Raw genomic sequence first — 57,671 nt, 5'->3', positions numbered from 1 at the left:
TCAATATCTTTATTTACTTCAATATTTTTTTGCCAGATCTTCATTATATTTTCAAATTATAAAACGCCCGCTCAGGAGCAAATATTCAGTTGGCAAAATACAATTCTGCCTTTATCAGCTATTTACCGCTGATAACCGGTTTAAGCATATCAATGTATAGTTTTATACCTTCAGCAACCTCGTTAACAAAAACATATTCATCAGCCATATGCGAACGTGCAGAATCACCGGGACCGACCTTTACAGACGGAATACTCAGTAAAGCCTGATCTGAGGTCGTAGGTGAACCATAAGTGGTTCTGCCCATTGCAACGCCCGACTGAACAAGCGGATGGTCTTTATCAATTGATGAAGGTTTTAACCGGACAGACCGCGCTTTTACTTCACAGTCAACATTTGTACGGATAATTCTCAATACTTCTTCATTACTGTAGGCATCGGTTACCCGCACATCCACTGTAAATGTACAGGTTGCCGGTACTACGTTATGCTGAGAGCCGGCGTTGATAATGGTAACCGACATCTTTAAAGGGCCGAAAACTTCAGAGACTTTTGCAAAACGATAGTTTCTGAACCATTCAATATCTTTTAATGCCTTATAAATAGCATTATCCCCTTCTTCTCTCGCGGCATGGCCTGCTTTTCCTGTAACTGTACAATCCAGGACCAGTAACCCTCTTTCTGCGATGGCAAGATTCATTTCTGTAGGCTCACCAACAATAGCAAACTCCAACTCACCCAAATCAGGGATAATACATTCCAGACCATTATTTCCTGATATCTCTTCTTCAGCAGTAGCAGCCAGACAGATATTATAGGTCAATCCCTCCTGTTCATAGAAGTAAAGGAAAGTTGCAATCAGCGAAACCAGACAACCTCCTGCATCATTACTCCCCAGTCCGTATAGTTTCCCATCTTCTATTTTCGGTTCATAAGGATCTCTTGTATAACCTGAATTTGGCTTTACCGTATCATGATGTGAATTTAAAAGCACTGTAGGTTTACCGGCATCGAAATGTTTGTTGTAAGCCCAGATATTATTCAGCTTACGGTGTATTTTAATTTGTCGTTCCTGCAAAAATTGCCCGATCAGATCAGCCGTTTTCTCTTCTTCTTTACTGAAGGATTGAATACTGATCAGATTCTTTAACAATTCCAAACTATCTTTTTGCAGCGTCTCTATCATAATTTATTCTTTTGTATATAATGCTCCCGCTTTTACAGCCGAAAGCTTAATGCCTTTAATCAGGGATGAGCTATACCCATTGTGTTCCATTTCATTCAGACCAGCAATAGTACATCCCTTTGGCGATGTTACTTTATCAATTTCCTGTTCAGGATGCGATTTCATTTGCAACAGCAGATCTGCAGCTCCTTTGGCCGTCTGAACAGCCATTTTCAGTGCCTCATCTGCATGAAAACCAATCTCAACCCCACCTTGTGAAGCTGCACGGATTCCTCTTAAGAAAAAGGCAATACCACAGGCACACAGGGCCGTTGCCGCAGTCATCAGGTCTTCATTGATCTTCACCACAGCGCCAACAGTTTCAAACATTGTTGTTACTTCGGTTACATGTTCTTCTGAAGCATTATCTGTAGCCACACAAGTCATAGACTGACCAATGGCAATAGCTGTATTCGGCATTGCGCGGATCACTTCTAAATGTTCCCCCAATTTTTCACGGATAGCAGCACAGCTTACGCCTGAAGCTACCGAAATAACAACATGTCTTTTGGTGTCTATTGTGCCGGATATCTGCTCCATCAGCTGATTCAGCTGCTGAGGCAAAACTGCCAGAACAATCACATCGGCAGCTGCTACAGCTGCTGCATTATCAGCACTGATCTGATAACCCAGGTCAGCAAATTCTTTCAAACGGCTCAGCGTCCTCCTGGTCAGTGTAATCTGGTTAGCTTCTACGTAATCCGCTTTAACTAATCCCTTAGCCAACGAAAGTCCAATGTTTCCGCTGCCAAGTATGGCTATCCTTCTGGTAAATTTTCCCATATCAATCTATTAATCGGGTTCCGAAACCCAGTGTATCAATCTGTGGCAGTTCATCTGCTTTACCAATATAGACAGCCTTAACTCCTTGTCTGATGGCTTCAAATGCATTGTGCAGTTTAGGGATCATTCCACCAGAAATTACGCCCTCTGTCTGCAATCTTTCAAAATCATCTTTTCTGATTTCTGTAACGAGTGACTTTTCATCTTCCACATCTCTTAAAACACCCTTTTTCTCAAAACAGTAAACCAGACGTGTATCATAAACAGAAGCCATTGCCACAGCTACAGCAGAGGCAATGGTATCTGCATTTGTATTTAGTAACTGGCTTTCTCCATTATGTGTTATGGCACATAAAACAGGAATAAGTTTACTTTTAAGCAGATTATCCAGGGTATCCACAGCTACAGAATTTTCATCCAGGTCACCAACATAACCAAAATCTGTTTCCTTCACCGGACGTTTTACGGCCCTGATTACATTCCCGTCTGCACCACTTAATCCGATTGCATTACAGCCTTTGGCCTGTAACTGTGCAACCATATTTTTATTGATCAGTCCGGCATAAACCATGGTGACCACACGAAGTGTCTCAATGTCGGTAATCCTTCTGCCATCTACCAGTTTAGGCTCAATCCCCAGAGAGGTTCCTAATTCGGTAGCAATCTTACCGCCTCCGTGAACCAGTATCTTATCTCCGGGTAAAGCTGTAAAATCTACCAGAAACTGGTTCAGCTTCTCTGCGTTGTCGATTACATTTCCACCTATTTTTATAACTGTCAGCTGCTTCATTCTTTATTTTTTAAGGAACTCGTTGATTAATGGGAATTCTTTTTCAGGCTCTTCAACCTGTGGATTATGGCCGGATTTTTCAAACATAACAAATTGCGCCTGCGGGCAGTATTCTTTATACTTAACCATCATCCAGGGAGTCGCAACTCTGTCAAAACGACCACCAATTACTAAAACCGGCATCTTTAAATCCTTTAACTGTTTTCTGAAATCAAAAGTTCCGATATCGCTTCCCACATAAAAATCACCATCTTTACCTACCATCTGGTAATAAAGTTTGGTATTCATACTGTTCGGATAGGGTTTTCCTCCACGGCCGGCAAACTTTGCAGGGTTATAGGCATACAAAAATCCATAAGGAACCCTGCCATAAATTTCCTGATGCGCGGCATCGCTGGAAACTGCTCCCTGCTCTCTGATTTTCATCAGATCAGCCCAGACCTCAGGATAATTGGTTTTGATCTCATGATTAGAATTATCATCATTTTCCTGCCACATCACATAACTGTGAAAGGTATTAGCCAGGATCAGGTGACTTACATTGCCCGGATATTTAATCGCGTAACCCTGTGCTACTAATCCACCATAAGAATGTCCTAAAAGTGAAATCTTAGTTAATTTCAAAGCTTTTCTTAATCCTTCTATATCTTCAATATCTCTTTGTAAACTATAATCTGACACGACTTTTGCAGTATCTGATTTTCCCCTCCCAAATCCGTCAAAATAAATCAACTGATGACCGGCATCGGCCAGTGGATCAAAACTTCTCAGTCCCGGATGTGCTCCGCCTGGCCCGCCAGCAATAAATATCAGCGGATCACCCTGCCCTACAGTTACTACCCATAATTTAGCCCCGTTGACAGTAATATATTTACCATCGGTCTGGCTGTCTATAGTTTTTTGCTGAGCAAATGTCAGTGCGGTAAAGCATAACGCACAAAATAAAAGGCTTATTCGTTTCATGAGATGATATAGGTTAATAACAGTTTTGAAGCCTTCAAAGCACTACTTGAGTAATTTTCCAGGCCGTCCTAAGATAGCTTTTGTAGCAGACCTTTCAAAACTGCCTGTGCAGCCCATAAACGATTTCCAGCCTCCTGAATCACCAAAGAATTTGGTCCGTCCAGGACTTCAGATGAAAGCTCCAGATCTCTTCTCACCGGCAGACAATGCATCACTCTAGCCTGATTGGTGCCTTTTAAAAGTTCATTATTCAGCATCCATCCTTCCGGATAAGGGAGGATTTTACCGTACTCTTTATAACTTGACCAGTTTTTCACATAGATATAATCTGCACCTTCCAATGCTTCCTGCAGGTTATGGGTAATATGAGCACCAGAAGTAAAATCTTCTGCAAGCTCATAACCTGCAGGCTGAACAATAGTAAAATCCAGCATATCTTCCTGCTGCGCCTTACACATCCATTCTGCAAAAGAATTAGGTACCGCCTGTGGCAAAGCCTTGATATGCGGTGCCCAGGCTAAAACTACTTTGGGTTTAGCCTCACCTTTCCAGGTTTCTCTGATTGTTACCAGATCTGCCAGACTTTGTAATGGGTGACGGGTAGCACTTTCCAGACTCACTACGGGAACACCGCAGTACTGAATAAACTTATTAAAGAAATCTTCATTATAATCTTCTTCTCTGCTAACCAGTTTTGGGAAAGAGCGCAATCCCAGAATATCACAATACTGGCCCATTACTGCTGCTGCTTCACGAATGTGCTCAACAGTACTGCCATTCATCACTACGCCGTCTTCAGTTTCCAGTGCCCACCCCTCTTTATCCATATTCATCACCATTACACTCATACCTAAGTTAATAGCAGCTTTCTGGGTACTTAAACGGGTACGCAAACTTGGATTCAGAAACACAAGTCCAAGAGTTTTATTTTTTCCCAGCTGCTGATCTGCATAGGGATTACTTTTTAATGCGAGGGCATCCTTTACCAACTGGCTGATGTCTTCAACATCATTTACTGAAGTGAACTGGTTCATCCTTTTATAGCAATTTTAAATTTTTCTAAAAATTGATCTGCCTGTGCTTTAGTCAGATTCAGTGCAGGCAGCAATCTGATCACATTAGGTTTGGCCTCTCCTGTAAAGATAAAGTGCTTAAATAGCAGATTCTTTTTTACCTGTGCAAGTTCTTCAGGAAGTTCAATTCCAATCATTAATCCACGTCCTCTTACTTCACGGATTTCTTCAATCTTTCTGAGTTCTGTGATCAGATAGTCTCCGGTTTTAGCTGCATTTTCCATCAGCTGATCCTGCTCCATAATTTCCAGCACAGCCAGAGCTGCTGCACAAGCCAGGTGATTACCACCAAAAGTAGTTCCAAGCATAGAATGCCATGCTGTAAACTTAGGTGCTATAGCAATTCCGGCTACCGGAAAGCCATTTCCCATCCCCTTAGCCATAGTATATACATCGGCATTTACGCCTGCATAATCATGAGAATAGAACAATCCTGTTCTGCCATAACCACACTGTACACTGTCTGCAATATAAACTGCATTATACTGATCACATAAAACACGGATAAGCTTCAGGAAGCTTACAGAAGCTTCTCTGATGCCACCAACGCCTTGTATACCTTCGATAATTACAGCACTGATTTCTTCGCCATAAGCAGCGAAAGCCTGTTTAAGTGCTTCCTCATCATTGAAAGGAAGAAAAACTACATTTTCTGTACTATTTACAGGTGCAATAATTTTCGGATTGTCCGTAGCAGAAACAGCAAGAGACGTTCTGCCATGGAAAGCGCCCGTGAAAGCTATAACTTTCTTTCTTCCGTTATAGAAAGATGCCAGTTTTAAAGCATTTTCATTTGCCTCGGCACCAGAATTACATAGAAATAACTGGAAATCAGTCTTTCCTGATACTTTACCTAATTTCTCAGCCAGTTCTACCTGCAAAGGTATTTTGACTGAATTAGAATAGAAACCAACCTTGTTCAGCTGATCGGTCAGACGTTTTACATAATGAGGGTGGGTATGCCCGATAGAAATTACGGCATGACCGCCATAAAGGTCAAGATATTCCTGTCCTTTAGCATCCCATACGGTACTACCAGAGGCTTTTACAATTTCTATATCATTTAAAGGGTATACATCGAATAAGTTCATCTTTTTAAATTTTTACCTCAGGCTATAACCTCAGGGGGTTCATCAAATAATTTGTGTTGTCTAAAATGCAGTTGCTTTAAGTTTTAGGCCCTGCCGTTCATCCAGTCCAAACATCAGATTCATATTCTGTACCGCCTGTCCGCTTGCTCCTTTCAATAAATTATCTATAATACTGATTATTAATAATTTGTTACCATGTTTTTCTACATGTACCAGTCCTTTATTTGTATTTACCACCTGTTTAAGATCAATATTCTTTTCACTCATATGCGTAAAAGGATGTTCGCTGTAATAGTCCTGGTAAATCGCCTTTGCCTGCTCTGCAGTTAAATCACTTTCCATATAAACCGCAGCAAGAATCCCTCTTGTAAAATCTCCGCGCTGCGGGATAAAATTCAGATCCTGATTAAAATCAGGATCAAGTTGTATCAGACTCTGTCCGATTTCATTCAGATGCTGATGTTCAAATGCCTTATAAACTGAAAGATTATTATTACGCCAGCTAAAATGAGACGTAACTGCCAGACTTTGTCCTGCTCCTGTTGAACCTGTAGTTGCATTGATATGCACTTCATTTTTCAGCAGTCCTTTTGCAGCCAGAGGTAATAATGCCAGCTGGATACAGGTAGCAAAGCAACCTGGATTAGCTACAAAACCGGCTGTTCTTATACGTTCTCTGTTTAACTCAGGCAAACCATAAACCCAGTCATTCCCCGCTGCTGCGGATAACCTGAAGTCCTGGCTCAGATCTATAATTTTTATACCTGCTGCAACAGAATTTGCATCAAGGAATTTTTTTGCGTCGCCATGGCCTACGCATAAAAAAAGCACGTCAATGGCAGAAGAAATTTCTTCAGTAAAACGCAGATCAGTATCTCCTAAAAGATCGGTATGAACTGCTGAAATCAGGTTACCACCATTACTGTTACTATGTACGAATACGATTTCTACGTCTGCATGATTGATCAACAGACGCAGCATTTCACCACCGGTATATCCGGCACCGCCAATTATACCTGCTTTAATCTTCATTACCGTTCACTTTATGCCAGATCATTACCTGATTACCAAAGATCTTAGAGAACCCTTTAACATCCTCACCGCTCCAGGCATTGTTCATTTCTCCGTAGCTGCCAAATTTATTACTCATCAGATCATGTTCTGATTCGATACCTATAATCTGGAATCTGTATGGCAGTAATTCTACAAACACTTTTCCGCTTACTGTTTGCTGTGTATCAGCAAGGAAAGCTTCAATATTACGCATGATCGGATCATGGAACTGACCTTCATGCAGCCAGTTTCCATAAAAAGAAGACAATTGCTCTTTCCATGATAACTGCCATTTGGTCAATGTGTGCTTTTCTAAAGTATGGTGTGCTTTGATAATTACAATTGGTGCTGCAGCTTCAAAACCTACACGTCCTTTAATACCGATAATTGTATCTCCAACGTGGATATCACGTCCGATACCATAAGGTTGTGCAATAGCCTGCAGTTTTTGTATAGCTTTCACCGGTTCCAGCTGCTCTCCATCGAGTGCAACCAGTTCACCTTTTTCAAAGGTAAGCTCAATTTTACGGCTCTTAGTCTCAGAAACCTGTGTTGGCCATGCCTCTTCAGGTAAAGTTTCATTAGAAGTCAGGGTTTCTTTTCCACCTACAGATGTGCCCCATAACCCTTTATTGATTGAATATCTTGCTTTTTCTGCACTATACTCAACTCCGTGTTTGCTTAAATATTCTATTTCCGCCTCGCGGGATAATTTCAAATCTCTGATCGGCGTAATAATTTCAACGTTAGGAATGATAATATTAAAGATCATATCAAAACGAACCTGATCATTACCTGCTCCTGTACTTCCGTGAGCAACATAATCAGCGCCTATTTTTTTCACATAGTTTGCAATTGCTGTAGCCTGACTTACACGCTCAGCACTTACAGAAAGAGGATAAGTTGCATTTTTCAATACGTTACCAAATACGAGGTATTTAATACAGCCATCGTAATAATTTGCAGTTTCATCAACTACTGCATGAGAAGCCACCCCTAAAGCGTAAGCTCTTTTTTCAATTTCCTGTAATTCTTCATCAGAAAAACCACCTGTATTGACAATTACTGAATGGACTTCCAGTCCACGGTCCTGTGCCAGGTGAATACAGCAAAATGAAGTATCTAAACCTCCGCTAAAAGCTAAAACTACTTTCTTTTTCATGAGCAATGTGTGTGTGTTATTATTTAAAAAATAGAGTTGGTAAATGTAATATTGATTTCAGGCCTCCTTTATCATCAGGAGATTTTGGTTTAAGCACTAATCTCTGCTTAATACGCATAAAGCGTTCATAGAGCTTAGGCTTACGCTGTAATTCTTCAGCAAATTTCTTTGCTACATCATGCTTTTGCGTTGCAGGATCATAAAGCATAGCTGTACACATACAGTTTTTACGGTCTTTACTTTTCAGAATTTCGAAATTCACACAGCTCTGACATCCTTTCCAGAACTCTTCATCCTGCGAAAGCTCAGAATAAGTTACCGGCTCATAACCCAGATCAGAGTTGATTTTCATCACTGCCAGCCCAGTAGTCAGTCCAAATATCTTAGCCTTAGGATATTTATGACGTGATAATTCAAAAATTTTGTGTTTGATCGTATGAGCCAGTCCAACCTTTCTGTACTTTGGACTGACTACCAACCCTGAATTGGCCACAAACTGTCCATGGCTCCATGTCTCGATATAACAGAATCCAGCCCAGGATCCGTCTTTGTGGAAAGCAATAACTGATTTCCCCTCAGTCATCTTCCCTGCGACATATTCAGGCGAGCGTTTCGCGATACCTGTACCCCGTGCTTTGGCAGATTCGGCCATTTCTTCACAGATTTCTTCTGCAAAAACACGATGTTCAGGAAGTGCAACCTGCACTATAAAATCGTTTATATTCATTAATAGTTAACGAAAAAAAGATAAAATATTCTTATTAATTGATTTTGAAAAGGCGTATGCCTCTAAAAGACTGAGTTAGAATTAACTCAAATACGGGGTGTATAATTTTGCCGGCTGGTAGTTACATAGATAACCGGTTCCAGACGTTCAATATATAAACTTCTCGCAGCAATGTTCTTTGCTGTTACGATTGAAAGTTTATGTATAGTCTGTTTGATCATTTTCTGTATAATTCCCGCTTTAAAATATTAATGCCGTAAAGGTTTGAATAAATATTGAGTTGTGCAACAGGTTTTTTATTTTTTTACATTTAATCAACTCCTTGGCTCTCATGAGGTCACCCCTCAAAATTACATGTTATCCCTGCAGGATAAAACAGGTTAAAGATTAAATATTTGTTAATTTTAGTAAAGAAAACTGAAGCAGGCAGAATAAAAAACTTATTCATCTGCTTATCAGTATTTTATCAGAACATATTTCGGTTAAAACAGGACTAACGCCGAAAACGGAAATAATAGGATAATAAGTCCAGTTCCCCTTCGAGCATCGCGCTGATAATTTCCATCCCCATTACTGAAAAGGTAATTCCATTTCCACCAAAACCTAAAACGAAATAAGTATCAGGGAATTTAGGGTGCTCCCCGATATAAGGCAAGCCGTCTTTGGTCTCTCCAAAAGTCCCGCACCAGCAGAAATCCTCAATAAACTCCACCTCAGGTAAAAATTTTGAAACTGTCTTTACCAGTTTATTCTTTTTGCGTTCCAGCAAGGCGTCCCGCTTTACAGGATTCTTAAAATCCTCATCCTCGCCACCTGCCAGAAGCCGGCCATCACTGGTGGTACGCATATATAAATAGGGAGCATCTGTGTTCCAGAACAACGTATTGCAAATATCATCTTTAAGTTGTTTATTTTTCTCGCTGACCATAGCGTAGGTGCTTTTGAGCTTCACAATCTGCTCTGGTAACATTTCCTGCGTTTCATATCCGGTGCAGTACACAATTTTACCGGCGGTAATTATCGCACCACCTTCTGTTTGCGCCAATACCTGTCCTCCTTTATACTTTACCTTTTCCAGTTTCGTCTTATCATAAACCGTCAACCCTCTTTCGGCGTTATAGTGAAGCAGATCATGTGCAAGACGAAAAGCATCAACACTAGCACCGTCTTTCGACAATATAGCTCCTTCTGCAATCAAACCATATCTTGATTTGATTTCCTCAGGAGTTAACCAGACTACCTCAAAATCAGCAGCTTTTCTGGCTTCAAACTCCTTTTTCAGCCAGCCTACATCTTTTTTCAGCTTTGCAAAATAAACAGAATCCTTTTTTTCAAAACCACAATCAGACTTGATTTCATTAATCAGCTTCTCTAATTTATAAATAGAGTCTCTGCAGGCTCTGTAACTTCCAACAGCGCCCTGTTCTCCAATTTGTGCAATCAGTTTGTACAGCGGAATGTCAATTTCATATTGCAGCATAGAAGTTGTTGCAGAACTGCTGCCGTTAGCAATTTCTCTTTTATCAATTAATACTGTTTTATATCCTTTTTCCGTCAGCGCATGGGCCATCAGTGCTCCTGTTATTCCGCTTCCAACAATCAGTATATCGCAGCTAATATTTTCTCTCAGGGAAGGATAAGTATATAAAAGGCCATTTTTCACCAGCCAAAAAGGTTCATTGGAGCGTATATTCATAAGCTTGTTCTTATCAGATACAACAATATAAGAGATACACTGTTTTAATTTTCGGTTCAGATACCATTAACCTCTTCCGTTATTTTATTTGTAAGTTTATCGGGGTCAGTCAGCACTCCTTTTTATGAAGAAATTCCATTCCTTTTTGTTCATCACAATTACTTTATCTGCATTTGCAAATATTACAGCTGCACAAAATCTTTCTGCTGCCAGAAAAACGATAAAAACACTTACTTCTGCCAACTTTTGGGGAAGAGGCTATACCAGAGAAGGGATGGCCAAAGCCGCTGTTTATCTTTGTAACGAATTTAATAAAGCAGGTCTCGAGCCTATGGAAGGGAACGATTACAGACAGAATTTTTCTTATCCTGTCAACACTTTTCCGGGAAAGATGGATGTTGCTGTTAATGGAAAAAAACTGATTCCAGGCAAAGATTTTATTATTGAACCATCCAGCAGAGGCCTGCGGGGCAGCATGAAACTGCAGCGGGCAGATACTATATTCATGAGCCCGGCGCAGCGGATGTTTGTTGTACTGAAAGACAAATTAACCTGGAGTGTTGCACAAAAAGCAAATGACTATACCGTACTGGAAATCAGCAAAAATGCTCTTTCTGATAAACCAGAGTCGATTGATGTGGATATTGAACAGGAATTTATTCCGGAATTTATAACCAGTAACATCTGCGGAATAGTCAAAGGGACCAAACATCCTGATTCGATCTTAATGATTACTGCTCATTATGATCATCTGGGTGGTATGGGCGATCATACTTTTTTCCCGGGGGCTAATGATAATGCCAGTGGAATTGCCATGTTACTCAACCTGGCTAAATATTATGCCAGACACCCTGCTCCATACACTATTGCCTTTGTCTGTTTTGCCGGTGAAGAACCAGGCTTAAAGGGATCATCCTATTTTACAACATTTCCACCTGTTCAACTTTCCAGAATAAGGTTTCTGATTAATATGGACATGGTTGGAACCGGAGAAAAGGGCATTACAGTAGTTAATGCGACCATCCTTCCGAAAGAATTTGCACTGTTGAATCAAATTAACGATGAGCATAAATATTTAAGTAAAATCACCCCTCGTAATAAAGCTGCCAACAGTGATCACTATTTCTTTACAGAAAAAGGCGTTCCTGCATTTTTTATTTATACTCAGGGAGGAATAACAGCTTATCATGATGTTAACGACCTCTATGCAACTCTGCCACTTACCAGGTTTGCTAATTTATTTAAGTTATTTATTCACTTCAACGCGGCACTGATGAAGTCTTTCTGAATGGCCTGTTATCCTCAGGAATACAGACAATTATCGATTTTCTGTCATATATTGAAAAACCGCCGTTTTCACAGCGAACAAATCAGCTCAGGAGCCGTTTATTTGTATATCAATCTACAGACCAATGTCAATTCTATTATCGCCCCTAACTATAAAAAACATCACCCTGAAAAACAGGATTGTGGTATCACCAATGTGCCAGTATTCAGCTGAAGATGGTTATGCCAATGACTGGCATTTAGTTCATTTAGGCAGCCGTGCAATCGGAGGATCTGGTCTGGTTATTCAGGAAGCAACTGCGGTTTCTCCTGTGGGAAGGATTTCTGCAGGTGACCTGGGAATCTGGTCTGACGGACACGTGCCTGTCCTGAAGCGGATTACTTCCTTCATTCATCAACATGGTTCTGTAGCTGGTATTCAACTGGCACATGCGGGTAGAAAAGCCAGTTTTGACCTGCCCTGGAACGGAGGCAAACAGATCACCGAAAAAGACGGGGGCTGGAGAGCTGTAGCGCCAAGTGCAATCCCTTTTAACAAAAACGATGAATCACCTGTTGCTTTAAGTCTGAATGATATTGAAAAAATAAAGACAGATTTCAGGGCAGCCACGTTAAGAAGTATTGAAGCCGGGTATCAGGTGATAGAAATTCATGCGGCACATGGTTATCTTTTCCATCAGTTTTTTTCTCCGCTGAGTAATCACCGGACAGATAATTATGGCGGGAGCTTTGAAAACAGGATACGCCTTTTATTGGAAGTCATCACTGTTGTACGTGAGGTATGGACTACTGAAAAACCCTTATTTGTCCGTATTTCTGCTACTGACTGGGCCGAAAAAGGCTGGTCTCCGGAAGATTCAGTGAAACTGTCAGCCATACTCAAAACCAAAGATGTAGATCTGATCGACTGTTCATCAGGTGGAAATATCCATTATCAGGAAATCCCCCTCTTCCCTGGTTATCAGGTACAGTTTTCTGCTGATATCCGAAAAGAAACTGGTATTTTAACTGGTGCTGTAGGTCTGATTACTGAAGCGAAACAAGCAGAAGATATTTTACAGGAAGGGAAAGCCGACCTGATTCTGCTGGCAAGAGAGCTTTTAAGAGATCCTTATTTCCCACTGCACGCGGCGTTTGAGCTGGGTGATGAAGCCAAATGGCCGGATCAGTATGTCCGTGCCCAGCCAAGAAAAAAGAGTTAAATCTTTCGTTCTCTTTCCGTAAGTTGTACACCTGCCTGTCTTACAAATTCATCAATAGAGCTGATACGTTCTATTTTAGCTGGTTCCAAAGGGTCAAAATTGTATATAACCAGATCGCTGTTCTGATCCCGGCAATGCAGGATAAATGTTCCTGCATGCACTCCGGTAGGATTAGGAAGATCACGGACCAGCTGCTGACCATCGGGCACAACAACTTCAAAAGTTCCGGCATCTATATGATTGACCACAGACCGCCCTACCCTGATCTCTTTTTTACTGTACAACAAAATGTTCAGATTGAAATAACCGGTTGTATTGATTTGATATGCCCCGAAATCTTTTTTAAGAATCAGCTCACCGAGAAAATAAATGTAATTTTTGTCCTCTCCAAGATACTCACTCCGTAAACGGAAGCTTTTTCCATCAGAATCTTTTATCGGACACAATTTTTCATCATATACAGTATCGGCTGAAGTATAATATACCGTCGCAGATTTACTGACTTTTTTAAAGGGTTCTCCAGCAGTCTGAAGATAATAATCATGGACTAAATTATGCCGGACAATTACATAATTGCCATCACTCAGGCCATAAGGCATTTCTTTCAGTGTCTGAAGATTAATATCGGGGAATACAGTTTTTTCCGCATTATACAGTTTTGAATAAAATTCTATTCCATCATAGAAATAACCGAAAAAGAGTTCAAGCGGATTCTCTTTTGTAGCCAGATGCAGATTTTCTTTAAGGTTCTTAATACGATGTGCCTCTGTTAACTTCAGCACTCCGTCAACAACTTTTTTATCCACTACCTGCTGATTATAAAAAGCCATTCTGAATTCTGTATCAGCATATTTAAAGAAATATTTATTAACATCCTTTTGTATCGTCTCCAGTTCTGCTGGTAAAAAACTATGATGTTCCAATTTTTTGTCCTTTATATCAAAAGCATATAAAAAATCACTGTTAATATTCATACTGTCCAGGGTGGCAATAAGATAACCACTGCTTTCTTCTTCAAGAAAAGGTTCAATCTCTTTTAACAGCTGCCACTCTCTGCAGTTTTTCAGATAACCGGAATTGCCATAATGAAAATAAAAAAAAACATAAATACAGTTCTCCTTTTTCAAATACTTAAACACATAATAGTTTCTGCTGCCACCGGTCAGATTTTCAAATATGATATCGGCCAAAGGTCCTGCAACCCTCTTCTTCACATATTTTCTATAGTTCTCTTCAGAAATTCTGATTTTAGCAAGGATACCAGCGGGTTGTGCCATATGATCGTTTTATCCGGATCTTCAATTCAATAAAATCTTTATTGCTTTAATCTTAAGCAATATTTATGCCTCATAAAACCCGGGCGGCCTATTTTTAAGCTGCATCTAAACCAATTTGTTTTAATTTTGTTGTTCAATAAAAAAAACAGATTATGTTCGATAAATTAATGGCTGCTCAGCAAAAGGCTGAAGAAATAAAAAAACGTTTAGACAGTGTTTATGTTCATGCAGAGGTTGAAAGCGGTGCGATCAAGGTAACTTCAACTGCAAACAAAACAATTACTGCAATAGACATCAATGAAGATTTCTTTAAGCAGGCTGATAAAGAAGAAATTGAAGAACTGCTTTTAACTGCAATCAATAAAGTATTGCAACAAGCAGAAAATGTTAATGCTGCTGAAATGCAGGCTGCTACTCAGGATATGCTAGGTGGCTTGGGTGGAATGTTTGGTCAATAAGCAATATATATATAAAAGATAAATAAAGATGAAATACACTTATTACGGCCAGTCCTGCTTTCTCCTGGAAGCTGAGGGAAAGAAGTTTCTATTTGATCCGTTTATTACTCCAAATGCACTTGCTGCTGCAATTGACACGACTAAAATTGAAGCAGATTATATTCTTGTAAGTCACGGACATGGTGATCACGTAGCTGATCTTGTGCTTTTGGGCAAACAGACTGGTGCACTGGTTATTGCGATGCCTGAGGTTGCTGCCTGGGCCGAAAAACAGGGATTAACTAATATTCATCAAATGAATTATGGCTCTGCTACATTTGACTTCGGAAAACTCCGTATGGTATGGGCTACACACTCCAGCTCAATGCCTGACGGAAGCTACGGAGGAAACCCCGCGGGTTTTGTCCTGGAAACCGGAGGAAAAACAGTTTATTTTGCCGGAGATACTTCACTGAATCTGGATATGAAGATTCTTGCCGATTTATACGCTCTGGATTATGCAATTATGCCTATAGGCGGTAATTATACTATGGATGTGGATGATGCTTTAATTGCGACAAAATACATCAACTGCAGCCGTGTAATTGGTGTTCATTACAACACCTTCCCTGCTATTGCAATCGATACCAAAGAAGCAGCAGCGAAATTTGAACGGGAAGGCAAGACCTTACTTTTACCGGAAATTGGAGAAACCATTCCGCTATAAATACAGCGGAGCCCTGTTTTTCTGATTACATCTTTTTTGATATTACGATCAGAAGAACAGGGCCCCGGTATTTTAATAATATGGCCTTCCTTAATGTGCTTCCAGCCAGGTATTTCCTTCGCCAATTTCAATTTCTATAGGCACAGTAGTCTGAATAGCTGTTTTCATCCGGTGTGTAATAATTTTTTTCATCGCCTCAACTTCCGATTTCAAGACATCGAACACCAACTCATCATGCACCTGCATGGTCATTTTTGACTGTAATTTCTGCTCTTTAATATCCTGATGAATATTAATCATTGCGATTTTAATCATATCTGCTGCAGATCCTTGTATAGGAGCATTGATTGCATTTCGTTCCGCAAAACCACGTACAGTCTGATTTGCAGAATTAATATCTCTTAAATATCTTCTTCTGCCCATCATGGTTTCCACAAACCCATTTTCGCGGGCGAAATTCATCGTATCAGTCATATATCTCTTGATACCCGGATACTGCGCAAAATATTGTTCAATCATTTCAGCAGCTTCTTTTCTTGGAATACCCAGATTTTGAGACAGACCAAAAGCAGATTGCCCGTAGATAATACCAAAGTTCACTGCTTTTGCATTACGGCGCTGTGTAGAATCAACTTCTTCAATGCTAACGCCATAAACTTTAGCTGCAGTGGCAGTATGAATGTCAATGCCTTTATTAAAAGCATCCAGCATATTTTCCTCCTTACTGATATCAGCGATGATACGGAGCTCTATCTGCGAATAATCCGCAGAAAGCAGCACATGATCTTCATCTCTTGGAATAAATGCCTTACGCACCTCCCTACCGCGTTCTGTACGAATAGGAATGTTCTGAAGATTAGGGTTATTGGAACTCAATCTTCCCGTAGCCGCTACTGCCTGATTATAACTTGTATGTACACGTCCCGTTTTTGGATTAACCAGTAGCGGGAGTGCATCAACATAAGTAGATTTCAATTTCTGTAGCTGACGGAAATCAAGAATATCTTTAACAATATCGCTTTTATGGGCCAGAGCAGATAAGACATCTTCTCCAGTCTGATATTGACCTGTTTTAGTCTTTTTTGCTTTAGGATCAAGCTGCAACTTATCGAAAAGGACTTCTCCGAGTTGTTTTGGAGAGGCAAGATTGAAAACCACACCTGCTTTATCATATACATTCTGCTCAAATTTCCGGATTTCTACTTCCAGATCTTTAGAATAACTGATCAGTGTTTCCATATCAATTTTAACACCTTCTTTCTCCATATCTGCCAGTACATAAATCAGCGGATTTTCAATATTGGTGATCAGTTCTTCTGCATTGAGATCTTTCAGAATAGGCTTGAAAACATTTGCAAGCTGCAGGGTAACATCTGCATCTTCTGCTGCATAATCCACGACAGTTTCTACAGGTACATCTCTCATCGTACCCTGATTCTTTCCTTTCGGGCCAATCAAGGTCGTAATAGAAATCGGAGTATACCCCAGATAGTTCTCTGAAAGTACATCCATATTATGACGCGTGTCAGGATCTATCAGATAATGTGCCAGCATCGTATCAAAAAGCTTTCCTTTGATATCTACACCATACCATTTCAATACCAGGATATCATATTTAATATTCTGCCCTGTCTTGCTTATTTTTTCATTTTCCAGTACAGGTCTGAATTCATCTACCAGGACCTGTGCTTCTCCCTGATCTGCTGAAACAGGTACATACCATGCCTGTCCGGCCTGTATACAAAAAGAAAGGCCTACCAGTTCAGCTCTGTTCGCATCTGTTCCTGTAGTCTCTGTATCAAATGAAATATTATCCTGCTGCAGAAGCAGATCTATTAATGTTTTTCTTTTTTCTGCAGTATCCACCAGTTGATAATCTGGTTTGGTATCTGCTATTGTCTTTCCAACCGGAGGCTGCTCAAATAAGTTTGGCAGTTGTTCAAATGTTTTGGATTTGCTAACCGGCTCATCTACGGCATTACCGAATAAATCAGTTTGCTGTGAACCGCTGGCTTTAGCCTCTCCGATATTAAAACCGTCTCCAAATACTCTTTTACCTAAAGTACGGAACTCCAGTTCTGCGAAAAGCGGCTCTAATAATTCTCTGCTTGGTTCTTCGAGCAAAAGGGACTTCTCGTCAAATTCAACAGGAACATTCAGGATAATTGTAGCCAGTTTTTTAGAAATCATTCCTTGTTCGGCAAATGCTATCACATTTTCACGTTGTTTACCTTTCAGCTGATCCGCATTGGCAATAATACTCTCCATCGAGCCATATTGTTTGATCAGCAGCTTAGCTGTCTTCTCTCCAATACCGGGGATTCCCGGAATATTATCAACTGCATCACCCCATAAACCAAGGATATCAATTACCTGCAATACGTTTTCTATTTCCCATTTTGCCAGAACTTCAGGAACACCCATTATTTCCATATCATTCCCCATTCTTGCCGGCTTATAGATAAAAATATTATCTGATACCAGCTGGGCAAAATCTTTATCAGGTGTCATACAGTAAACTGTGAAACCTTCTTTTTCAGCTTCTTTAGCTAATGTTCCTATAATATCATCTGCTTCAAAACCATCTTTGGTAATCACAGGGATATTAAAGCCTTCTATCAGTTTAAAGATATAGGGTAAAGCTGCCGATAAATCTTCGGGCATGCTTTCCCGGTGTGCTTTGTAAGCTACAAAATCTGTATGTCTTTCGGTAGGTGCTTCTGTATCAAAAACTACCGCAATATGACTTGGTTTTTCCTTTTTAAGGACTTCCATTAAAGTATTGGCAAAGCCCATCACTGCGGAGGTATTGATACCGGTAGAGGTAAATCTCGGGCTTTTACTTAATGCAAAATGCGCTCTGTAGATCAACGCCATACCGTCAAGCAGGAAAAGTTTTTTCATCGTGTAAATATTATTTTTTTCTTAAGACTCCGGCGGCTGTCCGCGGGTTACTGTCCAAAGTTAACATCTGAAGATGAGCTAACCTAATTAGCAGACAATTTTAAGATCCCGTTCAGAATTTAGAGATGAACAAAATTATGGGAAGGAAATTATACATAGCATGCAGTGCAAATGAATATTTAAGTCCGTAATTCATTCGCGCATAGCCCAGAACAAGAGCAACTGCCAGCTGTGGTAAAGTATACAGTATCCCGAATGGCAACAGATTTATTCCGTTTTCAAAATTGCTCAGATGGACAAGTGCAAAGCAGATAGCGGTCAGGTGAAAATGCCATGGAAAAATGCGTTCCCAGAATTCGAATTTCAGCGTAATACTGCGGGCAAGATGATACCGGTAGATCAAATATAAAATGATAAAAATAAACGGACTGACCACAAAGGCCCAGTCTGTTTTAATCACTGCACTTAAAAACACTCCGCCTATAAATGAGATAAACAGCAAACTTCCCGTAAAGCGTCTTAGCTGTGCCCTGAAAAGGAGTTCTTCTGATAAAGGAGCCCAGATTACAGCAATTATAAAAAGTATGCTCTTTGCCATTGTCTTTTTATCCAGCACAGTTGGTCCGGGGTCGGGAATCAGTTTCAGATGAATTAATACTCCCATCAGTATCCCGCAGCTAATACCGGCTATGCTACATATTAAAGCGAGTTTAAGCAGCAATATCAAAGGCCTGTCCACTTTTTTAGGAATTCTGGCCAGGTAAGGATATTTCAGATAATTGATCAAATCATCAAGCAGATCCACCATTTAACGCGCGATACAGCCCTCTATATGATCATTAACCATTCCTGTAGCCTGCATATGAGCATAACAGATCGTTGTCCCAAAAAACTTAAACCCTCTTTTTTTCATATCCTTACTGATCGCATCAGATATTGCTGTTCGCGGGGGTACCTCACCGAGAGATTTATAATTATTTAAAATAGGTTTCTGATCTGGCATAAATCCCCAGATGTATTTTGCAAAAGACCCGAATTCCTTTTGTATGGCAATAAAAAGCTGTGCATTTTTTATAGCAGAATTGACTTTAAGTCTGTTTCTGATAATCCCGGAGTCGTTCATCAGACGTTCCGCATCAGCTTCTGTAAAGGCGGCAACCTTGCTGACATCAAAATCAGCAAATGCAGCACGATATCCCTCGCGTCTACGTAAAATGGTTATCCAGCTCAGACCTGCCTGTGCGCCTTCAAGAATCATAAACTCAAATAAAACCCGGTCGTCCTGAACAGGCTTCCCCCATTCTTCATCATGATATTTTATATACAAAGGGTCAGTGCCACACCAGCCACATCTTTTCAATTCTGCGCTCATCTTAAATTACATGCTTAATTCATCCCAGTATTCAACTGCACGACGATAATGCGGTATAACGATAGAGCCGCCTACCAGATTCGCAATCATGAATACTTCATTAATTTCTGCATCATTCACCCCTGCATCAAAACATTTCTCCAGGTGATATTTGATACAATCATCACAACGTAAGACCATTGAAGCTACCAGCCCCATCATCTCTTTACTTTTCACATCCAGTGCTCCTGCTGCATAAGTCGTCGTATCCAGCGCAAAGAAGCGCTTGATATTTGTATTGGCAGTTTCCATTATTCTATCGTTCATTTTTGAACGGTAGTCATTAAATTCTTCTACTAATTTACCCATAATATTAAAAGCTGATTATAGTTCTTCTGCCGGATCCCAAAAAAGGGTTTTGAAGTCTTTTACTTTATCCTGATCGACAATCACTCCTTCATTTTCCAGTAATTCCTGCATCAGTTCTGGTGTAGGAAAATGAAATTTACCTGTAAGTAATCCCTTATGGTTTACTACCCGGTGAGCCGGTATTGGAGGCAAAGCATCATGAGCATTATTCATAGCATACCCTACAAGACGAGAAGATTTTCCCGCGCCGAGTGCTTTAGCGATTGCTCCATAGGAAGTCACTCTTCCTTTAGGAATTAACCGTACTACTTCATAAACCTGCTCATAAAATGATTGTTCCATTAGTCAAGTGAGAATTGTATGTAATTTATATTTTTATCCTGTTTTAAATAGATTCTTTCATAATGTGTCTTGATCTTTAATACATCATCATAGAATTCAGAAGTATATAAATGATCTGTTTTTTTATAGCAGGGCAAATTCAGCTCTTCAACTTTTTCAACGGTATAGGCATACAAACCATCATTATCAGTTTTCAGGTTGATTTTACCTCCCGGTTTTAAAAAACCTTTGTATTTATTCAGAAAACCAGGAAAAGTCAGTCTTTTCTTTTCTCTGCTATCCTGAGGCTGCGGATCAGGAAAAGTGATCCAGATCTCATCTACTTCGTTCTCCCCAAAATAGGCAGCAATATCTTCAATCTGTATTCTTAAAAAAGCCAGGTTACCAATATTTTCATCTACACCTGTTCTTGCTCCTCTCCAGATACGGTTACCTTTCAAGTCTATACCAATAAAATTCTTCTCCGGAAAGAATTTAGCCATATTGACTGAGTATTCTCCTTTACCACAAGCCAGTTCTAAAACAACCGGATTGTTATTTTTAAAATGCTGCTCGGCCCACTTGCCCTGAAGTTCCATTCCCTCTTCCATCTGATAGACATTCGGAAAGGTATCAATTTCAGCAAATTTTCTTAACTTATCTTTACCCACTATTATTTTTTTTTGCAAAAATACAATTTAATCTTCTCAGAGCCTATAAACAAATTGAGCTGATGATTTATTAAACAGCGCCCTTGGTTATGCTCATTTCTAATTCGTATTTTTGTATAAATACTATATCAAAATAAATTGGAAAAGAGCGCAAAAATATACATTGCAGGCCACCGTGGGATGGTAGGATCGGCTATTCATCGTAAACTGACCAGTCAGGGTTATACCAACCTGATTACCCGGACTTCATCAGAATTAGACCTGAGGAACCAACAGGCTGTAGCTGATTTTTTTGCTCTTGAAAAACCAGATTATGTATTTCTTGCTGCTGCAAAAGTAGGTGGCATTATCGCCAATAATACATATCGGGCCGATTTCCTTTATGAAAATCTGGCCATACAGAATAATGTAATTCATCAGGCATATGAAACTGGTGTAAAAAAACTAATGTTCCTGGGGTCAAGCTGTATCTACCCGAAATTAGCGCCTCAACCCTTAAAAGAAGAATACCTGCTAACAGGTTTACTGGAAGAGACTAATGAGCCTTATGCGATTGCTAAAATTGCCGGGATCAAATTATGTGACGCTTACCGCGCTCAATATAATTGTAATTTCATTTCTGTTATGCCAACCAATTTATATGGCTATAATGATAATTACCATCCTCAGAATTCTCATGTATTACCTGCCCTGATCCGCAAATTTCACGAGGCAAAAGTTAACGGAACACCGGAAGTGATCATCTGGGGCTCAGGCTCACCCATGCGTGAATTCCTGTTTGCAGACGATCTTGCGGACGCCTGTTACTTCCTGATGCAAAACTACAATGAACCTCACCTGATCAATATTGGCACAGGAGAAGATTTAACCATAAAAGACCTGGCTTTATTAGTCAAAAAAGTGACTGGCTTTGAAGGAGCGCTGACTTTTGACAGTACAAAACCTGATGGCACTCCCCGTAAATTAATGGATGTGTCTAAGCTGCACAATCTTGGATGGAAACATCAGGTTGAACTGGAAGATGGTATTCATCTGGCTTATCAGGACTTTTTAGCTAAACATATTTAGCCTTTCTTCGTATAGCTAAAATTTATACATTTGCATTAGAAAATAAATTTTAGCTATATGACCTTAGTTCAACTGGAATATATTGTAGCAGTAGATACTTACAGAAGCTTTGTTGGTGCCGCTGAAAAATGCTTTGTGACTCAGCCAACGCTGAGTATGCAGGTACAGAAGCTGGAAGAAATGTTAAATGTAAAAATATTTGACAGGAGCAAGCAACCAGTAATTCCTACTGAAATCGGTTCTCAAATTATAGAACAGGCTCGCCAGGTCCTTCAGGAGAGTCAGAAAATCAAAGAAATCATCAGTAGTCAGCAGCAGGATATTGTTGGCGAACTAAAAGTTGGCATCATCCCAACTGTTGCACCTTATCTGCTGCCACAGGTAATTGCCGCTATGATGGAGAAATATCCTGATTTAAAACTATTGATCTGGGAATATACAACCGAAGACATTATTCATCATCTTAAAACAGGAGTATTGGATTGTGGTATTCTGGCCACACCGCTTGGTGATAATTCAATCACGGAAATTCCTATGTATTATGAGAATTTTGTAACTTATATCAGTAAAAACAGCAAACTTTTTAAGAAGAAAAATATTGATGCAAACGATCTGGAAGACGAAAACATCTGGCTGCTTAATGAAGGCCACTGTATGCGTTCGCAGGTGTTAAACATCTGCAGATCTACAAAAGACAATCGTTTACAGGGCTTAACATATAATACAGGAAGTGTAGAAACACTTATTCGCATGGTAGACATGAACAACGGGGCTACTTTACTTCCTGAGCTGGCGCTAGCCGAACTTACAGCCAAACAACTAAGTAAGGTCAGAACATTCAAATCGCCAGAACCTGTACGCGAGATCAGTCTGGTTACCCACAAGAACTACATTAAGAAAAGAATGCTCAACGCCCTTAAGGAAGAAATTTTAGCTATCATTCCTAAAACAATGAAGCAAAAGAAGAAAAAAGATGTTGTAGGTATCTAAGTAAAGATTATCATAAAAAGGAAAGCCGTGATTTACTGTTATCGAAATATCCAAATGGATGATAACAGTAAATCGCGGCTTTCTCTTTTATTTTAGAAGATCCTTAAAGCTTACGCTTTTTTGAAACGTTCAGCAACAGCATCCCAGTTTACAACATTCCAGAATGCTGCAATATAATCAGGACGTTTGTTTTGATATTTTAAATAGTAAGCATGCTCCCAAACGTCCATTCCTAAGATTGGAGTACCTTTAACCTCAGCAATATCCATTAATGGATTATCCTGATTAGGCGTCGAAGAAACAACTAATTTACGGTCAGCACCTACGCTTAACCATGCCCATCCTGAACCAAAACGGGTTGCGCCTGCTTCAGCAAATTTAGTTTTGAAATCAGCAAAAGAACCAAAAGCAGCTTTAATTGCTTCAGCCAGTTCTCCTGTAGGTTCACCACCTTTATTGTGCCCCATAACTTCCCAGAACAGAGAATGGTTAAAGTGGCCACCACCATTGTTTCTTACCGCAGCAGGAAACTTAGAGATGTTTTTAATGATCTCATCAAGACTTTGCGACGCTTCAGCTTTGCCTTCCAATGCTTTGTTTAGGTTTGTAACATAAGCCTGGTGATGTTTATCATGGTGAATTTCCATGGTTGTTTTATCGATATGCGGTTCTAGTGCATCTGTTGCGTAAGGTAACGCAGGTAATTCAAAAGCCATATTATTGTATATTTAAGTTTAAAAATAATGGTTCACAAAGATAACATTCAAGACTAAGTATTGTTCAGTATTTTGTCATTTAGCCACGCTTGTTCTTAAAAAAACGTTTCATAAGCGCCGCACATTCTTCTGCCAGCACTCCTTTTTCTGTCACTGTTTTCGGATGAAGCAGATTAGCATTCCGGCTTGTAAATCCGCGCTTCTCTTCTGATGCACCATAAACCAGTCTGCTGATCTGAGTCCAGTAAGCTGCTCCGGCACACATTACACAAGGTTCAACTGTCACATAAAGTGTACAGTCTTTCAAATACTTGCCACCAAGCGTTAAACTGGCTGCAGTAAATGCCTGCATCTCCGCATGCGCTGTAACGTCATTTAATTGCTCTGTAAGATTATGCCCGCGTCCAACAATTCTGCCTTTACAAACGATAACAGCACCGATAGGAACTTCATCATGGTCAAATGCTATTTGTGCTTCCTGTAAAGCAAGCCGCATATAGTGCTCGTCTTCTTTAGGCAAATCATTTTCTCCGGAAAAATTATAATAACTCATGGATCAGCATAATTTACTCCCGTTGGGAACTTTCCCCATAAGCGTAGTTAATACAATACTTCCGTGCTCATCTGCAAAACCGGTTACCAAAAACTCTGACATAAATTTGCCAATCTGTTTTTTTGGAAAATTAACAACTCCAACAATTTGTCTTCCCACCAGTTCTTCTTTGGTATAGTGAGCTGTAATTTGTGCACTGCTCATTTTTTCTCCGTACTCACCAAAATCCACCCTGACTTTATAGGCTGGTTTTCTGGCTTCAGGAAATTCCAGGACTTCTAAAATTGTGCCTGCTCTTAATTCGACCTTCTCAAAATCATTCCAGTCTATATGCTCCATATTTGATATCCAATTTTGTACAAGGATAAAATTACGAATCTTCAGCTTATAAAGCCATATATTGCGTATTGCTTTTTACTACCTTTGTAACATGATTGATGTTGTACTGAAAAAAGGCAAGGAAAAGGCCGTCCACCAAAAACACCCCTGGATATTCTCAGGTGCTATAGATAAAGTTAAGGGTAATCCATTAAACGGAGAGGTTATCAGGGTTCTTGCAGCCGACCAGTCTTTTTTAGGTTACGGTTATTACAATGGACAGTCACGTGTCGCTGTGCGCCTGCTGGAATGGGAAGAAGACAACATCATTGATAAGGCATGGTATCATTCAAGGTTAAAAAATGCGATTGCCTCAAGGGCACATTTGCTTAGCGACCTGGAAACAAATACCTGTCGTCTGGTATTTAGTGAAGCCGATTATCTGCCGGGACTAATTGTAGATAAATACGCCGATTATCTTTCTTTACAAATCCTGAGCGCAGGAATGGAGAATGTTAAAGCAGAACTGATTGAGATCCTGATTGCAGAATTAAACCCTGTTGGAATCTTTGATAAAAGTGATGCAAATGCACGGACTCATGAAAACCTGGAGGTTTCACAAGGTTTACTTTGGGGAGCAACACCACCGGAATTTATTGAAGTAAAAGAAAATGGTGTCCGTTACCATATTAATATTGCAGATGGACAGAAATCAGGTTTTTACTGTGATCAGCGTGATAACCGCGAAATTCTCGCAGCTTATACCAAAGACAAAGAAGTTCTGGATTGTTTTTGCTATAGTGGTGGATTTACATTGAATAGCTTAAAACATGGAGCTAAACATGTAACCAGCGTAGATAGTTCAGCACTGGCAATAGAAACACTAAAACATAATCTCGGCTTAAACGGCTTCATGGAGCATCAGCAAACCAGTATACAATCTGATGTTAACAAACAGCTACGCAGTTTTAAAGAAGATGGAAAAACTTTTGATGTGATCATTCTTGATCCACCAAAATATGCGCCTTCAAGATCAGCACTGGACAGGGCTGCCCGTGCTTATAAAGATCTGAACAGATTAGGTATGCTGCTACTTAAAAGCGGTGGTATACTGGCTACTTATTCCTGCTCAGGAGCGGTTGATCTGGAAACTTTTAAACAGATTATTGCCTGGGCTGCTTTGGATGCAGGCAGAGAGGTACAAATTATTAAACAGTTTCATCAGCCTGAAGATCATCCGATACGGATTTCCTTTCCTGAAGGAGAGTATCTTAAGGGATTATTATTAAGAGTATTATAATATTATAAATTGATAGTAGGGGTAGCAAACAAATCTGCGTTTTATTTGTAATTACATAACGTAAATATTACAGATGCTTATAGTACATAATATCAGATTAAGCCGTATTCTCAGAAACACATGGCAGGTAGACCTTATCATGATCGTATCCTGCACAGGAGCTTATTTAACACGGGCGTTTCTGATTAAACATCATTTTGAAATCCCTGCTATCATTCCTGCCGTTTTAGGTACAGCAATTGCCTTTTTTATTGGATTTAACAATAATCAGGCGTACGACCGATGGTGGGAAGCCCGCAAAATATGGGGCGCACTGGTCAACGATTCCAGATCATGGGCCAGAAGTGTAATTACCTATATCTCGCAGAACGAGATCAGCGACGAGGAATTCAAAACACTGAAAAACAGAATGGTTCGTCGCCACATCGGTTTTTTATATGCCCTTAAAGCGAAACTCAGAGGTGCTGTTGACGAGAATTACCAGCAATACATGGAGGAAGCTGACCTGAAGGAGATCAATCAGCATAGTAATGTACATAATGCCATTCTTACTCTGCAATCCCGGGAATTGCAGCAATTAAATAAAGATGGAATGATAGATGGGTTCCGTTTCATAGAACTGAATCATCTGCTGATCAGATTTTCTGATGAAATGGGTAAAGCAGAACGTATTAAGAATACGGTTTTTCCTACTACATATAATTATTTCACCAAGGTATTTATCTGGTTATTTATAGTCTCTTTAACCCTGGTTGTAAGTCATGAAGCCGGTTTATGGTCAATTTTTATTGGCTGGCTGGTAGGCTTTGTTTTTGTTTCCACACAAATTAACGGAATGAGCCTGATCGATCCATTCGAGAACAACTCTTCTTCAGTTCCATTAAACCAGATTACAAGAACGATAGAAATCAATTTACTGGAAATGATAGGTGCAGAGAAGATCCCTGCACCGGTAAAGCCCATAAATGATGAATATATACTTTAATCTTATTATTCTTCTTCTTTAAAATATACTTTGTAGTAGTTCATAGATTTATCATCGTCAAAACCTTTTTCGATAAGCTCTTTATTTCCGTGAATGTAAATGTGGAAGTTCTTATCGAGCTTAAGTACACTTTTAAATGCCTTAGCCTGTTTTTTGACTGCAGCACCTGAGATATCAAAACTATCAGCTATAGGCGTTTCAAATTCTTCCTCATAACTCTTTTTATAGTTCTTGAAAGATTCTATACCGTCCTTATTGCCTATGACCTCGTTAGAGAACTCATCCATATCAAAGCTTTCCTTTTCTTTGAAATACTTCATAGAGCGGTTCAGCAGATCTATTTTATCTGCCTTGGTAATATCATACTCCTGATCGAGTTTCTCGGTTACAAAGCTCTTATATACTCCCAAAACATTTTTGGTTTGGTTATAATTATCATTTCTGACTCTGAGTTTTAGAAATTCGTCTTTCCAGTAAACAGCCTCATTGCTCCTGTTAGTCTGATCTATTACGGCTACCTTATAACCTTCTTCTTTTTCTGTATTAAAAATCAGACATCCTTTATCCAATTTATTGATATTGATAGCCTCTTCTTCATAACTCAAGGCAAAACCTGCCTGCTCAGGATAAACTTTTATATAAGCTTCTTTGGTTTCTGATTTAAAAATACCAATTGCATCATGCAGCTCTCCTTCTATCTGAACATTTTCAAAATAGGCAACATACAGTTCTCCTGCTTTTATTTTAGGGTGATTAGAAGTCTCATAAAGATATTTAGCCAGCTGCTCGCTGTTTTTATGAAAGGTTTCCCCATTTTCAAATATCTGTCCGATAAAGTGATAAACCTCATTCAGATTTAAATCATCGTTAGGATGAAAAAACCGGAAAATCTCATTTATTTTCTCATAAGGACTCAGGAAATACTGGATCAGGAGATTCTTTAACTGTTCATCCTGAATTTGCATTGAGGCTTCAGATAATACATAAAATTCATCCTGTACCTTATTGCCAATTCTATGTATAGAAAGCTCTGCCAGAGACGCTTCAGGGAAATAAATCATATTATTTTAATTTTAGCGCTGTTAACGGGGTCGCAAAAATAATTATTTTTCTTCTTTTGCGGTATTTCTAAGTTCAACAGGTTTGGTCGATTTTTTTTTCATTTTCAGATTCAGCAACTCTACCAGCACAGAGAATGCCATCGCAAAATAGATATATCCTTTAGGGATATGCTGATCAAGACCTTCCGCCAGCAGTGAAACACCAATTAGCAACAGGAACGAAAGGGCCAGCATTTTCACGGTAGGATGATTATTAACAAAGTCACTGATTGCATTTGCAGAAACCATCATGATAATTACAGCAATAATTACCGCAGCAATCATGATTTCTACATGCTCTGCCATCCCAATTGCCGTAATTACAGAGTCTAAAGAGAAAACAATATCCAAAATAAGTATCTGAACAATCACACCAGCAAAAGAGTGCACTTTAACCTTCCCTTCTTCTTCTTCTTCACCTTCCAGTTTCAAATGAATCTCGTGCGTACTTTTATAGATCAGGAACATCCCTCCCAGAATCAGGATCAGATCTCTCCCTGAGATAGCCAGTTTTTCAAGCCATTCTTTATTGTCCAGACTAATCCACTCACCTACATTGAAAAGTGTTGCAGTAAGACTCATTACCCAGCTTAAAGACAAAAGCAATAGTACCCTGGTAATCATCGCAAGCCCCAACCCCAGCTGTCTGCCTTTTTTTTGCTGATGCGCAGGCAGCTTTCCTGAGAGAATGGATATAAACACAATATTATCAATGCCCAGTACAATTTCTAAAACAGTGAGGGTAAATAATGAGATCCAGGCTTCGGGCGTGCTAAAAAATTCCATATACTAATCGTTTTGCCGTAAAGCTAAAAAAAAAGCTTGTTGAATTAACCAACAAGCTTCACACGCCCAATTTTTTTGTTTTATTTAAAAGTGACAGATCCGTAGTCCGCATTTATACGAACATTTGACTTTCCACCGTTTCCAATCTTTCCTGTATAGGTTTTGGAATTGTCATCATCCTGAGATGCTCCCTGACGTACACTTACTCTCTCACCTGATCTAAATCCGCTATAGCTGGTCTGTACAGTAAAATCACCATGGAAGGCATCAGAAAAATTCAGTTTGGAGTCTACATAATCAGCATCAATAGTTAGATTCCTGCAACCCGCCCCTACTTCAACCACATCAAAACTATTATAACTCATCTTAAAATTACCATCTCCTCTTAAATTGCCAATATTTACGTTGGCATATTGTGCCCGGAGATCAAGTTTTCCTACAGTGCCTATTTTTACACTATTGTATTGCTGCTTAATTACTGCATTTCCTTTAATGTTATCGATTCTCACATTGGCATACTGCGCATCCAGATCAAGGTTCCCCACGTTGGTAATACTGATTCCGGATCCATATTGCTGCCTGATAACTGCATCACCCCTGATCGTATTAATAGTAACAGTCGCATATTGTGCATTTAAGTCCAGTGTTCCGGCAGTTGCAATGGTCAGACCAGATCCATACTGTTGTCTAACTACAGCCTTATTAATCTCTGTAATGACAGTTTTACCGTACTGGACAGAAACGTAATTATTTGTATTGGTCAGCTTTCCGGCATTAAAATCCCCATATTGTACTTTCGCATAAAGTGGCCCGGCAAAATCCTCCATACTTACGTTACCAAATTCCTGCGTTAAAGTCAGAGAATTTACTGCAGGCATATAAACCACATAATTTACCTTTACCTCTCTTCTCCTGTTACGCCCCGACCACCGGTTTCTCTCCCCTATAATAGTTTTACAGGTAACCATATCTCCGTTTTTCTCGGCAGCGATATTAACCTGATCAATTAATTTTTCAGCTTCTCTGTCATCATTACTGAATGCTCTGATCGAAACATCTATTTTTATTTCCTTCTTGTCCCAGATTTTAATCACCATTCCTCCATACTGGTTGTGAAGACTTATCTTATCTGCTGAACTCAATGAAAAGCTTTTGCTGAAATTCTTAGACCGCATCGGATCATCTCCATTCTGCTGAATAGTACTTTGGTCAGATGTGCTTAAAGATGTATTCACAGCATAAACAGGAGCCTCGCTAATTCTAAGATCTGTTTCATTTTGCGCATTGGCCAGGCTAAATGAACATAACAGGGCCCCTGCAAGGATCAACTTTTTCATATACTATTCTCTTTTTTATATTGACTAACTTCATTAATGATTGACAACTGCTGATTTAACAATTGAATCTGGATTTCCAGGTTTCTAACCATTGCTTTTACAACCATTTGCTGATTTGGGCTTCCCGCCATTTCTTTGGTCAATCCTTCATAGGTTTTATTCAAAACTTCAAAATCGGCCTTAAATTTATGATAGAGTTCAGGATTTGTTTTCGCGAAAGCCTGTAAACTGTCTTGTTTCTGCTCTATCAGGCTCACAAATTTAGTTTGCTTCTGTGCGTATACCGGGCTTACATCTGCTACGCTTATCTTATTCTTTTTCCCGGGAATGACATAAAGGAAAGTAACACCGAGCACAACAATCAATGATGCTGCCACTCCAGCCCATAACTGTACATTAAAAAGCCTTTTATGTTTTTTTTTCTGCTGTTCTTTTTTTTCCAGTTCTTCTTCGATTTTCTTCCAGAGCCCTGAAGAAGGCCGGTCTGTATCAAACGCCCTCTTGTTTTCCCTGATAAAATCTTCCAGTTTAGTACTCATCTCTTGCTCCTTTCTTTTCTAATATATTTCTCAATTTCGTTTTTGCTCTCATTAATTGTGATCTGGAAGTGACTTCCGAGATTTTAAGAATATGTGAAATCTCTTCGTGATCATAGCCTTCAAACAAGTATAAAGTAAGTACTACTCTATAGCCATCTGCCAGTCCTCTTACTGCTGCCTTCACTTCTTCCACTCTCCATTCCAGCTCTTCCGGATCCACAGCATCTTCTTCAGGAACCTCTACGCCGTCCAGACTTGTAAATTCCATCTTTCTTTTCCGCAGACAATTAATCGATTTGTTAACGATAATCTGTTTTAACCACAGGCCAAAAGTTGTATCTCCTCTAAAATCGCCAATTCGCATAAATGCATCCAGAAAAGCTTCCTGCACCACATCTTCGGCTTCGGCCTCGTGATTAACAATCCGAAGGGCCGCACTGTACATAGCTCTCTCATACAATTTGTATAATTCAAATTGTGCTGTCCGGCTTCCCTTACGGCAAGCATTAACCAGATCAATATTTTTGTCGATGTAAGCTGCTTCCAATGTCTTCGTATTCGCTATAAATGACGTGATGATTTTCCAAACGTTGCACGTTAACAAAAAAACTTTTGAATATACTTCGTTAAATCGACAACCATTTGTAATATATGGCTCAAAATGAATATTTTTGCGGCTTAATCCGATGAAAAAATGTTAAGAACAACAACTTGCGGAGCGCTTAAGATTGAGAATCTGGGCGAGAGCGTAGTTCTGTGCGGTTGGGTACAGAAATCCAGAGATTTGGGAGGAATGACTTTTATTGATATCCGTGATCGTTACGGCATTACCCAATTGGTTTTTAATATGGATGATAATGCTCAGCTTTGTGAAAAAGCCCGTAGTTTAGGTCGCGAGTTTGTGATCAAAGCTACAGGACTGGTTGTTGAGCGTTCCAATAAAAACCTGAAAATCCCAACAGGAGAAGTGGAAATTAAAATCACTGATCTTGAAATATTAAATGCATCAAAAATCCCTCCTTTCTTAATTGATGATGAGACTGACGGAGGTGATGATTTACGGATGAAATATCGTTATCTGGATTTGAGAAGAAACCCGGTAAGGAATAATATGGTTTTGCGTCACAGAATGGCACAATCAGTTAGAAGATACCTGGATGCTTTAGATTTTATTGAAGTGGAAACTCCGGTTCTGATTAAGTCTACTCCTGAAGGCGCAAGGGACTTTGTGGTTCCAAGCCGGATGAATACCGGAGAATTCTATGCTTTACCTCAATCTCCTCAAACCTTTAAGCAATTGCTGATGGTTTCTGGTTTTGACAGATATTTCCAGATCGTAAAATGTTTCAGAGATGAAGATTTACGTGCTGACAGACAACCTGAGTTTACTCAGATTGACTGTGAAATGTCGTTCATTGAACAGGAAGATATCCTGAATACTTTTGAAGGATTGATTCGTACGCTGTTTAAAGAGGTTAAAAACTTCGACTTGCCTGAGGTTCCAAGAATGCAGTATGCGGATGCTATGCGCTGGTATGGTTCTGATAAACCCGATACGCGTTTCGAAATGCGTTTTGTTGAACTGAACGAAATTGTAAAAGGCAAAAACTTCCCTGTATTTGATAGTGCAGAATTAGTTATCGGCATCAATGCAAAAGGGTGTGCGCATTACACACGTAAACAACTGGATGAGTTAACAGACTTCATTAAACGTCCGCAGATCGGAGCTACCGGCCTTATTTATGCAAGACATGGTGAAGATGGTTCTATCAAATCATCTGTAGATAAATTCTATGCTGAAGAAGATCTTAAACAATGGGCTGAAGCTCTTCAGACACAGCCTGGTGATTTAATGTTACTGATGGCAGGAACTAAAGATAAAGTACGTAAACAATTAAGCGAATTACGTCTTGAAATGGGTTCAAGATTAGGATTACGTGATAAAAATGTATTCAGTGCTTTATGGGTACTTGATTTCCCTCTTTTAGAATGGGATGAAGAATCTGAGCGTTATCATGCGATGCACCACCCTTTCACATCTCCTAAACCGGAAGATATCCCTATGCTGGATACCAATCCTGGTGAAGTCAGAGCCAATGCTTATGATATGGTGGTCAATGGAACTGAAATTGGTGGCGGATCTATTCGTATTCATGATCGTACACTGCAGGCATTAATGTTCAAGCATTTAGGTTTCAGTCCTGAAGAGGCTCAAAAACAATTTGGCTTCCTGATGGATGCTTTTGAATTTGGAGCTCCTCCTCATGGCGGTATTGCTTTTGGATTTGACAGACTTTGTTCAATTTTTGCCGGCCTGGACAGCATTCGTGATGTTATTGCTTTTCCTAAAAACAACTCCGGAAGAGATGTCATGATTGACAGTCCTGCAACAATTGATGAGAAGCAGCTTAAAGAACTAAAAATCAAGACTTACTTGTAAGAAGTAAATAGAAGAATATTTAAACTTCGTCAATTATAAGTACAAAAGCCTTTCAGTGTTCACTGAAAGGCTTTTGTACTTATAAAAACACTAAAAAGTTTCACTATCCGGCGGAATTCCATAGTCGACAAAACCAGGTTGTTTTTCTTTTTTCTTTTTACCGGTAAACAACCCTTTTACGGTATTAAATATCGCAGAAAGATGTTCTGCATCCAGCGTCTTTCCAACTTTGCTTGTAGCGAGTCCAACCAACGCTTTAGTAATAAACCCAGAGCCTTTAAACAGTGTGCCATTCATCAATATAGGCAATACCATAGACATCAGTTTACTACTGATATTCAGCTTATCATCAACTTTTAAAAATGCAGATGGTGTAGCATATTTTTTAATCAGGCTGCCAAAGGTAAACTGTTTCAGATAACCCTTTACATCATCCTTTATCATCTCTTCCTGCATCTTATAATCAACCTTAAGACTAATCAGTCTTACATTAAGATCCTGCAGGTTATTGATATCATACTTTTTGCTCATCTTCCTCGTCCTCCTGTAGTTTTTTAAAATATTTCCTGATCGTGAAATTGACAATAACCTTTTCAATGAATTTCTCTTTAGTCATATATACAGCAACAGCCAGGAAGAGATACAGTAGTGCAACACAACCAAATCCAGCAGTATAGCTGGAAAAAAGGGTAGATAAGAATAGTGCAAGAGTAACTGTTCCTAAAATGAAGGCCAATACAAAACAAATGGCCACAATAGCATTAGTAACCAGATCAGCAAATACTTTAGCTGATCTTTTTATTAAGACCAGACGTGCATATTCAATACGTGTATCTACGTAAGTCTTCGCTTCTGAAAATAATTCCTCAATATTCTTTTCTTTCTTTTCCTCCATTGGTATTTAAACTTTAACTTATTACGGTCTCCCGATGGGGACTTCCCGTATAATCACTCATTATCAGGAATATGCTTTAAGCGTGCTCAGTGTCGTCTACAAATTCTTCTTCGGCTTCGTGTAGTTTACTTTTTACAGAATTTACAACTTTATCTTTCAAGCCGGTTAAGTGATCGATTTCATCAGCAGCTCTTTCTTTTAACGCATCTCCCAGTTCTTTTAAAGACTGATTTAATCTGTCACGAGTCTCACTTCCTTTTTCGGGTGCAAACAACAATCCCAATGCTGCACCAGCAGCCAGACCCGTTAATAATCCAATTAATACTTTTGAGTTATCGTTCATGACTTTAATTTTTATGTTTAATAATTGATTTTGTAGCGATGTAATTGATAATAGGTGATATTATTTGTTATAACTCTTTAGTCCCACCAATTGTTTTAATCTTTCTGAGAATTTAGCAGAATAAATGCTTCAGGTGGGATACCAAAGATAAATCAAAGGAACAATATGCTTCATCGTCCTCTGTTGATTTAAAATAAAAAAAGTGCCGGTTAGGTATCCAGATTTATAGCCTTCATCTTATTGTAAAGGGTTTTTCTATCTATATTTAAGATTTTTGCAGCTTTTGTTTTATTAAAGTTTACCTCACGAAGGACTTTAAGTATAGCTTCATACTCAGCTTCGGAAGCCGCATTTTTTAAGTCCCTTGATTTCTCATGATTCCGGTGAATAGTATTCTCTATGGCAGTAACTTTTGCATCAGTAGAAATTTCAAGCGGAAGGGCTTTTAATTGTATTTCGTCAGATTCAGTCAATAATGTTGCCCTGCGTACCACATTCTTTAGCTCTCTGACATTTCCAGGCCAGTTATAGCTCAAAAAACACTCCTCTACATCTTTAGAAAAACCCATTACATTTCTACCCAGTTCTTCGTTAGCGAAGTCAAGAAAGGTTTTGGCGAAAATCATAATATCTTTTCCTCTCATGCTCAATGGAGGAAGATTAATGGAGAACTCATTAAAACGGTGATATAAATCCTCTCTGAATCGACCTCTCTGTATAGCTGTAGCCAGATTTTCATTGGTTGCAACAATAATTCTGACATCGAGATCAATTTCTTTAGTGCTGCCTATACGTTTGATCTTCCTCTCCTGAACAGTCCTTAACAGTGCGGCCTGTAAATCATAAGATAAATTTCCTACTTCGTCCAGAAAAAGCGTTCCACCATTAGCCATTTCAAAATGACCGATTTTTGTATTCAAAGCTCCGGTAAATGATCCTTTTTCGTGTCCGAAAAACTCACTTCCTGCCAGTTCTTTAGTTAAAGAACCACAATCCATCGCCACAAATGGATTATCCCTCCTCGGACTGTTTAAATGAATGGCTTTTGCCACAGATTCTTTTCCTGTGCCACTTTCGCCAGTTAGAATTACACTGTATGAGGTTGGCGCAACCAATTGAATCTGCTTTAACAACTCTTTGGAAGCCTGACTTTGTCCTGCAACAAAATTCTCCACCTGATTATAGACTGGTTTAGAAGTTTTGGTTTTCTGCACTTCAGATCTTGCACCTTCAGCCGTTGTATCATTCAATGCTATCTGTGTGTCGATAGCCTTATTTATAGTATTTAAAATTTCATCCGGATACAGAGGCTTCGTAATATAATCGTAAGCACCCAGTTTAATCAGTTCAACAGCGAGTTTGATATCCGAATAACCAGTAATTATAATGACACCAGTCTGAGGATAATTCTCCTTAATCTTAATGAGCATTTCCTTTCCATCTGTATCTTCCAGTCTGTAATCACATAAAACAAGGTCATACTGATCTTTACTCAGATAGTCCTGTGCAGAAACCCCACTAGTCGCAGTATTTACACTAAACCCATTTCTGGTTAAGAATTTTGACAGTAATAAACCTATATTGATTTCATCATCTACTATTAGTATTCTTTTCATATCTAGCAACAAATTCTAAACTTATTCGATGATAAATATAAAGAAATATTTTATATGGGAAATATTTTCTACACTTATATATTCATATTCCCCTTAAAAGCATACTTATCCCCTGAGACGCTCATAGCATTCCCCGTCAAAATTTAAACCATTTATGATTAAGCAGTTAACGTCCTTTAAAATCTGCCAGGCGTTTTTCAAGAAAGGCGCTAACGCCCTCTTTGAAGTCTTGTGTACCAAAACATTTACCAAACTCTTCTATTTCGACTTCAAAACCATTTACATCCTCATTTACAGCTGCATTCACTGATTTTATTGCAGCAGCGATTGCAAGAGGCGCGCGCTGTTTTATTTTGTTCAGAATCTCTTCAGACTTTCCTATCAATTCTGCCAGAGGCACTACATGATTTACAAGTCCGATCTTCTCTGCTCTGTCTGCAGTTATCATATCTGCAGTAGTTATCATTTCTGTAGCTCTTCCTTTACCAACAAGCCGGGTTAGTCTTTGTGTCCCCCCATAACCAGGGATCAGACCCAAAGTAACTTCTGGCAGTCCCATTTTTGCAGTATCAGCAGCCACACGTATATGACATGCCATGGCAAGCTCTAAACCTCCCCCTAAAGCGAATCCATTAATTGCAGCAACAAATGGCTTTTTACTATTCTCTATTGCATCAAAAACATTGGTCTGACCATTTCTGGCAAGAGCTTCGCCCTGTTCTGTATTATAAGAAGAAAACTCAGAAATATCAGCGCCGGCTACAAAAGCCTTTTCACCTGCTCCCGTTAAAAGGACACCTCTCACTTCTTCAGTTCTTGCAGCATAAGCAATTACATCTGCCAGTTCGGTCAGCGTATCTTTATTAAGGGCATTTAATTTTGATTCCCGGTTAATGGTTACATAAAGTATATTCGCTTTAACCTCTGATAGTATATTCTGATAACTCATATTTAAAAGTTTCTGTGTTCATTAGCCCAATTGCGGATATAATCCACTATAGTAACCATAGTTGTTCCCGGTGCAAACAATTCGCCCACTCCGATTTCCTTTAGCTTGTCCATATCAGCCTCAGGAATTATCCCCCCACCAGTTAATAATACGTTGTTTAACTGTTTTTGTTTCATGAACTCAATAATTTTAGGAAACACAGTCATGTGCGCTCCTGATAAAATAGAAACACCTATCGCATCCACATCTTCCTGTAATGCAGTATTAACCACCATCTCAGGAGTTTGTCGTAAACCCGTATAAATCACTTCCATACCTGCATCCCTTAAGGATGTTGCAATCACTTTTGCTCCACGATCGTGTCCGTCCAGGCCTACTTTGGCTACTAAAATACGAATAGGCCGATTTAATGTTTTGCTCATAAATTATACCGATAATACATCGTAAATGTAAGTAAATTAGCTCTTTTATATTAACTTTGAATATAAATTTACAGTTTTTATGAGTGAGGAAAGATCATTGAACTTTATTGAAGAGATCATTGAAAACGATTTAAACAGTGGAAAGTATACAACTTTAGTTACACGTTTTCCACCTGAACCTAATGGATATTTACATATCGGACATGCTAAGGCAATTTGTCTGAACTTTGGTTTAACCCAGAAATATGGTGGTTATACCAATCTGAGATTTGATGATACAAATCCTGTGACGGAAAAAACTGAATATGTAGACAGTCAGCAGGAAGATATTAAATGGCTTGGTTTTGAATGGAAACATGAATTATATACTTCAGATTATTTTGATACCCTATATGATTTTGCTGTTAAGCTAATAGAAAATGGCCTTGCTTATGTAGATCATAGTACTGCCGATGAAATTGCTACACTGAAAGGAACACCAACAGAACCGGGAACTGACAGTCCATACCGCAGCCGCAGTGTTGAAGAAAACTTAACTCTGTTCAGCAGTATGAAAGCTGGTGAATTTGAAGATGGAGCTTGTATTCTGCGTGCAAAAATTGATATGTCAAGCCCTAATATGCTGATGCGTGATCCGATTATCTACCGTATCAAACATGCTGAACATCACCGTACAGGAAACAAATGGTGTATCTATCCAATGTATGATTTTGCACATGGTCAGAGTGATAGTATTGAGGAGATTACGCATTCTATCTGTACACTGGAATATGTTTCTCACCGTGAACTATATGACTGGTTTATTGCCCAGCTTGGTATTTTCCCTTCACACCAGTATGAATTTGCACGTTTAAACCTTACCTATACGGTAATGAGTAAACGTAAACTCTTACAATTGGTGAATGAAGGTGTAGTAACCGGATGGGACGATCCGCGTATGCCTACAATCAGCGGATTGAGAAGAAGGGGTTATACTCCTGAAAGTATCCGTGAATTCTGTGAAAGAATTGGTATTGCAAAAAGAGAAAACCTGATTGAACTAAGTCTGCTTGAATTCTGTATTCGTGAGCATTTAAATAAAACCGCCAATCGTGTAATGGCGGTGCTGGATCCTATTAAATTGGTTATTACGAATTACCCTGAGGGAAAAGAAGAGATTCTGATAGGAGAAAACAACCCTGAGGCTGAGGATAAAGGTGGCATAAGAGAAATTCCGTTCAGTAATAAACTTTGGATTGAACGTGAAGATTTTATGGAAGAACCTGCAAAAAAATGGTTCAGACTTGCACCTGGCGCAATGGTAAGATTAAAGAACGCTTATATTGTAAAATGTGAAGATTTCAAGAAAGATTCCGATGGAAATGTTACTGAAATCCATTGTACCTATATTCCTGAGTCTAAAAGCGGCGAAGACACTAGTGAAATCCACGTTAAAGGAACTATTCACTGGGTAAGCACTAAACATGCTAAAACTGCCGAGATCAGAGTTTATGATCGTTTATTCTCTGTGGAGTCTCCTGACAGTGAAGAAGGTGACTTTAAGGATTATCTGCACCCTGACAGTATAAAAATAATTAAAGAGGCATATATAGAGCCTTATCTGGCAGGTGCTGATCTTGAATCAAGATATCAGTTTATCCGCAAAGGATATTACTGTCTGGATAAAGATTCAACCGCTGATCACCTGGTTTTCAATCAGACTGTAGGTTTGAAAGATGCCTGGGCGAAAGCAAAAAAATAATTCATAAAAACCCCTGAGCATAATCAGGTTCAGGGGTTTTTTATAGGTTATTAGTATTTCTTGTAGAGATTGAATAAAATCATTTTATCTCCGTCTGTAAGTACGGGGCTGATATCTATCTGCACAAAATGACGCTTAAAGGCAACTATAGCAGCTGGCAGATTGCTGATATCATAACCAATAATACGCAGGGCGATTGCCGGGTCAAATTCTACAGGAGGAATTTGCAAAACAGTATCATACCATAATCCAAAACCTTTATCGGCAAGAACTTTCCATGGAAATTTATTCGGGTCCTGTTTACGTTTAGGCGCAATATCAGAATGCCCTATAATATTAGAGGTTGGAATATTATATTTTTTCTTGAGTGAGGTCAGCAGGGATAACAAACTATTCATTTGCGCATCAGAATAAGGCTCATTACCATTATTATCCAGCTCAATTCCCAGAGAACAGGAGTTCAGATCGTATTCATTACCCCATTTGGCCACACCAGCATGATTTGCCCGCAGATAGTCATTAACCATCTGAACTACTTTGCCATCTCTTCCAACAATATAGTGAGCACTGGTTTGCGTTTCTTTCTTAATAAAAGCCCGGATCGTCCCTTCTGTTGAGGTCATCGCAGTATGATGGATAATAATAAAGTTAGGTTTACGGATACCAAAATTCACAGAACCAACAAAAGACTGCTGATCGGCAGGAATCGTCTCAATATTCTGGTTAACCGGAGGCATCGCCGTCAGGATATTACCGAATTCCTTAGCCTGATTCTTATATATTTTATTTGTTGCCGCATATTTATTAGCCGAACAGGCAGCAAGGAAAACCAGAGGGATACTCAACAGTAAAATATTTTTACTTAAAGGGATTTGTCTCATCATAGGTAATTATAAACGGTGAAATTACTAATATTTACATAAATGCATTAGAATACGCTAATCTTTATGCCCGGGTTATTATTTTTCCTAATTTAGTTGCGTTATAAAAAATTACCATGAACAAAACTACCAAAGCAGCCTTATTTTTAGCAGGATGCTCGATCATTGCAGGTTTAGGAGCCTGTACTGGTACATCGGGGAGCAAGACAGCTACAACAACAACAGAAAAGCCAAGCGCAGTCAAAGACAGTCTGCAGGAATATGTCCACAAAAGACTGGATATTTATGAAACAGTTAAGTTAACAACCAATCTGAATGCATTAACTGCAAATGAGCGTAAAATACTGCCTCTACTGATACAAGCTGCACAGATTATGGATGAATTGTTCTGGAAGCAGGCATATCCGCAAAGGGATAGTCTGATGGCAGGATTGAAGGACGAAAAAACCAAAGAGTTTGTAAGAATAAATTATGGCCCGTGGGACAGGCTGAATGGCGACAAACCATTTATCGCGGGTATAGGCAGTAAACCAGAAGGAGCTTCATTTTATCCTGCCGGTATGACCAAAGCTGATCTGGATAAATCCGGCTTAAAGGATAAATTCAATGCTTATTCTGTTATTCAAAAGGATTCTACAGGCAAACTGATCAGCGTTCCTTATCATGTATTATTTGCACCTGAACTTCAAAGAGCTTCAAGTTTATTAAAACAAGCAGCATTAATGACTGAAGATGCAGGCTTTAAAAAGTATCTGAATCTTAGAGCTGATGCGCTGATGAACGATAATTTTAATGCAAGTGACTATGCATGGCTTGATATGAAAACCAATATCCTGGATATTATTATTGGCCCGATAGAAAATTATGAAGACAAAATGTTTAATGCACGTACTTCATATGAGGCTTATGTGCTGGTTAAAGATAAAGTCTGGAGTAAACGCCTGGCAAAATATGTGAGTATGCTTCCTGAATTACAAAAAGGGTTGCCGGTAGCAGAGAAATATAAAAAAGAAAAACCAGGTACAGATTCAGAGTTAAACGCTTATGATGTCGTTTACTATGCGGGTGATTGTAACTCAGGTTCAAAAACTATAGCTGTTAATTTACCAAATGATGAGGTTATCCAACAGAAAAAAGGCACGCGCAGATCACAGTTAAAAAATGCAATGAAAGCCAAATTTGATAAGATTCTGGTTCCTATTGCTGCAGAACTGATTGATAAGGATCAGCAGCAGTATATAAATTTTGATTCATTTTTTGCCAATGTAATGTTCCATGAAGTTGCACATGGATTGGGTATCAAAAATACGGTTACAGGTAAAGGTTTTGTGAAAGAAGCCCTGAAAGAACAATCTGGCTGGCTGGAAGAAGGAAAAGCAGATATCCTGGGTCTTTATATGGTAACCGGCTTATTGAAAAAAGGGGAATTAACCGGTGATATTAAAACATACTATACCACCTTTATGGCTGGTCTGCTTCGTTCAGTAAGATTTGGTGCATCAAGTGCTCATGGTAAAGCAAATATGCAGTGTTTCAATTTTTTCAAAGAGAAAGGCGCTTTTGTAAGAACCACAAATGGAACATATAAAGTAGATTTCGCTAAGTTCCAGACAGCGATGAACGACCTTAGTAATGTAATCCTTACGCTTCAGGGCAATGGAGACAGAGCTGCGGTAGAGAAAGTACAAAATACCTATGCCGTAATCAGTCCTGAATTACAATCAGATTTAGATAGATTAAGCAAAAAAGGAATTCCTGTAGATGTTATTTTTGAACAGGGAGTAGACGTGTTAGGTGTAAAATAAAGTATACATGTTATAAAAGATCCTGTCAGGTTTAAAATCCTGACGGGATTTTTTATGCAGGAAGATGTTTCAAAATGATATTTTCCAGCTCCTGAATATCGAATGGCTTCGACAAATAACCATCTGCACCAGCCTGATCTGCCAGTGACATTACATCATTATTGGCAGAGAAATAGATTACAGGTATATTCTTAAGTTTTTCATCGTTTTTAAGCGCTCTGGTGGCATCAATACCACCTACATCAGGTAACCAGTTATCCATAAAAATAATGTCTGGTATGTAAGCCATAACCTGCTCTATAATATTATTCGAAGTAGAAGAGGTCTTGATTTCGTAGCCCGCATCTTCCAGAATAAAGGTACATAGTTCAAGGATGTCGGTATTATCATCAAAAATGAACACTTTTTTTTGTTCAGCCATTATAAAATTTTGGATTAAGACAACAAATTTATAAATTCTGCCATATCTTCAATGCGTAAAATGTAATCTATTTTAGCATGTATGGAAGCTTGCTGTGGCATATAGGAAACTTGTGCCGTTGCAGGATCCTGGATGGCTGTAATTCCTCCCCATGCTTTCGCACTAATCAGCCCGTTTACACCGTCAGAATTGGATCCGGATAGTAAAAGGCAAACTAATTTAGTTTTGTAAACCTCAGCTGCAGTTTGAAAAGTAACATCAATTGCCGGCCTGGAATAATTTATCTTCTCCGAATAATCGAGAGAAAAACTCTTGTCTTTTTCAATCAGTGTATGATAATCTGATGGAGCAACATAGACTGTTCCAGCCAGTATAGGTTCTTTTTCGTCTATTTCTTTAACGATCAGACTGGTTCTTCCTGAAAGTAATTCAGGAAGCAGGGAATCAGCTCCATATTTTCTGTGAACTACAATAATAATAGGAAAACTAAGCGTACTATCGAGCGCAGGGAGTACTTTCAACAGTACATCCAGACTTCCGGCAGAGCCTCCAATGATTAATGCTTCACATTTTTCCATCAGCTTACTTTCCTCCAGATTTTTTCTGCGGGAATCCGCTTAAAATTTTTCGAGATCGGAGAGAAATCAATTGTTTCTTTACTTCCTAAAGCGAGGTACCCCAACCCCTCCAGACTTTCATCGAACAGATTTAAAACTTTATGCTGTAAATCCCTGTCAAAATAAATCAATACATTACGACATAAAATCAACTGAAATTCATTGAAAGAATGATCAGATACCAGGTTATGGGTAGAAAAAATAATCTTACTTTTTAGTTCGTCATTGAATTTAGCCAATGAGTAGTTTGCAGTATAATAGCTTGAAAAATCTTTCGTCCCTCCCGACAATATATAATTTTCAGAGTACTGTTTCATCTGACTTAACGCAAACATACTCTGTGCTGCTTTCTCCAGCACAACCGGATTTAAATCCGTAGCATAAATCAGGGATTTGTGCAATAGATTCAGCTCTTTGAGAATTATAGAAATAGAATAAGCTTCTTCACCAGTTGAACAGCCTGCCAGCCATATCCTGATAAAAGGATAAGTCCCAAGGTTTGGAAATACGACATCTCTCAATGTCTTAAAAAACCCGGGATCCCGGAACATCTCTGTTACATTCACTGTAATCTGCTCTACAAATCTTTTGAAGTAAACAGTATCGTTATTTATTCTGTACCGGAATTCAGCGAAACTTACCTGTTTATCCAGCGAATATAATCTGAGTATTCTTCTTTTGATAGAAGCTTTGGAATAACCCGTAAAATCATACCCATACTGCTCCAGCAGGTCTCCCAGTAAAATTTCAACCTGCTCGTCGGTAATCACAGACAATTCCTGATTCATCTAAATATATTTAGCCAATAAAGTCGTTAAACTATCTATATTAATTGGTTTTGATACATATCCGACAGCGCCCGCATTCAAACAACGCTCTCTGTCTCCAAGCATTGCCTGTGCTGTAACTGCAATTACCGGAATATCTTTTAAATCCGGATCCTTACTCATAATAGACATGGCTTCATAACCATCCATTCCAGGCATCATCATATCCATTAGTACTACAGCAATATCATTTTGCTCTTCCAGCAATTGTAATCCCTCTTCTCCACCAATTGCCGAAAGGCACTGATATCCCTTGGATTTCAAGACCGCTTTTAAGGCAAAAATATTCCTGTTATCGTCATCTATAATTAATATTTTTCTCTTCTTTTCCATACCTTAAAACATGGTGGTTTTTTTAAATTTTATCATAAAGCCATACACGCAATAAAGAAATCAGCTGATCCACATCAACTGGTTTGGAGATATAATCCGATGCTCCCGCAGCGATGCATTTTTCCCTATCTCCCATCATTGCCTTCGCAGTAACAGCCAGAACAGGCAAATGTTTGAATGCATTTATTTTTCTAATTTCCATGGTACTTTCATATCCGTCCATCTCCGGCATCATCATATCCATCAGGACTATATCTACCGATGGATTGTCTTTAAGCAATTGCAACGCTTCTCTGCCATCTGTAGCGGCCAGGACTTTCATCTTGTGCTGCTCCAGAGCTTTAGTTAAAGAAAAGATATTTCTAACATCATCATCAGCAATCAAAACCGTTTTGTTGTGCAACACTTCATATAGCCCCCCCAGACTTTCTGTTGTCGTTTTCTTTTTACTTTCAACAGATTTTTCTTCCACCAAATGAAGGAACAGGCCTGCTTCATCCAGAATGCGCTGATAAGAATGTGCTGTTTTTACAACGATGGAATCTGCATATTGCTTAATCCTGCGTTCTTCACCCTGTGACAGGTTTTTACCTGTAAAAATAATAATTGGAAGATTTTCAAGCCCCTGGCTCTTTTTAATCGTTTCCAGAGTCAGGTATGCATTCTTATCCGGGATACCCATATCCAGAATCACACAATCCACTTCTTTACGATGAAGAGCATCAACACTTTCAGAGACATTATTGACAACCTCAGTCTGTATTTCATGGTTACTTAAGAAATAACTCAGTGCTTTTGCATGTTGCTGATTTTCTTCGACAATCAATACTTTTTTGGGATGACGACTTAAAGCATGCTCCAGTTTCTGAAAGATCTGTTGCATATGTTCCAGCGCAACCGGTTTATTGATAAAGTCGACAGCTCCCTTTAATAAACTCTCTTTTTTAACCTCAAGCGAAGACATAATATGCACTGGAATAGGTCTGGTTACCGGATTTGCTTTCAATTCTTCCATAACCTGCCATCCATCTTTTACCGGCAGCTGAATATCCAGCAGTATCGCTAAAGGTTTATAGTGATTAGCCAGCTCAATTCCAATATCTCCTCTTACGGCCACTATTCCTTTATAATTACGCTTGCGGGTAAAATTCAGCAGCGCCTTAGCGAAAGAAGTATCATCCTCAATAATCAGAATAATTTTGTCTCCTTTGACAATATTTGCCCTGTCATCTTCAATTTCCTGCGGGATATGGTCTACAGTAAAACGTTCCGGCAATGCAAATGAGACAACCTCTTCTGGTTGTATAACCGGGCTATCTGTATAATCATGAATAGCATGAATTTCCTCTTCCAGTTCGGCAGCAATACCGTCAATTGGTAAAGTAAGAATGAATGTACTGCCCATATTTTCTGCGCTGGTCAGCTCTATTTCACCACCCAGTAACTTAGCCAGTTCACGACTAATAGAAAGCCCTAAGCCTGTTCCACCAAATTTTCTTCTGGTAGAACCATCTGCCTGCTGAAAAGCTTCAAAGACAAGGGCCTGTTTAGACAAAGGAATACCAATTCCTGTATCTGTAACTTTAAATATCATAGTATTACCTGCCTTATCTTCCGAGATATTTAAGACAACACTTCCTTTAGCCGTAAATTTAATTGCATTAGACAGTAAATTTTTCAGAATCTGTTCCAGACGCATCTTATCAGTATGAAGCAATGAAGCATTCTCATCCAGTACAATTTTAAACTCCAGCTGTTTATTTTTTGCTATTGGATTAAACAATGAACGCATATCTGACGAGACTTCACTCAAACTGATATCTGCAAGCTCAAGCTTCATCTTACCTGCTTCAATTTTTGACAGATCCAGGATCTCATCTATCAGTCCTAACAATCCCTGTCCTGAACTTTGAATCACCTCCGCATATTCTATATATTCCGGATCCAGTTCTTCATTATCAGACATTAATTTAGACAACAATAAAATAGAATTTAATGGCGTCCTCAGCTCATGAGACATATTTGCCAGAAACTCCGATTTATATTTTGTGCTTTGCTCCAATTGTTCCGATTTTCGCTGAATCTCCAGATTGTGTTCATAGATCATCTGATTCTTCTCTTCAAGCAATGTAGTTCTTTCTTCCAGTTCCTGGTTACTTTGCAACAGCTCTTCCTGCTGTACCCTGAGTTCCTCTTCTGATGTCTGTATTTTTTGAGTCTGGGCTTCCAGTTCAGCATTCAAACCTTCAAGTTCACTATGTTGTGCCTGTAGTTCTTCTGCCTGCGCCTGTGTTTCTTCCAGAAAATCCTGTAATCTTTTCCTGTTTTGAGCCACATGAACAGCTACTCCAATATTTTCCGATATATTATTGAAAAAGTCTAACTGCAGCTGGCTAAAGGTGTTCAATGAACCAAATTCCATGACACCGACTATAGCATTATTCCTGAGAATAGGTACGGCGACAATATTTTTTGGCCTGGTATTTCCAGCTGCATAACTAATGGTCAGCTCTCCATCCGGAATATCATTCAGTAGAATCTGTTTCCCCGACTTCAGCGCCTGTCCGACCAGCCCTTCCCCCTGTTTCAGTGTTTTTTTCCACTGATCTTGCAGTAATGCATAACTACCTGTCAGATGAAGCAGGCGATCTTCTTCTAAAAGATAAAACGCGGCAACATGCGCACTGGTATGCTGAATTATATTTTCCAGAATATCATTGGCCAGAGTCTCTATATTTTTCTCTCCAACCATTTTATCATTCAGACTGGCAATACCAGATTGCAGCCACTCCTTATCCGCAAGCAGGGTGAAAGAATATTTTAAAGATTCGGCCATAGCGTTCAGCGATACGGCCAGACGTCCTAAACCATCCTCTGATATTTCATCAAGTCTGATTTCATAATCCCCTGTAGAAATTCTGGCAGCCACATCCTGAATAACCCGGATCCGGCGGTCAACTTCCCTGTTGGTCACTTCCAGTGCATCCTGCAGCTTAACTCTTGCTTCAAAATCAGAAGATACCCTGCGGTAAAAGAATATCGTAATTAAAATAGCGAGCAGCGCGGCCAGCAGAATTAAAACCGGAGTAAAACCCGCCAGCTTATTCTGATTTGCTGTGCGCATAAGTAACAATCTTTGCTCCTCAACCTGCATAGTTTTAATTACCCTTCTGGCGTTGTCCATATAGCCCTTACCCGCCAGCAGATCACCAATGCTGATCGTCCCTCCTTTCCTTTTAATGGCTATGGACTTCTCCAGAATGCCTAAACGCCCCTCAATGATTTCTCTTAATTTTTTGATATTAACCTGTTGTGAAGCATTGTCTACCGTTTGCTGCTGTAAAGTATCCAGCAGTACAATTGCTTCACCCTTAGCCCCATTATAAGGCTCGAGAAAAGCCTCGTCTCCGGTTAAAAGAAAGCCTCTCTGTCCGGTCTCCGCATCTTTTAAAGCAGATAAAACACCTTCTGTATGGGAGATAATAGAATTACTCTGAGAAACCAGTTTCGAGTTCTTGATCAGGTTGCTGATGCTGACATAAGAAGCAACCGAACTGATAAAAAGCAATAATAAAGACAACCCCAGTCCAAAACGAAGGTTATTTTTTAATGTTTTCTTGATCATAAGAAGGAAATATTTTTAAGCTGTTTCAGTTGTTGAAATTAAAGGGATATTGAAATAAAACTCAGACCCTTCTCCTAAAGTACTGTTTACTCCTACAGTACCACCATGTCTTTCAATAATCTCAGCAGAGATATATAAGCCAATGCCCAATCCCTGGAAATGTATAGAGGTTTCTTCTACCCGGTAAAATTTATCAAAGACGTTTTTCTGCTGTTCAGGCTGGATACCAATACCAAAATCCCTCACAGCAACGGTCACGCGTTCATTCTCAACTGTTACCTTAATATGAACCTCTGTTGTTCCGGGCGCATATTTAATCGCGTTGGTCAGAAAGTTAACAATAACCTGTTCTATGCGCATTTCATCTGCAAAAATATCTACAGGAACATGACCGGTTTTTGTTATTGTGAATTCCGGATTGGATTGGTGAATCACTTCTACAATACCATCCAGAAGGGTATTCAAATTGAAGTATTTCTTGTTAAATTTAAGTTTACCACTCTCGATTTTAGAGATATCAAGCAGATCTGCAATCAGGTTGTTCAATTTATCTAGCTGCAGCTGTGCTTTTTTCAAGTGTTTTTTTACTGTTGGAATATCGCCTTTATCTACACTTCTTTCCAATAGCTGCACATATCCCTTAACACTGGTTAGCGGGGTTTTCAGCTCATGACTGGCAATGCTGATAAATTCATCCTTTTTCCTTTCCGCTCTTTTGCGGAATTCGATTTCTTCGAGCAGTGTTTTCTGAACTTCTATTAATTTTCTGCTTTGCTCGTATATCCGATAAAAAGTCTTCACCTTAAGCAGTAAAATATTGATATCTACCGGCTTGGTAATATAATCAAGTCCTCCTGAAGAATAGCCTTTAGTAATAAAACTTAATTCAGTATTTGCAGCTGATAAAAATATGATTGCCGTTTCTCTGGCCTTACTGTATCCTGCAATAGCTTCCGCAACCTCGAAACCATCCATCCCAGGCATCTGAACATCTAATATAATTAATACATAAGCTGTTTTAAGTACCTTTTTCAGAGCCTCTTCACCCGAAGAAGCAGTATCGACTTCAAAGTTGTGTCTTTCGAGAACCTTTTTTAGAGAAGTTAAGTTCTCTGGCGTATCGTCTACAATTAGGATCATTATGATGAATAAATAATACTTCAACTATTTCGCTATCAACAGTTAAAGCTGACAGCTTCTGCTAATTTTCGTAAAATAGAGATTTTTTTTTGTTTAAATTATATCCGTAATAAAAATGTGGCCGACTACACGGAAATCCTAGAGCTGGTTGCTATTAAAAGTATCGCCCTGGTTAATATCTCCGGTATCAAACCCTTTTTTGAACCAGTACACTCTTTGGGCAGAAGTCCCATGGGTAAAAGCATCAGGAACAATTTGTCCGCCGGATTGTTTTTGCAATTTATCATCACCGATAGCATTTGCAGCTGTCAGTGCTTCTTCCAAATCCCCCGGATCCAATTCAAAATCTTTTAGTTTTTGCGCATGATTAGCCCATAATCCGGCAAAAAAATCAGCCTGTAATTCAAGCTTTACAGAAAGTTTATTGTATTCAGTTTTTGATAAAGATCCACGTGCACGCTCTAACTTTTCAGATATACCCAGCAGATTTTGCACATGGTGTCCTATCTCATGAGCAACAACATATGCCTGAGCAAAATCTCCTGCAGCTCCAAACCGATCTTTCAAGTCTGTATAAAAACTCAGATCTATATAAACTTTGTGATCTCCCGGACAATAAAAAGGCCCAACGGCAGCTTCCGCAAAACCACAGGCAGACTCTGTACTACCTCTAAAAACCTGCAGTTTAGGGTGCTCATAGGTTCTACCCATTTTACTAAACTCTTCATCCCAGACCTCCTCAGTAGACTTCAGTACACCACTTACAAATTGCAGATCAGGGTCAGTATTTAATCCCTTTTTAACCTCAACCTGACCGGTTTCACCCAAAGGTAACTGGGAAACCAATCCGGTAAGGTCAGTGCCAAAAAACAAGCCCACAATGACTACAATCAGGCCTATACCGCCACCTAACATCGTTTTTCCTCCAGAGGAACCTCTTGCGTCTTCTACGTTATCACTACCCTTACCGAACCACTTCATATTTTTTTCGTTAATCTGTTATAACAAATATTTAGTTCAATTATTGTGCTTAATTTAAATAAATTCTCTCAGCGTATCTATTTAAATTTAAGTCTGTGCTCCTATCCAAAAGCAGCCAGGGCTGCCAGGATGCGTTTTTTTGTTTCCTCAGCACCTAAAGTTACTGCAATATCAAAAACACCCGGACCAAACTTTCCACCAACCAGCATAATCCTGAATGGCAGCATTAACTCTCCTGGTTTCAAATTATGTTCCGCTGCTAAGGCCTTAAACTTATCTTCCAGTTCCAGAGCCGACAATCCGTTTTCAGGCATTGGTACATAAGCATTAAAAAATGCAGCTTTTTCTGCACTCCATTTACTTTGTACTGCAGGAAGATCATATTCAGCAGGAGCTTTAAAGAAATATTCACTCTGAGCCACAAAATCAGTCAGTAAATTACATCTGTCTTTAATCAGGCTGATCACCTTTAAGGTAAACTGATCATCTGCCAGCGTAATTTCTTTAGCAGCAAACTCCTGTTTAACTATATCCAGTAAATCAACAGCTTCTGTAAGCTTAATCCATTCATGATTATACCACTTAGCTTTCTCAAAATCAAATTTTGCACCGGCTTTACTGATTCTTTCCACAGAGAACTTCTCAATCAGCTCAGTCATCGTGAAAAGCTCCTGATCGGTACCATCATTCCATCCAAGCATAGCAAGAAGATTCACAAAAGCTTCAGGCATGAAACCCAATTCGCGAAAACCTTTGGTCAGATCACCTGTTTTGGGGTCTGTCCAGTTCTGCGCATAAACAGGGAAACCTAAACGGTCTCCGTCACGTTTACTTAATTTACCGTTTCCATCTGGTTTTAAGATTAATGGCAAATGTGCCCAATTTGGCATTTCCTCTTCCCAGCCCAGATATTTCCATAATAAAATATGAACTGGTGCCGATGGCAGCCACTCTTCACCTCTAAAAATATGACTGATTTCCATCGCTCTGTCATCTGCCACTACGGCCAGGTGATACGTTGGCATCCCATCAGCCTTTAAAAGCACTTTATCATCTACAAGATTAGTATCAAAACTAACCAGTCCGCGAATCATATCTACAAAAGACACCTGATCATCTGCCGGCATTTTTATGCGGACAACATGCGGTGTGTTATTTTTCAAAAGTAGATCAACCTCTTCTGCAGAAAGCGTTAATGAGTTTCTCATGCTCATTCTCGAAGCCAGACCATACAGAAAATTAGGGATTTCTTTACGTTTGGCATCTAATTCTTCAGGAGTATCAAAAGCATAATAGGCAAATCCATCTGCAATCAGCTGTTCAGCATATTGCTTATAAGTTGGTTTGCGCTCACTCTGGCGGTAAGGTGCAAATTTCCCTCCTGTTTGCGGACTTTCATCAGGATGAATACCACACCAGGCCAGACAGGAAACAATATATTCCTCCGCACCAGCTACAAAACGGGTCTGATCTGTATCTTCAACACGTAACACAAAAGTACCATTGTGTTTTTTGGCAAATAAATAATTAAATAAGGCCGTGCGTACACCACCTAAATGAAGGCCCCCTGTCGGACTGGGCGCAAATCTTACTCTAACTTTCTTTTCCATATTATGATTCACAAAGATATATTTTTTAAGCGCTTACCGTTCTATTGATATCTTTTTGAATGCTATTTTGTATTTTGCCTCCATATTCTATGAATCCTTACGAAAAAAAGCGCCGCTGGAAGTTTTTCCTCCTCATTTTTGCGATTGTAATTGGAACCGCATCGGTGTTCTACAGTGACTTTTTCGTGAAAAAGATGGAACGCGAAGAACAGGTTCAGTTCCAGCTGTTTGTAAAAGTAACTGAGCAGGCTCTGGTTATGTACGATGATGATCGTTATACAGACCTGATTGAAACAATTACCAAAAACAACAAACTTCCGGTAATAATGACTGACGGAGACGGGATTATCTCGACTTATCTTGGTCTGGATACCGGAAAGACCAATTATGATGTAGAGAAGCAGTCAAAAAAAACTTATGATCCGGCTTATTTTGAAAGAGAACTCCGACAGATGAAAGCGCAATATCCTGGTACACCAATCATTGGTCTGGACGGAAAAATATGGCATATCTATCATAAAGACTCTTTTATTTTAACCCAGTTACGTTATTTCCCTTTCATACAGCTTGGTGTAATTGCGTTATTTTTACTAACAGCCTATGTTGCTTTCAGCTCAGCAAGAAGATCAGAACAGGACCAGGTGTGGGTCGGGATGGCAAAAGAAACAGCTCACCAGCTAGGCACCCCTATTTCTTCATTAATGGCATGGATAGAACTCATGAAATCCCGTTTTAATGCAGAAGATGATCCACTGATTGCTGAAATGGAGAATGACCTTAAAAGACTGGAAGTGATCACAGATCGCTTTTCCAAAATCGGTTCAAAACCCGTGCTCGAAGATCATGTTGTTTATTCTGTAATCAGCAATTTTATTCAATACTTCCAGCTAAGAACTTCAGATAAAGTAATTTTTACTATTACTGGTGATGACCAGGTACGAGCGATGCTTAATATCCCTCTTTTTGACTGGGTAACAGAAAATCTGCTTAAAAACGCAGCCAATGCTATTGAAAATGAAGGACATATCACTGTTAACATTATTGAGCACCTGGCCAAAGAAGAAGTATTTATTGACATTTCTGATACCGGGAAAGGCATTCCAAGATCCAAATTTGACGCCGTTTTCCAACCGGGCTATACGACCAGGAAAAGAGGCTGGGGACTGGGACTGTCCCTAACCAAACGTATAGTAGAAAATTATCATAGTGGACAAATCTTTGTCAAAGACTCCGAATTAGGCAAAGGCACTACCTTTCGTATCATCCTAAAAAGCAGTATAAAATATGAACCGACCTCAACCAAACGAATACCCGGTATGGGCATTGACTTACATTGAAAAAGTTAACGGAGACATCCTTGAATTATTAGAACGTCAGGCAGATGAATTCCCCGATTTCATCCGTACACTGAAAGCAAAGGCTGATTATGCCTATGCTCCCGGCAAATGGACACTAAAAGAGATGGCAGGGCATATTATTGATACTGAGCGGATTTTAGTTTATCGCCTAACCAGTTTTTCCCGCCTTGAACAAACCGCACTGCCAGGTTTCGAAGAGGACGATTATGTTGCCAATGCACATTTTGCGGACCGCGCACTGGATAGCTTTGCAGAAGAATTCAGACTGCTGAGAAAAGCCAATCTTTACCTTTTCAAATCATTGAATGATCATGACTTAAATCGCAGCGGAACAGCCTCCGAAAGACAAATTTCAGTTCGGGCATTACTGTATGTGATTGCCGGGCACCTGATGCACCATACACAAATTATTAACGAAAGATATTTATGATCTGGTTTTCCGAATTTACCCCTGAACAGTTGAATGACAGACCCAAGAATCATCTGGGTGGCCTTCTTGATATCCGGTTTACAGAAATCGGTGAAGACTCAGTAACAGCAACAATGCCTGTGGATGAACGGACTCATCAGCCGGCAGGCATCCTGCATGGCGGGGCCTCTGTAGTCCTCGCAGAAACATTAGGCAGTATAGCTTCATACATGTGCATAGATCCGGAACTGTTTCAGGCAGTAGGCCTGGAAATCAATGCGAATCACTTACGCCCTGTTAAAAGCGGAAAAGTTACCGGAATCTGTAAATCTCTGCATAAAGGGGCTAAAACGCATGTCTGGGAAATAAAAATTTACGACGACAGAGGAAAAATGAATTGTATCAGTCGCTTAACTGTTGCGGTCATTCCTAAAATCAAATAACTGACATAGCATTTTGCAAAATACCCTCAATACGATCAAAAGCATTTACCCTCTCAAGGATTTGCACTTAAATCTGCTGCTGAAAGAATTAAAGGCTGTGGAACTACCTAAAAATCATCTGATTATCAAGGCTGAAAAGGTAGAACGCTCCCTATATTTCATAGAACAGGGAGTGGCACGCGCCTACGTAGATGGCCGGGACAACCGGATTACCTTTTGGTTCGGTATGGAAGGTGATATTATTCTATCCTATCATAGCTATATTAACAATACTCCCGGATATGAAAATATAGAATTGCTCGAGAATTGCCTACTCTATGAATTAAAGACTGAGGTACTTGAAACCTTATACAATTCAAATACAGAACTGGCCAACTGGGGCAGAAAACTTGCCGAGCTTATTCTGATTAAAACAGAGGAAAGCTATATTGGAAGACTATTTAAACCTGCTAAAGAGCGATATATTGACTTATTGCAAACAGACCCATTGCTGATTCAGCGTATACCTCTGGGATATATTGCCTCTTACCTGGGCGTCACACAGGTTACCCTGAGCAGAATAAGGGCTGAAATCAAATAAGTTCATTTTTTAACATTTGTAAAAAACCACAGCGGTAATACGCCGTATTTTTGTGTCAAATTATAAAATTATGAACTGGATCATTTTGATTATTGCAGGCTTATTTGAGGTTGGATTTACGACCAGTCTTAAGCTTTCCAATAACTTTTCTAACCTGAAGTGGAGTATTGCATTCTTCGCCTGTATTACATTAAGCTTCTTCTTCTTAAACAAAGCAACTCAGACTTTACCAATGGGTACTGCATATGCGGTCTGGACCGGCATAGGTGCTGTTGGAACTGTTATCGTCGGTATTTTATATTTTGATGAGCCGGCAAATTTCTGGCGGATATTTTTTATCGCGACACTGATTGCTTCTATACTGGGTTTGAAATTCTTTGCCGGTAGTGCCCATTAAATTGCTGACAGCATAAAAACGATATAAAAAAAGAGGGAGACCATATGGTCTCCCTCTTTTTTTATATACTCAACTGAGATTTAAATTATTTAATCGTTACGGGCACTTCAACCGAAGTTTTATCCCATCCGATAATAAGATTTGCTCCTGATGCATTTGGAGTGAAAGTAATTGCCAGCGCCTCAACAACTGTTGTTAAAGGTTTAACTGGTACTGATACTCTGACTACATCTTTACTTTCATCATAAGTATATGCACCCCAGCGATCAGTCTGTTTATTAATAATCACAGTCCATTTATCCTGTTCAGGAATAGCAAATAAACTATAAGCACCTGCAGGAATAGTTTTACCACCGATAACTACCGGTTTAAAAAATCTGATTTCCGTGCTTTCATTTGCACCAGCTCTCCATACCTGTCCATAAGGTTCCAGTTTCCCGAATATTTCACGGCCTTTCACTGAAGGTCTTGAATAAATTACTTTGATTAGCGGCGCAGAATTATCTCCCTTTTTTACTTTAGCAGCATTTAAAGGAAAATAAGCAATATCTGCGGGGCTTGTGTCCAGGCCTGGGAATTTAACATCCTGCGCATTAACAGTAAAGGCAAATAATGCCATTACAAGAAACAGATTGAGCTTTTTCATCTTATAAAGATATTTTATAAACGGGTTAAATTAATATTTACGCCCTTTTACGATTGAACTCAGGAAAACTGCTCCCATAATCAATCCTAAAACGCCACCAAAAAGTGACCACAGGAAACTACCAGAAATAACTGCCGCAGTAGCTATTCCACATACAAGGCCTAAAACTGAATAAACCCAATCAAAACTTTTGTTATTTTCTTCTTTAATCATCCTTAAAATATTGATGATCCAAAGGTATTGATTTATTTCAAATAAGAAAGAATTCAGGGCTTTATCAAAAATAATGGCCTGCTAATATTGTCAGTTCATTGTAATTTGTGATCCAGATCATAAATCTTTTATCAATTCAATCGATCGATTGATTAATTTTGTCCCATCAAATCACAATGGAAAAGCCAGATAAAAGAACGAGCATATTAATTGCTGCTCAAAAATTGTTTTCTGAGTTGGGATATGAAGGAACTTCAACCCGCCAGATAGCTAAAGAATCAGGGGCAAACATGTCCATGATCAATTATTACTTTGGATCGAAGGAAGGTGTCTTTCTGGAAGTAATCAACGAAAGAGTTCAGGGTTTTAAAGCACAATTAGTCAGTATCAGTGAAGACCAGTGTCTTCCGTTAGAAAAATTGATAAAGGTAATTGAAGGATATACCAGACGTATTCTTTCAGACATCCCGTTTCATAAAATGATGTACAGAGAAATTTCTCTTGCTCAGCGCCCCGAAATGTGCCTGAGACTGAAAGATGCAATGTCTGGAAATATGCAGGTTATTGAAACCATAATCAATAGTGGAATTGCCGACGGAACATTTAAATCTATAGATACCAGAATGCTGATTGCAACGATTATGGGTACCATCAGCAGTGTCGCTACCATGCCGTCAAAAATTACACAGGGATCAATTTTAGACATTACCATTCCAAAAGACAAAGAAATTTTAACTGACCGCTTAATCGCACATCTGAAAGATCTGGTCACCACCTATTTAACACCCCAAAAATGATACACAAAACAATTAAAATGAGTTGCTTCGCTCTCTTGCTGCCGGGCATGCTCTATGCACAGAATGTAAAGAAACTGACGCTTCAGGAAGCGATTCAGTTAGGGATAGAAAACAGCAAGAATCTAAAGCTATCTCAGAATAAAATTGAAGAAGCAATGGCAAAACTGGACGTGACCAAAGACAACTCACTGCCAACTGCAAAAGCCAGTGTAATGTATAATCACGCAGAAATCCCTGCTAATCAATTGGTCTTAGATGGCGGCAGCCCTATATTCCTGCCTAAACGTGCTAACGCCTTTGTAGGTACGGCATCGGTACAACAGTTGGTTTATGGTGGTGGTAAGATGAAATATGCCAGACAGAGCACCAAATTACTGGCAGATGTTGCCCGTCTTGACGCGGATAAAAATCAGGAAGAAGTAACTTATGCAGTTATCGACACCTATTATTCACTATACAAGGTAGCACAAAGTAAAAAAGTTGTAAATCAGAATTTAGCCTCAATTGCCAGTCAGCTAAAGCAATCTCAGCGCTTTTTTGAACAAGGTATCGTTACAAAAAATGACGTCCTGAGATTTCAATTGCAACAGGCAAATATTACACTGACAGATCTGGATATAGAAAGCAACCGCAAGGTTATCAATTATAATCTTGATATTCTTTTAGGTTTACCTGAAGATACAGAAATTGATATTACTGATCCGTCGGTTGGTCAGAAAGAGGTAGCTCCATTGAATTCTTACATTGATCAGGCATTAGCCTATCGTCAGGAATTGAGAGAACTTGATCTTCGCAATAAAGTTGCCGAAATAGATATTAAATCGGTCAAAGCGAATGCTACACCAACATTTGGTATTGGAGCAGATGTTTATTATATCAATCCTAACGGTAGCTTGCTTCCAAAATCTCACGATTATATCATGCCGATGACAGCTAGTGCCACACTTTCCTGGAATATAGGCACATTGTGGACCAATAAACACAAAGTTACAGAAGCAAGAGTTCAGCAGAAAAGTATCGTTCTGCAGAAAGATATACAATCTGATAATGTAAAAACTGAAATCAACAGAAACTACCAGAGTTACCAGGTAGCTAAAAACAAAATTAAAGTATTGGAAACATCGATTGATCAGGCAACGGAAAATGACAGATTACTCGAATCAAAATACAAAAACAACGTAGCTTCTGCTATTGACAGAATTGATGCTGAAACGCTTTTATACCAGGCAAAGATCAATTTAGAACTGGCAAAAGCCGATGCAGGACTTGCCTACTATACTTTATTAAAATCAACAGGAAAAATTTCTCAATAATATAATCCATCTAGAAATGACAACAGAATCGACAACGGAACAGACAATTGAACCAAAAAAGAAAAGTA

The 57,671-nt window shown here is 39.2% G+C and carries 62 protein-coding genes (2 of these 62 cut by a window edge); 19 read left to right on the top strand and 43 right to left on the bottom strand.

The window, feature by feature from the left end; translation table 11 throughout:
* From argH to PL_RS15790, 11 genes are all read right to left on the bottom strand, one after another.
* Positions 1-44, bottom strand: partial view of an argininosuccinate lyase gene (gene argH / locus PL_RS15840; RefSeq protein WP_041882085.1) — the 5' end (the start) only. 1,288 nt of this gene lie to the left of the window's left edge; only the first 44 of its 1,332 coding nucleotides appear in the window; the start codon lies at positions 42-44; the stop codon falls past the left edge of the window.
* Positions 45-118: 74 nt separating this feature from the next.
* On the bottom strand, positions 119-1,186 hold the full coding sequence (locus PL_RS15835; protein WP_041882083.1) for a M20 family metallo-hydrolase: 1,068 nt from the start codon (positions 1,184-1,186) through the stop codon (positions 119-121).
* A gap of 3 nt (positions 1,187-1,189) precedes the next feature.
* Positions 1,190-2,008 (bottom strand): pyrroline-5-carboxylate reductase, encoded by an 819-nt coding sequence (gene proC / locus PL_RS15830; protein WP_041882081.1) that lies wholly within the window; start codon positions 2,006-2,008, stop codon positions 1,190-1,192.
* Position 2,009: 1 nt separating this feature from the next.
* Positions 2,010-2,798 (bottom strand): acetylglutamate kinase, encoded by a 789-nt coding sequence (gene argB / locus PL_RS15825; protein ID WP_041882079.1) that lies wholly within the window; start codon positions 2,796-2,798, stop codon positions 2,010-2,012.
* A gap of 3 nt (positions 2,799-2,801) precedes the next feature.
* Positions 2,802-3,761 carry an alpha/beta fold hydrolase gene (locus PL_RS15820; protein WP_041882076.1) on the bottom strand — a complete coding sequence of 320 codons (960 nt, stop codon included), beginning with the start codon at positions 3,759-3,761 and terminating at the stop codon, positions 2,802-2,804.
* Positions 3,762-3,829: 68 nt separating this feature from the next.
* Complete coding sequence (locus PL_RS15815; RefSeq protein ID WP_041882072.1) at positions 3,830-4,795, bottom strand: acetylornithine carbamoyltransferase; 966 nt, start codon at positions 4,793-4,795, stop codon at positions 3,830-3,832.
* Positions 4,792-5,925 carry an aspartate aminotransferase family protein gene (locus PL_RS15810; RefSeq protein WP_041882070.1) on the bottom strand — a complete coding sequence of 378 codons (1,134 nt, stop codon included), beginning with the start codon at positions 5,923-5,925 and terminating at the stop codon, positions 4,792-4,794. Before PL_RS15810 ends, PL_RS15815 begins: the two co-directional genes overlap by 4 nt.
* A 60-nt stretch (positions 5,926-5,985) precedes the next feature.
* Complete coding sequence (gene argC, locus PL_RS15805) at positions 5,986-6,957, bottom strand: N-acetyl-gamma-glutamyl-phosphate reductase (protein ID WP_041882067.1); 972 nt, start codon at positions 6,955-6,957, stop codon at positions 5,986-5,988.
* Positions 6,947-8,140: an argininosuccinate synthase gene (gene argG, locus PL_RS15800; protein ID WP_041882066.1), complete on the bottom strand. Its 1,194-nt coding sequence runs from the start codon at positions 8,138-8,140 to the stop codon at positions 6,947-6,949. The genes argC and argG overlap by 11 nt, the downstream gene beginning before the upstream one ends.
* 19 nt (positions 8,141-8,159) lie before the next feature.
* On the bottom strand, positions 8,160-8,867 hold the full coding sequence (locus PL_RS15795) for an N-acetyltransferase (protein WP_041882064.1): 708 nt from the start codon (positions 8,865-8,867) through the stop codon (positions 8,160-8,162).
* Between the two features lie 493 nt (positions 8,868-9,360).
* Positions 9,361-10,563 (bottom strand): NAD(P)/FAD-dependent oxidoreductase, encoded by a 1,203-nt coding sequence (locus PL_RS15790; protein ID WP_041882059.1) that lies wholly within the window; start codon positions 10,561-10,563, stop codon positions 9,361-9,363.
* A 124-nt stretch (positions 10,564-10,687) separates the two neighbouring features.
* Between PL_RS15790 and PL_RS15785 the strand changes: the two genes are divergently transcribed.
* Together PL_RS15785 and namA are read left to right on the top strand one after the other, a co-directional pair.
* Positions 10,688-11,851 (top strand): M28 family metallopeptidase, encoded by a 1,164-nt coding sequence (locus PL_RS15785; protein ID WP_041882058.1) that lies wholly within the window; start codon positions 10,688-10,690, stop codon positions 11,849-11,851.
* Between the two features lie 124 nt (positions 11,852-11,975).
* Positions 11,976-13,052: an NADPH dehydrogenase NamA gene (gene namA, locus PL_RS15780; protein WP_082035919.1), complete on the top strand. Its 1,077-nt coding sequence runs from the start codon at positions 11,976-11,978 to the stop codon at positions 13,050-13,052.
* Here the strand turns inward: namA and PL_RS15775 are convergent.
* Complete coding sequence (locus PL_RS15775) at positions 13,049-14,329, bottom strand: hypothetical protein (RefSeq protein ID WP_348619881.1); 1,281 nt, start codon at positions 14,327-14,329, stop codon at positions 13,049-13,051. The two genes, namA and PL_RS15775, sit on opposite strands and share 4 nt — an antisense overlap.
* A 152-nt stretch (positions 14,330-14,481) precedes the next feature.
* Between PL_RS15775 and PL_RS15770 the strand changes: the two genes are divergently transcribed.
* Both PL_RS15770 and PL_RS15765 read left to right on the top strand, forming a co-directional pair.
* Positions 14,482-14,787 (top strand): YbaB/EbfC family nucleoid-associated protein, encoded by a 306-nt coding sequence (locus PL_RS15770; RefSeq protein WP_041882042.1) that lies wholly within the window; start codon positions 14,482-14,484, stop codon positions 14,785-14,787.
* A 28-nt stretch (positions 14,788-14,815) separates the two neighbouring features.
* Positions 14,816-15,493, top strand: coding sequence for a metal-dependent hydrolase (locus tag PL_RS15765; RefSeq protein WP_041882038.1), 678 nt, complete (start codon positions 14,816-14,818; stop codon positions 15,491-15,493).
* Between the two features lie 90 nt (positions 15,494-15,583).
* On the opposite strand, the gene polA is transcribed toward PL_RS15765, so the two are convergent.
* The 6 genes from polA to trmB all read right to left on the bottom strand — a co-directional run bounded on the left by polA (position 15,584) and on the right by trmB (position 21,109).
* Positions 15,584-18,397: a DNA polymerase I gene (gene polA, locus PL_RS15760; protein WP_041882036.1), complete on the bottom strand. Its 2,814-nt coding sequence runs from the start codon at positions 18,395-18,397 to the stop codon at positions 15,584-15,586.
* A 112-nt stretch (positions 18,398-18,509) separates the two neighbouring features.
* Positions 18,510-19,205: a CPBP family glutamic-type intramembrane protease gene (locus PL_RS15755; protein WP_041882033.1), complete on the bottom strand. Its 696-nt coding sequence runs from the start codon at positions 19,203-19,205 to the stop codon at positions 18,510-18,512.
* The gene (locus tag PL_RS15750; RefSeq protein ID WP_041882031.1) at positions 19,206-19,769 is read right to left on the bottom strand and encodes a DNA-3-methyladenine glycosylase I; all 564 of its coding nucleotides are present in this window, start codon (positions 19,767-19,769) and stop codon (positions 19,206-19,208) included. It lies immediately after the preceding gene.
* Positions 19,770-19,775: 6 nt separating this feature from the next.
* Positions 19,776-20,117, bottom strand: a complete 342-nt coding sequence (locus PL_RS15745) for a carboxymuconolactone decarboxylase family protein (RefSeq protein WP_041882030.1) — start codon at positions 20,115-20,117, stop codon at positions 19,776-19,778.
* 15 nt (positions 20,118-20,132) lie between these two features.
* Entirely contained in the window at positions 20,133-20,459 is a 327-nt protein-coding gene (locus PL_RS15740) for an MGMT family protein (protein ID WP_041882029.1), read from the bottom strand.
* Positions 20,459-21,109, bottom strand: coding sequence for a tRNA (guanosine(46)-N7)-methyltransferase TrmB (trmB, locus tag PL_RS15735; protein WP_348621864.1), 651 nt, complete (start codon positions 21,107-21,109; stop codon positions 20,459-20,461). The genes PL_RS15740 and trmB overlap by 1 nt, the downstream gene beginning before the upstream one ends.
* A gap of 138 nt (positions 21,110-21,247) precedes the next feature.
* Here trmB and fcl point away from each other — a divergent pair, with 138 nt between their 5' ends.
* Complete coding sequence (gene fcl, locus PL_RS15730; protein ID WP_041882027.1) at positions 21,248-22,177, top strand: GDP-L-fucose synthase; 930 nt, start codon at positions 21,248-21,250, stop codon at positions 22,175-22,177.
* A 57-nt stretch (positions 22,178-22,234) separates the two neighbouring features.
* A complete protein-coding gene (locus PL_RS15725) occupies positions 22,235-23,167 on the top strand; it encodes a hydrogen peroxide-inducible genes activator (RefSeq protein WP_041882024.1) in 933 nt (310 codons plus the stop codon).
* A 110-nt stretch (positions 23,168-23,277) separates the two neighbouring features.
* Here PL_RS15725 and PL_RS15720 read toward each other — a convergent pair whose 3' ends face one another.
* The 3 genes from PL_RS15720 to PL_RS15710 form a co-directional block, all read right to left on the bottom strand.
* Positions 23,278-23,883, bottom strand: coding sequence for a superoxide dismutase (locus PL_RS15720; RefSeq protein ID WP_041882022.1), 606 nt, complete (start codon positions 23,881-23,883; stop codon positions 23,278-23,280).
* A gap of 79 nt (positions 23,884-23,962) precedes the next feature.
* On the bottom strand, positions 23,963-24,436 hold the full coding sequence (locus tag PL_RS15715; RefSeq protein ID WP_041882020.1) for a nucleoside deaminase: 474 nt from the start codon (positions 24,434-24,436) through the stop codon (positions 23,963-23,965).
* 3 nt (positions 24,437-24,439) lie between these two features.
* Positions 24,440-24,775 carry a tRNA-binding protein gene (locus tag PL_RS15710; RefSeq protein ID WP_041882018.1) on the bottom strand — a complete coding sequence of 112 codons (336 nt, stop codon included), beginning with the start codon at positions 24,773-24,775 and terminating at the stop codon, positions 24,440-24,442.
* A gap of 91 nt (positions 24,776-24,866) precedes the next feature.
* Between PL_RS15710 and PL_RS15705 the strand changes: the two genes are divergently transcribed.
* On the top strand, positions 24,867-26,054 hold the full coding sequence (locus tag PL_RS15705; protein ID WP_041882016.1) for a class I SAM-dependent rRNA methyltransferase: 1,188 nt from the start codon (positions 24,867-24,869) through the stop codon (positions 26,052-26,054).
* A 73-nt stretch (positions 26,055-26,127) separates the two neighbouring features.
* On the top strand, positions 26,128-27,039 hold the full coding sequence (locus tag PL_RS15700; protein ID WP_041882013.1) for a bestrophin family protein: 912 nt from the start codon (positions 26,128-26,130) through the stop codon (positions 27,037-27,039).
* Between the two features lie 5 nt (positions 27,040-27,044).
* Here PL_RS15700 and PL_RS15695 read toward each other — a convergent pair whose 3' ends face one another.
* The 5 genes from PL_RS15695 to PL_RS15675 form a co-directional block, all read right to left on the bottom strand.
* On the bottom strand, positions 27,045-28,100 hold the full coding sequence (locus PL_RS15695; RefSeq protein WP_041882011.1) for a nucleoid-associated protein: 1,056 nt from the start codon (positions 28,098-28,100) through the stop codon (positions 27,045-27,047).
* Positions 28,101-28,142: 42 nt separating this feature from the next.
* Positions 28,143-28,925 carry a TerC family protein gene (locus PL_RS15690; RefSeq protein WP_041882008.1) on the bottom strand — a complete coding sequence of 261 codons (783 nt, stop codon included), beginning with the start codon at positions 28,923-28,925 and terminating at the stop codon, positions 28,143-28,145.
* Positions 28,926-29,005: 80 nt separating this feature from the next.
* Complete coding sequence (locus PL_RS15685) at positions 29,006-30,262, bottom strand: hypothetical protein (protein ID WP_052496273.1); 1,257 nt, start codon at positions 30,260-30,262, stop codon at positions 29,006-29,008.
* On the bottom strand, positions 30,259-30,801 hold the full coding sequence (locus PL_RS15680) for a hypothetical protein (protein WP_041882005.1): 543 nt from the start codon (positions 30,799-30,801) through the stop codon (positions 30,259-30,261). Before PL_RS15680 ends, PL_RS15685 begins: the two co-directional genes overlap by 4 nt.
* Positions 30,791-31,348: an RNA polymerase sigma factor gene (locus PL_RS15675; RefSeq protein ID WP_041882002.1), complete on the bottom strand. Its 558-nt coding sequence runs from the start codon at positions 31,346-31,348 to the stop codon at positions 30,791-30,793. The genes PL_RS15680 and PL_RS15675 overlap by 11 nt, the downstream gene beginning before the upstream one ends.
* Positions 31,349-31,495: 147 nt before the next feature.
* On the opposite strand from PL_RS15675, the gene aspS reads away from it, so the two are divergent.
* The gene (gene aspS / locus PL_RS15670) at positions 31,496-33,241 is read left to right on the top strand and encodes an aspartate--tRNA ligase (RefSeq protein WP_041882001.1); all 1,746 of its coding nucleotides are present in this window, start codon (positions 31,496-31,498) and stop codon (positions 33,239-33,241) included.
* A 90-nt stretch (positions 33,242-33,331) separates the two neighbouring features.
* Here the strand turns inward: aspS and PL_RS15665 are convergent, their stop codons facing one another.
* The 6 genes from PL_RS15665 to PL_RS15640 form a co-directional block, all read right to left on the bottom strand.
* Positions 33,332-33,772: a hypothetical protein gene (locus PL_RS15665; protein ID WP_041883461.1), complete on the bottom strand. Its 441-nt coding sequence runs from the start codon at positions 33,770-33,772 to the stop codon at positions 33,332-33,334.
* A complete protein-coding gene (locus PL_RS15660) occupies positions 33,756-34,136 on the bottom strand; it encodes a hypothetical protein (RefSeq protein WP_041883462.1) in 381 nt (126 codons plus the stop codon). Before PL_RS15660 ends, PL_RS15665 begins: the two co-directional genes overlap by 17 nt.
* Positions 34,137-34,212: 76 nt before the next feature.
* Complete coding sequence (locus PL_RS15655) at positions 34,213-34,479, bottom strand: YtxH domain-containing protein (RefSeq protein ID WP_041883463.1); 267 nt, start codon at positions 34,477-34,479, stop codon at positions 34,213-34,215.
* A 209-nt stretch (positions 34,480-34,688) separates the two neighbouring features.
* On the bottom strand, positions 34,689-36,095 hold the full coding sequence (locus tag PL_RS15650) for a sigma-54-dependent transcriptional regulator (RefSeq protein WP_041883464.1): 1,407 nt from the start codon (positions 36,093-36,095) through the stop codon (positions 34,689-34,691).
* A 166-nt stretch (positions 36,096-36,261) separates the two neighbouring features.
* Positions 36,262-37,044, bottom strand: a complete 783-nt coding sequence (locus PL_RS15645) for an enoyl-CoA hydratase/isomerase family protein (RefSeq protein WP_041883465.1) — start codon at positions 37,042-37,044, stop codon at positions 36,262-36,264.
* Positions 37,045-37,046: 2 nt separating this feature from the next.
* On the bottom strand, positions 37,047-37,466 hold the full coding sequence (locus PL_RS15640; RefSeq protein WP_041883466.1) for a cobalamin B12-binding domain-containing protein: 420 nt from the start codon (positions 37,464-37,466) through the stop codon (positions 37,047-37,049).
* 79 nt (positions 37,467-37,545) lie between these two features.
* Here PL_RS15640 and PL_RS15635 point away from each other — a divergent pair, with 79 nt between their 5' ends.
* Positions 37,546-39,207, top strand: a complete 1,662-nt coding sequence (locus PL_RS15635) for a glutamine--tRNA ligase/YqeY domain fusion protein (RefSeq protein WP_041883468.1) — start codon at positions 37,546-37,548, stop codon at positions 39,205-39,207.
* 50 nt (positions 39,208-39,257) lie between these two features.
* Here the strand turns inward: PL_RS15635 and PL_RS15630 are convergent, their stop codons facing one another.
* On the bottom strand, positions 39,258-40,088 hold the full coding sequence (locus tag PL_RS15630) for an N-acetylmuramoyl-L-alanine amidase (protein WP_041883469.1): 831 nt from the start codon (positions 40,086-40,088) through the stop codon (positions 39,258-39,260).
* A gap of 116 nt (positions 40,089-40,204) precedes the next feature.
* Here PL_RS15630 and PL_RS15625 point away from each other — a divergent pair, with 116 nt between their 5' ends.
* On the top strand, positions 40,205-41,893 hold the full coding sequence (locus tag PL_RS15625; protein ID WP_052496414.1) for a dipeptidyl-peptidase 3 family protein: 1,689 nt from the start codon (positions 40,205-40,207) through the stop codon (positions 41,891-41,893).
* A 52-nt stretch (positions 41,894-41,945) separates the two neighbouring features.
* On the opposite strand, the gene PL_RS15620 is transcribed toward PL_RS15625, so the two are convergent.
* The 8 genes from PL_RS15620 to gltX all read right to left on the bottom strand — a co-directional run bounded on the left by PL_RS15620 (position 41,946) and on the right by gltX (position 51,447).
* A complete protein-coding gene (locus PL_RS15620; RefSeq protein WP_041883470.1) occupies positions 41,946-42,314 on the bottom strand; it encodes a response regulator in 369 nt (122 codons plus the stop codon).
* 14 nt (positions 42,315-42,328) lie between these two features.
* Entirely contained in the window at positions 42,329-42,892 is a 564-nt protein-coding gene (locus PL_RS15615) for a chemotaxis protein CheB (protein ID WP_082035972.1), read from the bottom strand.
* On the bottom strand, positions 42,892-43,719 hold the full coding sequence (locus PL_RS15610) for a CheR family methyltransferase (protein WP_041883472.1): 828 nt from the start codon (positions 43,717-43,719) through the stop codon (positions 42,892-42,894). The genes PL_RS15615 and PL_RS15610 overlap by 1 nt, the downstream gene beginning before the upstream one ends.
* Positions 43,720-44,091 (bottom strand): response regulator, encoded by a 372-nt coding sequence (locus tag PL_RS15605; RefSeq protein ID WP_041883473.1) that lies wholly within the window; start codon positions 44,089-44,091, stop codon positions 43,720-43,722.
* 22 nt (positions 44,092-44,113) lie between these two features.
* Positions 44,114-47,716 (bottom strand): response regulator, encoded by a 3,603-nt coding sequence (locus PL_RS15600; RefSeq protein WP_041883475.1) that lies wholly within the window; start codon positions 47,714-47,716, stop codon positions 44,114-44,116.
* Positions 47,717-47,731: 15 nt separating this feature from the next.
* A complete protein-coding gene (locus PL_RS15595; protein WP_041883476.1) occupies positions 47,732-48,856 on the bottom strand; it encodes a hybrid sensor histidine kinase/response regulator in 1,125 nt (374 codons plus the stop codon).
* Between the two features lie 138 nt (positions 48,857-48,994).
* The gene (ypfJ, locus tag PL_RS15590) at positions 48,995-49,837 is read right to left on the bottom strand and encodes a KPN_02809 family neutral zinc metallopeptidase (RefSeq protein ID WP_041883477.1); all 843 of its coding nucleotides are present in this window, start codon (positions 49,835-49,837) and stop codon (positions 48,995-48,997) included.
* 101 nt (positions 49,838-49,938) lie between these two features.
* Positions 49,939-51,447 (bottom strand): glutamate--tRNA ligase, encoded by a 1,509-nt coding sequence (gene gltX, locus PL_RS15585; RefSeq protein WP_041883479.1) that lies wholly within the window; start codon positions 51,445-51,447, stop codon positions 49,939-49,941.
* Positions 51,448-51,536: 89 nt separating this feature from the next.
* Here gltX and PL_RS15580 point away from each other — a divergent pair, with 89 nt between their 5' ends.
* From PL_RS15580 to PL_RS15560, 5 genes are all read left to right on the top strand, one after another.
* Positions 51,537-52,784: a sensor histidine kinase gene (locus PL_RS15580; RefSeq protein ID WP_348619871.1), complete on the top strand. Its 1,248-nt coding sequence runs from the start codon at positions 51,537-51,539 to the stop codon at positions 52,782-52,784.
* Positions 52,732-53,235 carry a DinB family protein gene (locus PL_RS15575; RefSeq protein WP_041883480.1) on the top strand — a complete coding sequence of 168 codons (504 nt, stop codon included), beginning with the start codon at positions 52,732-52,734 and terminating at the stop codon, positions 53,233-53,235. Before PL_RS15580 ends, PL_RS15575 begins: the two co-directional genes overlap by 53 nt.
* On the top strand, positions 53,232-53,657 hold the full coding sequence (locus PL_RS15570) for a hotdog fold thioesterase (protein ID WP_041883481.1): 426 nt from the start codon (positions 53,232-53,234) through the stop codon (positions 53,655-53,657). The genes PL_RS15575 and PL_RS15570 overlap by 4 nt, the downstream gene beginning before the upstream one ends.
* Positions 53,658-53,718: 61 nt before the next feature.
* On the top strand, positions 53,719-54,237 hold the full coding sequence (locus PL_RS15565; RefSeq protein ID WP_235324575.1) for a Crp/Fnr family transcriptional regulator: 519 nt from the start codon (positions 53,719-53,721) through the stop codon (positions 54,235-54,237).
* A 70-nt stretch (positions 54,238-54,307) separates the two neighbouring features.
* Entirely contained in the window at positions 54,308-54,634 is a 327-nt protein-coding gene (locus PL_RS15560; protein ID WP_041883483.1) for a DMT family transporter, read from the top strand.
* Positions 54,635-54,719: 85 nt separating this feature from the next.
* Here the strand turns inward: PL_RS15560 and PL_RS15555 are convergent, their stop codons facing one another.
* Positions 54,720-55,280 carry a DUF2911 domain-containing protein gene (locus tag PL_RS15555; protein ID WP_041883559.1) on the bottom strand — a complete coding sequence of 187 codons (561 nt, stop codon included), beginning with the start codon at positions 55,278-55,280 and terminating at the stop codon, positions 54,720-54,722.
* A 30-nt stretch (positions 55,281-55,310) separates the two neighbouring features.
* Positions 55,311-55,493 carry a hypothetical protein gene (locus PL_RS15550; protein ID WP_041883560.1) on the bottom strand — a complete coding sequence of 61 codons (183 nt, stop codon included), beginning with the start codon at positions 55,491-55,493 and terminating at the stop codon, positions 55,311-55,313.
* A gap of 176 nt (positions 55,494-55,669) precedes the next feature.
* Between PL_RS15550 and PL_RS15545 the strand changes: the two genes are divergently transcribed.
* The 3 genes in view from PL_RS15545 to PL_RS15535 are tightly spaced (at most 17 nt apart) and all read left to right on the top strand, a layout consistent with a single transcriptional unit that may run on beyond the window.
* The gene (locus PL_RS15545; RefSeq protein ID WP_041883561.1) at positions 55,670-56,290 is read left to right on the top strand and encodes a TetR/AcrR family transcriptional regulator; all 621 of its coding nucleotides are present in this window, start codon (positions 55,670-55,672) and stop codon (positions 56,288-56,290) included.
* Between the two features lie 17 nt (positions 56,291-56,307).
* A complete protein-coding gene (locus PL_RS15540) occupies positions 56,308-57,603 on the top strand; it encodes a TolC family protein (RefSeq protein ID WP_348619867.1) in 1,296 nt (431 codons plus the stop codon).
* Between the two features lie 16 nt (positions 57,604-57,619).
* Positions 57,620-57,671, top strand: partial view of an HlyD family secretion protein gene (locus PL_RS15535; RefSeq protein WP_041883562.1) — the beginning only. 1,013 nt of this gene lie beyond the right edge of the window; the window shows 52 of its 1,065 coding nt (coding positions 1-52); its start codon is at positions 57,620-57,622; the stop codon falls past the right edge of the window.

Origin of the sequence: Pedobacter lusitanus (assembly GCF_040026395.1) — a bacterium.
Lineage (GTDB): Bacteria > Bacteroidota > Bacteroidia > Sphingobacteriales > Sphingobacteriaceae > Pedobacter > Pedobacter lusitanus.
Note: the sequence above shows the minus strand (reverse complement) of the source record. Positions and strands in the feature narration are given on the sequence as shown.

Excerpts from the sequence above, each read along its gene's own strand:
- proC (WP_041882081.1), bottom strand. The coding sequence starts at position 2,008 with ATGGGAAAATTTACCAGAAGGATAGCCATACTTGGCAGCGGAAACATT.
- gltX (WP_041883479.1), bottom strand. The coding sequence starts at position 51,447 with ATGGAAAAGAAAGTTAGAGTAAGATTTGCGCCCAGTCCGACAGGGGGC.
- argB (WP_041882079.1), bottom strand. The coding sequence starts at position 2,798 with ATGAAGCAGCTGACAGTTATAAAAATAGGTGGAAATGTAATCGACAAC.
- ypfJ (WP_041883477.1), bottom strand. The coding sequence starts at position 49,837 with ATGAAGTGGTTCGGTAAGGGTAGTGATAACGTAGAAGACGCAAGAGGT.
- PL_RS15630 (WP_041883469.1), bottom strand. The coding sequence starts at position 40,088 with ATGAGACAAATCCCTTTAAGTAAAAATATTTTACTGTTGAGTATCCCT.
- PL_RS15655 (WP_041883463.1), bottom strand. The coding sequence starts at position 34,479 with ATGAACGATAACTCAAAAGTATTAATTGGATTATTAACGGGTCTGGCT.
- PL_RS15785 (WP_041882058.1), top strand. The coding sequence starts at position 10,688 with ATGAAGAAATTCCATTCCTTTTTGTTCATCACAATTACTTTATCTGCA.
- PL_RS15615 (WP_082035972.1), bottom strand. The coding sequence starts at position 42,892 with ATGGAAAAATGTGAAGCATTAATCATTGGAGGCTCTGCCGGAAGTCTG.
- namA (WP_082035919.1), top strand. The coding sequence starts at position 11,976 with ATGTCAATTCTATTATCGCCCCTAACTATAAAAAACATCACCCTGAAA.
- argC (WP_041882067.1), bottom strand. The coding sequence starts at position 6,957 with ATGAAGATTAAAGCAGGTATAATTGGCGGTGCCGGATATACCGGTGGT.
- PL_RS15750 (WP_041882031.1), bottom strand. The coding sequence starts at position 19,769 with ATGAGCGCAGAATTGAAAAGATGTGGCTGGTGTGGCACTGACCCTTTG.
- PL_RS15690 (WP_041882008.1), bottom strand. The coding sequence starts at position 28,925 with ATGGAATTTTTTAGCACGCCCGAAGCCTGGATCTCATTATTTACCCTC.
- PL_RS15550 (WP_041883560.1), bottom strand. The coding sequence starts at position 55,493 with ATGATTAAAGAAGAAAATAACAAAAGTTTTGATTGGGTTTATTCAGTT.
- PL_RS15810 (WP_041882070.1), bottom strand. The coding sequence starts at position 5,925 with ATGAACTTATTCGATGTATACCCTTTAAATGATATAGAAATTGTAAAA.
- PL_RS15625 (WP_052496414.1), top strand. The coding sequence starts at position 40,205 with ATGAACAAAACTACCAAAGCAGCCTTATTTTTAGCAGGATGCTCGATC.
- PL_RS15540 (WP_348619867.1), top strand. The coding sequence starts at position 56,308 with ATGAGTTGCTTCGCTCTCTTGCTGCCGGGCATGCTCTATGCACAGAAT.
- PL_RS15770 (WP_041882042.1), top strand. The coding sequence starts at position 14,482 with ATGTTCGATAAATTAATGGCTGCTCAGCAAAAGGCTGAAGAAATAAAA.
- PL_RS15820 (WP_041882076.1), bottom strand. The coding sequence starts at position 3,761 with ATGAAACGAATAAGCCTTTTATTTTGTGCGTTATGCTTTACCGCACTG.
- PL_RS15575 (WP_041883480.1), top strand. The coding sequence starts at position 52,732 with ATGAACCGACCTCAACCAAACGAATACCCGGTATGGGCATTGACTTAC.
- PL_RS15745 (WP_041882030.1), bottom strand. The coding sequence starts at position 20,117 with ATGGGTAAATTAGTAGAAGAATTTAATGACTACCGTTCAAAAATGAAC.
- PL_RS15660 (WP_041883462.1), bottom strand. The coding sequence starts at position 34,136 with ATGGAGGAAAAGAAAGAAAAGAATATTGAGGAATTATTTTCAGAAGCG.
- PL_RS15570 (WP_041883481.1), top strand. The coding sequence starts at position 53,232 with ATGATCTGGTTTTCCGAATTTACCCCTGAACAGTTGAATGACAGACCC.
- PL_RS15695 (WP_041882011.1), bottom strand. The coding sequence starts at position 28,100 with ATGATTTATTTCCCTGAAGCGTCTCTGGCAGAGCTTTCTATACATAGA.
- PL_RS15600 (WP_041883475.1), bottom strand. The coding sequence starts at position 47,716 with ATGATCAAGAAAACATTAAAAAATAACCTTCGTTTTGGACTGGGGTTG.
- PL_RS15755 (WP_041882033.1), bottom strand. The coding sequence starts at position 19,205 with ATGGTGGATCTGCTTGATGATTTGATCAATTATCTGAAATATCCTTAC.
- PL_RS15710 (WP_041882018.1), bottom strand. The coding sequence starts at position 24,775 with ATGGAGCATATAGACTGGAATGATTTTGAGAAGGTCGAATTAAGAGCA.
- PL_RS15680 (WP_041882005.1), bottom strand. The coding sequence starts at position 30,801 with ATGAGTACTAAACTGGAAGATTTTATCAGGGAAAACAAGAGGGCGTTT.
- polA (WP_041882036.1), bottom strand. The coding sequence starts at position 18,397 with ATGAAAAAACTTTTCCTGCTTGACGGTATGGCGTTGATCTACAGAGCG.
- argG (WP_041882066.1), bottom strand. The coding sequence starts at position 8,140 with ATGAAAAAGAAAGTAGTTTTAGCTTTTAGCGGAGGTTTAGATACTTCA.
- PL_RS15580 (WP_348619871.1), top strand. The coding sequence starts at position 51,537 with ATGAATCCTTACGAAAAAAAGCGCCGCTGGAAGTTTTTCCTCCTCATT.
- PL_RS15645 (WP_041883465.1), bottom strand. The coding sequence starts at position 37,044 with ATGAGTTATCAGAATATACTATCAGAGGTTAAAGCGAATATACTTTAT.
- PL_RS15640 (WP_041883466.1), bottom strand. The coding sequence starts at position 37,466 with ATGAGCAAAACATTAAATCGGCCTATTCGTATTTTAGTAGCCAAAGTA.
- PL_RS15725 (WP_041882024.1), top strand. The coding sequence starts at position 22,235 with ATGACCTTAGTTCAACTGGAATATATTGTAGCAGTAGATACTTACAGA.
- PL_RS15720 (WP_041882022.1), bottom strand. The coding sequence starts at position 23,883 with ATGGCTTTTGAATTACCTGCGTTACCTTACGCAACAGATGCACTAGAA.
- PL_RS15835 (WP_041882083.1), bottom strand. The coding sequence starts at position 1,186 with ATGATAGAGACGCTGCAAAAAGATAGTTTGGAATTGTTAAAGAATCTG.
- PL_RS15545 (WP_041883561.1), top strand. The coding sequence starts at position 55,670 with ATGGAAAAGCCAGATAAAAGAACGAGCATATTAATTGCTGCTCAAAAA.
- PL_RS15650 (WP_041883464.1), bottom strand. The coding sequence starts at position 36,095 with ATGAAAAGAATACTAATAGTAGATGATGAAATCAATATAGGTTTATTA.
- PL_RS15560 (WP_041883483.1), top strand. The coding sequence starts at position 54,308 with ATGAACTGGATCATTTTGATTATTGCAGGCTTATTTGAGGTTGGATTT.
- PL_RS15620 (WP_041883470.1), bottom strand. The coding sequence starts at position 42,314 with ATGGCTGAACAAAAAAAAGTGTTCATTTTTGATGATAATACCGACATC.
- PL_RS15700 (WP_041882013.1), top strand. The coding sequence starts at position 26,128 with ATGCTTATAGTACATAATATCAGATTAAGCCGTATTCTCAGAAACACA.
- PL_RS15765 (WP_041882038.1), top strand. The coding sequence starts at position 14,816 with ATGAAATACACTTATTACGGCCAGTCCTGCTTTCTCCTGGAAGCTGAG.
- PL_RS15705 (WP_041882016.1), top strand. The coding sequence starts at position 24,867 with ATGATTGATGTTGTACTGAAAAAAGGCAAGGAAAAGGCCGTCCACCAA.
- PL_RS15740 (WP_041882029.1), bottom strand. The coding sequence starts at position 20,459 with ATGGAACAATCATTTTATGAGCAGGTTTATGAAGTAGTACGGTTAATT.
- PL_RS15715 (WP_041882020.1), bottom strand. The coding sequence starts at position 24,436 with ATGAGTTATTATAATTTTTCCGGAGAAAATGATTTGCCTAAAGAAGAC.
- PL_RS15795 (WP_041882064.1), bottom strand. The coding sequence starts at position 8,867 with ATGAATATAAACGATTTTATAGTGCAGGTTGCACTTCCTGAACATCGT.
- PL_RS15610 (WP_041883472.1), bottom strand. The coding sequence starts at position 43,719 with ATGAATCAGGAATTGTCTGTGATTACCGACGAGCAGGTTGAAATTTTA.
- PL_RS15775 (WP_348619881.1), bottom strand. The coding sequence starts at position 14,329 with ATGGCACAACCCGCTGGTATCCTTGCTAAAATCAGAATTTCTGAAGAG.
- PL_RS15790 (WP_041882059.1), bottom strand. The coding sequence starts at position 10,563 with ATGAATATACGCTCCAATGAACCTTTTTGGCTGGTGAAAAATGGCCTT.
- PL_RS15685 (WP_052496273.1), bottom strand. The coding sequence starts at position 30,262 with ATGAAAAAGTTGATCCTTGCAGGGGCCCTGTTATGTTCATTTAGCCTG.
- PL_RS15635 (WP_041883468.1), top strand. The coding sequence starts at position 37,546 with ATGAGTGAGGAAAGATCATTGAACTTTATTGAAGAGATCATTGAAAAC.
- PL_RS15555 (WP_041883559.1), bottom strand. The coding sequence starts at position 55,280 with ATGAAAAAGCTCAATCTGTTTCTTGTAATGGCATTATTTGCCTTTACT.
- PL_RS15605 (WP_041883473.1), bottom strand. The coding sequence starts at position 44,091 with ATGGAAAAGAAGAGAAAAATATTAATTATAGATGACGATAACAGGAAT.
- PL_RS15665 (WP_041883461.1), bottom strand. The coding sequence starts at position 33,772 with ATGAGCAAAAAGTATGATATCAATAACCTGCAGGATCTTAATGTAAGA.
- PL_RS15595 (WP_041883476.1), bottom strand. The coding sequence starts at position 48,856 with ATGATCCTAATTGTAGACGATACGCCAGAGAACTTAACTTCTCTAAAA.
- aspS (WP_041882001.1), top strand. The coding sequence starts at position 31,496 with ATGTTAAGAACAACAACTTGCGGAGCGCTTAAGATTGAGAATCTGGGC.
- PL_RS15815 (WP_041882072.1), bottom strand. The coding sequence starts at position 4,795 with ATGAACCAGTTCACTTCAGTAAATGATGTTGAAGACATCAGCCAGTTG.